General features: G+C 67.8%; 49 protein-coding genes (2 of these 49 cut by a window edge). 27 read left to right on the forward strand and 22 right to left on the reverse strand.

The window, feature by feature from the left end:
• The 8 genes from NQ034_RS08900 to NQ034_RS08935 all read left to right on the forward strand — a co-directional run.
• Positions 1-645, forward strand: partial view of an ABC transporter ATP-binding protein gene (locus NQ034_RS08900; RefSeq protein ID WP_257048373.1) — the 3' portion only. Its footprint begins 378 nt before the window's first position; 645 of the gene's 1,023 nt are visible here — the last part of the coding sequence; the start codon falls outside the window, past its left edge; the stop codon is at positions 643-645.
• 11 nt (positions 646-656) lie between these two features.
• Positions 657-1,718 carry an ABC transporter ATP-binding protein gene (locus tag NQ034_RS08905; protein WP_257048374.1) on the forward strand — a complete coding sequence of 354 codons (1,062 nt, stop codon included), beginning with the start codon at positions 657-659 and terminating at the stop codon, positions 1,716-1,718.
• Positions 1,719-1,782: 64 nt separating this feature from the next.
• Positions 1,783-2,937, forward strand: coding sequence for a M20 metallopeptidase family protein (locus tag NQ034_RS08910; protein WP_257048375.1), 1,155 nt, complete (start codon positions 1,783-1,785; stop codon positions 2,935-2,937).
• Between the two features lie 62 nt (positions 2,938-2,999).
• Positions 3,000-4,202 (forward strand): MalY/PatB family protein, encoded by a 1,203-nt coding sequence (locus tag NQ034_RS08915; protein WP_257048376.1) that lies wholly within the window; start codon positions 3,000-3,002, stop codon positions 4,200-4,202.
• A gap of 58 nt (positions 4,203-4,260) precedes the next feature.
• A complete protein-coding gene (locus tag NQ034_RS08920) occupies positions 4,261-5,019 on the forward strand; it encodes a LamB/YcsF family protein (protein ID WP_257048377.1) in 759 nt (252 codons plus the stop codon).
• Between the two features lie 55 nt (positions 5,020-5,074).
• Positions 5,075-6,949: a 5-oxoprolinase subunit B/C family protein gene (locus NQ034_RS08925; protein ID WP_257048378.1), complete on the forward strand. Its 1,875-nt coding sequence runs from the start codon at positions 5,075-5,077 to the stop codon at positions 6,947-6,949.
• Positions 6,946-8,790 carry an acetyl/propionyl/methylcrotonyl-CoA carboxylase subunit alpha gene (locus NQ034_RS08930; RefSeq protein WP_257048380.1) on the forward strand — a complete coding sequence of 615 codons (1,845 nt, stop codon included), beginning with the start codon at positions 6,946-6,948 and terminating at the stop codon, positions 8,788-8,790. The genes NQ034_RS08925 and NQ034_RS08930 overlap by 4 nt, the downstream gene beginning before the upstream one ends.
• A gap of 49 nt (positions 8,791-8,839) precedes the next feature.
• Positions 8,840-9,334 (forward strand): hypothetical protein, encoded by a 495-nt coding sequence (locus NQ034_RS08935; RefSeq protein ID WP_257048382.1) that lies wholly within the window; start codon positions 8,840-8,842, stop codon positions 9,332-9,334.
• Positions 9,335-9,385: 51 nt separating this feature from the next.
• Here the strand turns inward: NQ034_RS08935 and NQ034_RS08940 are convergent, their stop codons facing one another.
• Positions 9,386-10,645: an acyl-CoA dehydrogenase family protein gene (locus tag NQ034_RS08940; RefSeq protein ID WP_257048384.1), complete on the reverse strand. Its 1,260-nt coding sequence runs from the start codon at positions 10,643-10,645 to the stop codon at positions 9,386-9,388.
• A gap of 159 nt (positions 10,646-10,804) precedes the next feature.
• Here NQ034_RS08940 and NQ034_RS08945 point away from each other — a divergent pair, with 159 nt between their 5' ends.
• A complete protein-coding gene (locus NQ034_RS08945; protein WP_257048386.1) occupies positions 10,805-12,187 on the forward strand; it encodes a uracil-xanthine permease family protein in 1,383 nt (460 codons plus the stop codon).
• A gap of 7 nt (positions 12,188-12,194) precedes the next feature.
• On the opposite strand, the gene NQ034_RS08950 is transcribed toward NQ034_RS08945, so the two are convergent.
• From NQ034_RS08950 to NQ034_RS08965, 4 genes are all read right to left on the reverse strand, one after another.
• The gene (locus tag NQ034_RS08950; protein ID WP_257048388.1) at positions 12,195-12,812 is read right to left on the reverse strand and encodes a phosphoribosyltransferase family protein; all 618 of its coding nucleotides are present in this window, start codon (positions 12,810-12,812) and stop codon (positions 12,195-12,197) included.
• Between the two features lie 41 nt (positions 12,813-12,853).
• Positions 12,854-14,617, reverse strand: a complete 1,764-nt coding sequence (locus tag NQ034_RS08955) for a purple acid phosphatase family protein (protein ID WP_257048390.1) — start codon at positions 14,615-14,617, stop codon at positions 12,854-12,856.
• Between the two features lie 70 nt (positions 14,618-14,687).
• Positions 14,688-15,929, reverse strand: coding sequence for a helix-turn-helix domain-containing protein (locus NQ034_RS08960; RefSeq protein WP_257048391.1), 1,242 nt, complete (start codon positions 15,927-15,929; stop codon positions 14,688-14,690).
• A gap of 88 nt (positions 15,930-16,017) precedes the next feature.
• Complete coding sequence (locus NQ034_RS08965) at positions 16,018-16,737, reverse strand: hypothetical protein (RefSeq protein ID WP_257048393.1); 720 nt, start codon at positions 16,735-16,737, stop codon at positions 16,018-16,020.
• 182 nt (positions 16,738-16,919) lie between these two features.
• Here NQ034_RS08965 and udk point away from each other — a divergent pair, with 182 nt between their 5' ends.
• A complete protein-coding gene (gene udk / locus NQ034_RS08970) occupies positions 16,920-17,531 on the forward strand; it encodes a uridine kinase (protein WP_257048395.1) in 612 nt (203 codons plus the stop codon).
• A 22-nt stretch (positions 17,532-17,553) separates the two neighbouring features.
• Here the strand turns inward: udk and NQ034_RS08975 are convergent, their stop codons facing one another.
• Positions 17,554-17,955 carry a VOC family protein gene (locus NQ034_RS08975; protein ID WP_257048397.1) on the reverse strand — a complete coding sequence of 134 codons (402 nt, stop codon included), beginning with the start codon at positions 17,953-17,955 and terminating at the stop codon, positions 17,554-17,556.
• A 38-nt stretch (positions 17,956-17,993) separates the two neighbouring features.
• Here NQ034_RS08975 and NQ034_RS08980 point away from each other — a divergent pair, with 38 nt between their 5' ends.
• From NQ034_RS08980 to NQ034_RS08990, 3 genes are all read left to right on the forward strand, one after another.
• Complete coding sequence (locus tag NQ034_RS08980) at positions 17,994-19,049, forward strand: threonine aldolase family protein (RefSeq protein WP_257048398.1); 1,056 nt, start codon at positions 17,994-17,996, stop codon at positions 19,047-19,049.
• Positions 19,050-19,153: 104 nt separating this feature from the next.
• Entirely contained in the window at positions 19,154-20,020 is an 867-nt protein-coding gene (locus tag NQ034_RS08985) for an alpha/beta hydrolase (RefSeq protein ID WP_257048399.1), read from the forward strand.
• 216 nt (positions 20,021-20,236) lie between these two features.
• Positions 20,237-21,829, forward strand: coding sequence for an AbgT family transporter (locus tag NQ034_RS08990; RefSeq protein ID WP_257048400.1), 1,593 nt, complete (start codon positions 20,237-20,239; stop codon positions 21,827-21,829).
• A gap of 27 nt (positions 21,830-21,856) precedes the next feature.
• On the opposite strand, the gene NQ034_RS08995 is transcribed toward NQ034_RS08990, so the two are convergent.
• From NQ034_RS08995 to NQ034_RS09020, 6 genes are all read right to left on the reverse strand, one after another.
• Entirely contained in the window at positions 21,857-22,672 is an 816-nt protein-coding gene (locus NQ034_RS08995) for a DeoR/GlpR family DNA-binding transcription regulator (protein WP_257048401.1), read from the reverse strand.
• Complete coding sequence (gene pdxA / locus NQ034_RS09000; protein WP_257048402.1) at positions 22,669-23,712, reverse strand: 4-hydroxythreonine-4-phosphate dehydrogenase PdxA; 1,044 nt, start codon at positions 23,710-23,712, stop codon at positions 22,669-22,671. The genes NQ034_RS08995 and pdxA overlap by 4 nt, the downstream gene beginning before the upstream one ends.
• Positions 23,713-23,723: 11 nt before the next feature.
• Complete coding sequence (locus tag NQ034_RS09005; RefSeq protein WP_257048403.1) at positions 23,724-25,070, reverse strand: four-carbon acid sugar kinase family protein; 1,347 nt, start codon at positions 25,068-25,070, stop codon at positions 23,724-23,726.
• A gap of 1 nt (position 25,071) precedes the next feature.
• Entirely contained in the window at positions 25,072-26,595 is a 1,524-nt protein-coding gene (locus NQ034_RS09010) for a GntP family permease (RefSeq protein ID WP_257048405.1), read from the reverse strand.
• 211 nt (positions 26,596-26,806) lie between these two features.
• Positions 26,807-28,261 carry a YfcC family protein gene (locus NQ034_RS09015; protein ID WP_257048406.1) on the reverse strand — a complete coding sequence of 485 codons (1,455 nt, stop codon included), beginning with the start codon at positions 28,259-28,261 and terminating at the stop codon, positions 26,807-26,809.
• A gap of 186 nt (positions 28,262-28,447) precedes the next feature.
• Complete coding sequence (locus NQ034_RS09020; protein ID WP_257048407.1) at positions 28,448-30,298, reverse strand: sensor histidine kinase; 1,851 nt, start codon at positions 30,296-30,298, stop codon at positions 28,448-28,450.
• 111 nt (positions 30,299-30,409) lie between these two features.
• Here NQ034_RS09020 and NQ034_RS09025 point away from each other — a divergent pair, with 111 nt between their 5' ends.
• The 3 genes from NQ034_RS09025 (at position 30,410) to NQ034_RS09035 (ending at position 34,712) form a co-directional block, all read left to right on the forward strand.
• Positions 30,410-31,105 (forward strand): response regulator, encoded by a 696-nt coding sequence (locus NQ034_RS09025; RefSeq protein ID WP_257048408.1) that lies wholly within the window; start codon positions 30,410-30,412, stop codon positions 31,103-31,105.
• A 111-nt stretch (positions 31,106-31,216) separates the two neighbouring features.
• Positions 31,217-33,304, forward strand: coding sequence for an alpha/beta fold hydrolase (locus NQ034_RS09030; RefSeq protein WP_257048409.1), 2,088 nt, complete (start codon positions 31,217-31,219; stop codon positions 33,302-33,304).
• Between the two features lie 55 nt (positions 33,305-33,359).
• Complete coding sequence (locus NQ034_RS09035) at positions 33,360-34,712, forward strand: MFS transporter (RefSeq protein WP_257048410.1); 1,353 nt, start codon at positions 33,360-33,362, stop codon at positions 34,710-34,712.
• Between the two features lie 99 nt (positions 34,713-34,811).
• On the opposite strand, the gene NQ034_RS09040 is transcribed toward NQ034_RS09035, so the two are convergent.
• On the reverse strand, positions 34,812-35,822 hold the full coding sequence (locus NQ034_RS09040; RefSeq protein ID WP_257048411.1) for a putative endonuclease domain-containing protein: 1,011 nt from the start codon (positions 35,820-35,822) through the stop codon (positions 34,812-34,814).
• A 303-nt stretch (positions 35,823-36,125) separates the two neighbouring features.
• On the opposite strand from NQ034_RS09040, the gene NQ034_RS09045 reads away from it, so the two are divergent.
• Positions 36,126-36,440, forward strand: coding sequence for a DUF4190 domain-containing protein (locus NQ034_RS09045; protein ID WP_257048412.1), 315 nt, complete (start codon positions 36,126-36,128; stop codon positions 36,438-36,440).
• A gap of 15 nt (positions 36,441-36,455) precedes the next feature.
• On the opposite strand, the gene NQ034_RS09050 is transcribed toward NQ034_RS09045, so the two are convergent.
• Both NQ034_RS09050 and NQ034_RS09055 read right to left on the reverse strand, forming a co-directional pair.
• Positions 36,456-37,520, reverse strand: coding sequence for a 2,3-butanediol dehydrogenase (locus tag NQ034_RS09050; RefSeq protein ID WP_257048413.1), 1,065 nt, complete (start codon positions 37,518-37,520; stop codon positions 36,456-36,458).
• Positions 37,521-37,621: 101 nt separating this feature from the next.
• Complete coding sequence (locus NQ034_RS09055; RefSeq protein ID WP_257048414.1) at positions 37,622-39,346, reverse strand: acyl-CoA dehydrogenase family protein; 1,725 nt, start codon at positions 39,344-39,346, stop codon at positions 37,622-37,624.
• 100 nt (positions 39,347-39,446) lie between these two features.
• Here NQ034_RS09055 and NQ034_RS09060 point away from each other — a divergent pair, with 100 nt between their 5' ends.
• Both NQ034_RS09060 and NQ034_RS09065 read left to right on the forward strand, forming a co-directional pair.
• A complete protein-coding gene (locus tag NQ034_RS09060) occupies positions 39,447-41,003 on the forward strand; it encodes a class I adenylate-forming enzyme family protein (protein WP_257048415.1) in 1,557 nt (518 codons plus the stop codon).
• A gap of 2 nt (positions 41,004-41,005) precedes the next feature.
• Positions 41,006-41,869, forward strand: a complete 864-nt coding sequence (locus NQ034_RS09065) for an NUDIX hydrolase (protein WP_257048416.1) — start codon at positions 41,006-41,008, stop codon at positions 41,867-41,869.
• Between the two features lie 63 nt (positions 41,870-41,932).
• Here the strand turns inward: NQ034_RS09065 and NQ034_RS09070 are convergent, their stop codons facing one another.
• Positions 41,933-43,270: an allantoate amidohydrolase gene (locus NQ034_RS09070; RefSeq protein WP_257048418.1), complete on the reverse strand. Its 1,338-nt coding sequence runs from the start codon at positions 43,268-43,270 to the stop codon at positions 41,933-41,935.
• Positions 43,271-43,466: 196 nt separating this feature from the next.
• On the opposite strand from NQ034_RS09070, the gene NQ034_RS09075 reads away from it, so the two are divergent.
• Positions 43,467-44,252 carry an acetoin reductase gene (locus NQ034_RS09075; protein WP_257048419.1) on the forward strand — a complete coding sequence of 262 codons (786 nt, stop codon included), beginning with the start codon at positions 43,467-43,469 and terminating at the stop codon, positions 44,250-44,252.
• A gap of 104 nt (positions 44,253-44,356) precedes the next feature.
• Here the strand turns inward: NQ034_RS09075 and NQ034_RS09080 are convergent, their stop codons facing one another.
• A complete protein-coding gene (locus tag NQ034_RS09080; protein ID WP_257048421.1) occupies positions 44,357-45,265 on the reverse strand; it encodes an alpha/beta fold hydrolase in 909 nt (302 codons plus the stop codon).
• A 96-nt stretch (positions 45,266-45,361) separates the two neighbouring features.
• Between NQ034_RS09080 and NQ034_RS09085 the strand changes: the two genes are divergently transcribed.
• A complete protein-coding gene (locus NQ034_RS09085) occupies positions 45,362-45,613 on the forward strand; it encodes a hypothetical protein (protein WP_257048422.1) in 252 nt (83 codons plus the stop codon).
• A 147-nt stretch (positions 45,614-45,760) separates the two neighbouring features.
• Here NQ034_RS09085 and NQ034_RS09090 read toward each other — a convergent pair whose 3' ends face one another.
• From NQ034_RS09090 to NQ034_RS09110, 5 genes are all read right to left on the reverse strand, one after another.
• Positions 45,761-47,059 (reverse strand): amidohydrolase family protein, encoded by a 1,299-nt coding sequence (locus tag NQ034_RS09090; protein ID WP_257048423.1) that lies wholly within the window; start codon positions 47,057-47,059, stop codon positions 45,761-45,763.
• Positions 47,060-47,091: 32 nt separating this feature from the next.
• Positions 47,092-48,459: an MFS transporter gene (locus NQ034_RS09095; protein WP_257048424.1), complete on the reverse strand. Its 1,368-nt coding sequence runs from the start codon at positions 48,457-48,459 to the stop codon at positions 47,092-47,094.
• A 76-nt stretch (positions 48,460-48,535) separates the two neighbouring features.
• On the reverse strand, positions 48,536-49,153 hold the full coding sequence (locus NQ034_RS09100) for a TetR/AcrR family transcriptional regulator (protein ID WP_257048425.1): 618 nt from the start codon (positions 49,151-49,153) through the stop codon (positions 48,536-48,538).
• 141 nt (positions 49,154-49,294) lie between these two features.
• Positions 49,295-50,386 (reverse strand): zinc-binding dehydrogenase, encoded by a 1,092-nt coding sequence (locus NQ034_RS09105; RefSeq protein ID WP_257048426.1) that lies wholly within the window; start codon positions 50,384-50,386, stop codon positions 49,295-49,297.
• 47 nt (positions 50,387-50,433) lie between these two features.
• Positions 50,434-51,873 (reverse strand): aldehyde dehydrogenase family protein, encoded by a 1,440-nt coding sequence (locus NQ034_RS09110; RefSeq protein ID WP_257048427.1) that lies wholly within the window; start codon positions 51,871-51,873, stop codon positions 50,434-50,436.
• Between the two features lie 145 nt (positions 51,874-52,018).
• Here NQ034_RS09110 and NQ034_RS09115 point away from each other — a divergent pair, with 145 nt between their 5' ends.
• The 6 genes from NQ034_RS09115 to solA all read left to right on the forward strand — a co-directional run.
• The gene (locus NQ034_RS09115) at positions 52,019-53,275 is read left to right on the forward strand and encodes an amidase (RefSeq protein WP_257048429.1); all 1,257 of its coding nucleotides are present in this window, start codon (positions 52,019-52,021) and stop codon (positions 53,273-53,275) included.
• 97 nt (positions 53,276-53,372) lie between these two features.
• Positions 53,373-53,945 (forward strand): helix-turn-helix domain-containing protein, encoded by a 573-nt coding sequence (locus NQ034_RS09120; protein ID WP_257048431.1) that lies wholly within the window; start codon positions 53,373-53,375, stop codon positions 53,943-53,945.
• Complete coding sequence (locus NQ034_RS09125; protein WP_257048433.1) at positions 53,942-54,835, forward strand: ABC transporter substrate-binding protein; 894 nt, start codon at positions 53,942-53,944, stop codon at positions 54,833-54,835. Before NQ034_RS09120 ends, NQ034_RS09125 begins: the two co-directional genes overlap by 4 nt.
• A complete protein-coding gene (locus NQ034_RS09130; RefSeq protein ID WP_257048435.1) occupies positions 54,832-55,713 on the forward strand; it encodes an amino acid ABC transporter permease in 882 nt (293 codons plus the stop codon). Before NQ034_RS09125 ends, NQ034_RS09130 begins: the two co-directional genes overlap by 4 nt.
• Positions 55,714-55,722: 9 nt before the next feature.
• Positions 55,723-56,514, forward strand: a complete 792-nt coding sequence (locus NQ034_RS09135; RefSeq protein WP_257048436.1) for an amino acid ABC transporter ATP-binding protein — start codon at positions 55,723-55,725, stop codon at positions 56,512-56,514.
• Between the two features lie 3 nt (positions 56,515-56,517).
• Positions 56,518-57,377, forward strand: partial view of an N-methyl-L-tryptophan oxidase gene (gene solA / locus NQ034_RS09140; RefSeq protein ID WP_257048437.1) — the 5' portion only. The gene runs 283 nt beyond the window's last position; only the first 860 of its 1,143 coding nucleotides appear in the window; its start codon is at positions 56,518-56,520; the stop codon falls past the right edge of the window.

A 57,377-nucleotide genomic window follows, 5' to 3' on the forward strand; every position in this document is an offset into this window, starting at 1 on the left:
CGCCGCCTGGGCCCGCGCAAGTCGAAGAGGGCCGATAGGGAGCAGCTGGTGGAACTGCTGGCCAAGGTCGGCATCCACGACGGCCCGCGCGTGCTGCGCAGCTATCCGCATCAACTGTCCGGCGGTATGTGCCAGCGCGTGATGATCGCCCAGGCGCTGGCCGCCAAACCGAAACTCCTCATCGCGGACGAACCGACTACCGCCCTGGACGTGACGATCCAGGCGCAGATCCTCAGCCTGATCGAGGAGCTGCGGGACGAGACGGACATGTCAGTGCTGCTGGTCACCCACGATATGGGCGTAGCCGCGGAACTGGCCGACCGAGTGGTCGTCATGTACGCCGGCCGCGTGGTCGAGGACGCGGCGCCGTCCGAGGTCTTCACGGCAGCCCACCACCCCTACACCTCGGGCCTGTTGTCGTGCATTCCGCCGCTGACCGGCGAGAAGCCGGAGCGGCTGCCGGCGATCGAGGGTTCGGTCCCCGATCCCTCGAACCTGCCGACGGGTTGCTCCTTCCACCCGCGCTGCCCGTTCGCCACGGACGAATGCGCGGCCGAGGTCCCCGAGCGCCGGCGGATGGGCTCCGGTTACGCTTCCTGCTTCAACCCGCTGAACCTGGAGCCGGCCGCGGCCGGTGCACGCTGAAAGGACCGACCATGACGACGACAGCGGAAGCAAGCGGCGGCCGGGTCCCGGCGGATGCCGTTTCACGTGAAACGGACGGCGGGGTCAGCGGCGAACCCGTGCTGCGGGTGAAGAACGTCTCGAAGATCTTCGAACTCAAGGACCCGGCCAAGCCGTTTTCCAAGCCGGCTCAGTTGTACGCGGTCAACGACGCCTCGCTGGACGTGTACAAAGGGGAGACCGTCGCGCTGGTGGGGGAATCGGGCTCCGGCAAGTCCACCCTGGGACGGGTGGCTCTGCGGATGACCGAGCCCACCCTGGGCAGCGTCGAGTTCAAGGGCCAGGACATCTCGCACACCCCGGAGAAGCGCCTGCGCTCGCTGCGCCCCGATATGCAGATCGTGTTCCAGGACCCCTACGGCTCGCTCAATCCGCGCAAGAAGGTCGGCGATGCAGTTGCCGAACCCCTCAAGGTGTTCGGGCACATGCGGGGGCGGGAGCTGGAGACCAGGGTTGCCGAGCTCATCGAGAAGGTCGGGTTGGATGTTGGCCGCGCCGCGGCACGGCCCCGGGCCCTGTCCGGCGGGCAGCGGCAGCGCGTTGGGATCGCCCGTGCGATCGCCCTGAATCCCAGCCTGATCCTGGCCGATGAGGCCCTGTCTGCTCTGGATGTGTCCGTGCAGGCGCAGGTCGCCAACCTCATGATGGACCTGCAGAGGGAGATCGGCGTCTCCTATCTGTTCATCGCCCACGGCCTGCCGATCGTGCGCCAGATGGCCCACCGGGTCGCTGTGATGTACCTGGGGCGGATCGTGGAGACGGCGCCCGTCGACGCTTTCTTCGCGGCCCCGGCCCACCCCTATGCCCGGGCGTTGCGCGCGGCCTCGCCGATCCCGGATCCGGCGGCCAAACGGGAGCGGATCCTGCTCAAGGGGGAGCCACCGAACCCGGTGAATCCGCCTTCGGGCTGTGCGTTCCGGACCCGCTGCCCACTGGCTCAGCAGGTCTGCGCGGATGTGATCCCACCCAGCATTCCGGTGGGCCCACCGGAAGCGGGCCACACGGTGGCGTGTCACTTCCCCGTAGGGGAATAGGCAGTAGAGGCCTATGACCGATTGAGCCCGATGACCGATTGAAACACGAAGAAGGAGTATGAACATGGATGTATTGGCCGCGACCCAGGAGATCACCCCGCAGCTGGTGGCCTGGCGCCGGGAGTTCCATCAGCACCCTGAACGGGGCCTGGAGGAAGTATGGACGCCTGCGCGGATCAAGGAAATCCTGGCCGAGCTCGACATCCCCGTGGTCGAGGTGGGCGAGGGTTCGCTGGTCGGCCGGATCGGGCAGCGCGGCGAGAAGAACCTGGCGATCCGCGCGGATATGGATGGCCTGCCGGTGGTCGAGGAGACTGGCCTGCCGTTCGCCGCGACCAATGGGCATATGCACGCCTGTGGCCACGACGGCCACGTCACCATGTTGTTGGGCGAGGCGAAACTGCTCAAGGCAGCGGAATCCCAACTGCACGGAGCCGTCTACCTGTGCTTCCAGACGGCCGAGGAGATCGGCCGGGGTGCTCAGCCGATCATCGACTATCTGAAGGAGCAGGGCGGGGTGACCGAGGCGATCGGCTACCACCTGTGGGCCGATGTCGCCTCGGGCACCGTATCGCTCAAACCGGGGCCGGTGATGGCAGGGGCGGACGGCTTCACGATCACGGTGCACGGGGTGGGCGGGCACGGATCGCGCCCCGACCTGGCCAAGGACCCGATCAAGCCCGCATGCCAGATGGTCCTGGAGCTGTCCGCTCTGCCGTCGAACGTGGTCTCCCCACTGGATTCCGGAGTGCTGCACATCGGGCAGATCACGGCCGGCACAGCCGGCAATGTGTTCCCCGATACCGCCTTCATCCAGGGTGCGATCCGGCACTTCGACCCGCAGGTCCGGGAGAACCTGCTGGCCGGGATCAAGCGAGTCGTCGAACACACGGCGGCCGCCTGGGACGTGGAGGTCGACCTGGACTTCCTGCGCAGCGGTCTGGCCGTGGTCAATACGGAGGCCTGTGTCGACGAGGCGGTGGACGTGCTCGACGAGATGGGCGACCGGTTGGTGGGCGTTCAGGCTCCCCATATCCTCGCCTCGGAGAACTATTCGCTGTTCGTCCACGAGTTCCCGGGCTTCCTGGCCCACCTGGGTGTGGAACGCGAGGGCGTCGAACAGTTCTACCATCACCACGCCAAATTCGACATCGACGAGGATGTCCTGCCCCTGGGTGTCGAGTTCTTCGTCCGCTATGCGATGCGCATGCTCGGCTGATGGGGGCGGCTGACACAATGACAGTGATACACGACACGACAAGCACCAAGGAGAACCCGCACATGGCGGATACAACCGCTGCATACGATTCCATCACCCGCGCCAGCCTGGAGGAGAAGGCCTCCACCAAGTGGAGCACGTATCCCGGCAAGATCGGCGCCTTCGTCGCGGAAATGGACTACGGCGTGGCCGAGCCCATCCGCCAGGTCCTCAAAGACCTCGACGCCCGCGACCTCTACGGCTACCCGCCGGCGGACATCGTCACCGCCCTGCGCGAGGCGACCGCCGGATTCTACGCCCAGCGCTACGGCTGGAACATCGCGGCCGACCATGTGGACACGATCTCCGATGTGCTCTCCGGCCTGGGGGCCGTTCTCGACGTGTTCGCGCCCGCCGGCGGGAAGGTCATCCTGCCCACCCCTGCCTATATGCCCTTCATGACCCTGCCGGGGATGCACGACCGGGAAATCGTCGAGGTCCCGCTGCACCGCAATGACGCGGCCGACCGCTGGGACTTCGACTTCGCGGCCCTGGATGCGGCGATGGCGACCGGCGGTCCCGATGGGACGTCCGGCGGTGTGCTCATCATGTGCAATCCGCACAATCCGATCGGCAAGGTCTACACCCGCGAGGAGATGGAGCAGATCGCCGCGATCGTCGCCAAGCACGGCGGCCGGGTGTTCTCCGATGAGATCCACGCGCCCCTTGTCTATGACGGCGCCGAGCACGTGCCCTATGCGACGATCAACGCGGACACCGCAGCGCACACGATCACCGCGACCAGCCACTCGAAGTCGTTCAACACCCCGGGCCTGAAGTGCGCGCAGATCCTGTTCTCCAATGACGAGGACCTGGCGCTGTGGCAGAAGAAGTGCGTGTTCACCTCCCACGGGGCCTCGAATCCGGGCATTATGGCAGGCACCGCCGCCTACACCAAGGGCCTGGACTGGTTGGCGGGCACGAAGGACTATCTGCAGGGCAACCGTGACCTCATCGCCCAGCGTCTGTCCGAGGAGCTGCCGGAGGTCGTCTACATCAAGCCCTCCGGCACCTACCTGGGCTGGATCGACTGCTCGGCGCTGGGGATCGATGGCAATGTGCAGGAGTACTTCCTGGAACACGCCGGCATCGCCTTCACGGACGGGGAACTGTGCGGTGCAGTGGGTGCCAAGCACGTGCGCCTGAATCAGGGTCTGCCGCGGCCGATCCTGAACGAGCTGCTCGATCGCTTCATCGCCTCGGCCAAGGAGGCCCTGGGGAAGTAACCGAGTGGCCTCAGAGTCCGTCCGGGCTCTGAGGCCACCACCCCGGTAGGCTGGCGCCATGGTCAGCATCGATGTGAACTCCGATCTGGGCGAGACCACCGCGGGCAATCCCGTCAGTGACGACGCCGCGATCATCCGGGTGGTCAGCTCCGCGAACGTCGCCTGCGGCTTTCACGCCGGGGACCCGCACGGGATCGCCGCGACCCTGCGCGCGGCCGTCGCCCGGAATGTCAGCGTGGGAGCGCATGTGGGCTATCACGATCAGGCCGGCTTCGGTCGCCGCTTCATCGACTACGCCCCGGCGGAACTGGCCGACGAGGTTCTCTACCAGATCGGTGCCCTGGAAGCCCTGGCCCGGTCCGCCGGAACCCGCGTTGCCTACGTCAAACCACACGGTGCGCTGTACAACCGCATCGTGCACGATCCGGTGCAGGCCCAGGCCGTGGTCGACGGGGTCAAGGCCTTCGGCGGTGACCTGCCGCTGCTCCTGCTGCCCGGCTCGATCGCGATCGAACGGGCGGCCGCGGCGGGCCTGCGCACCGTCGGTGAGGCCTTCGCGGACCGCAACTACAACCCGGACGGCACACTGGTCTCCCGCAGCGAGCCGGACGCGGTGATCGCCGATCCGGACGCTGTGGCCGCCCGCGTCGTCGAATTGGCGCGCACCGGGACGATCATCGCGCGCGACGGCAGCCCGCTGCGCATGGAGGCCGAATCCCTGTGCGTCCACGGGGACTCGCCCGGAGCGGTCGAACTGGCCCGCCGCATCGTCGCGTCCCTGCAGGAGGCCGGCGTGCAGGTGCAGAGGTTCGTATGAGTGCCGTCGCATTCTGTACTTTCAGTCCTATGGCGGTGCCGGTTTCAGGGGTGTTATGGGACTGAGGGTAGAAAATGCGGGGCGGGTGCGCCGGGTCGGGGACCGGGCACTGCTGGTGGATCTCGGTGGTGCCACAGACGGCTCCGGGGAAACGAGTGCCGTGCTACGGCGGGTGCTGGAACTGTCCGCTGCGTTGCGCGCCGCACCCGTGTCCGGGCAGGTCGATGTGGTCGCCGCTGCCGCCACCGTGTTGCTCGTCCTGGACTCGGCACGAGCCGCCGCACGGGCCCAGGGCCTGCTGGCGGCCCGGCTGCGCGATGAGGCCTCTGCCGACTCCGTCCGAGCCCCCGCCGCAGCCGAGGTCCCCGCCGGCCCGCAGAGGACGCGCGAGGTCGTGCTCGACGTGGTCTACACCGGCCCGGACCTCGCCGCTGCCGCAGAACTGCTGGGCCTGTCATCCGAGGCGCTCATCACCGCGCACACCGCCGAGACCTGGATTGCGGCCTCCGGCGGCTTCGCACCCGGGTTCGCCTATTGCGTGCCCGAGCGCTTCCTCACGGACTCCGGGTCGGCTGGTCCGGTCTGGAATGTTCCGCGCAGGTCCTCCCCGCGCACCGCGGTGCCACCGGGTTCCGTGGGCCTGGCCGGGCGCTTCTCCGCGGCTTATCCGCGCTCCAGCCCCGGTGGCTGGCAGCTCATCGGGCACACGGACGCCCCACTGTGGGACGAGACCGGACGGTCCGGAGCCGGCAGGGACCACGGCGGCCCCGCGCTCATCGTCCCCGGAGACCGGGTGCGCTACCGCGCCGTGCCCGAGCGGATTGAAACGGTGGCAGGGGGAACCGGCACCGAGGACGCTGGACCTCCGTCAGTCGAGCCCGTTGAACCGGGCGCAGACCAAGCAGATCCAGTTCCCCACGCACATCCCGTGTTCGAGGTCCTCGACGCCGGACTGCTGACCCTGTTCCAGGACGCCGGGCGGCCCGGGCGTGGGGATATGGGCGTGACTACCTCGGGCGCGGCCGACCGGGGTGCCGCCTGGCGCGCGAACGACCTGGTTGGCAATGCGGGCGGGGCCCGGTCCCTCCGACCTGCCGGGGCCGTGGTGCTCGAGAACATCGGCGGTCTGCACCTGCGCGCCCTGGATGACTGCGTTGTGGCCATCACCGGGGCCCGGGTGGAGCTATCGTTGGTGCGCACCGCCGCAGCGCCGGCGCGTCGGGTGGCCCTGGACTCGCCGTTCCTACTGCGGACGGGCGAGGAGCTGACCCTGTCCGCGGCCGCCCACGGACTGCGGTCCTATCTGGCGGTGCGCGGGGGATTCGCGGCACCCGCATCCCTGGGCTCGGCGGCCAGCGATGTGCTCTCCGGCCTGGGGCCCGCGCCGGTGCGGGCCGGAGCCGAACTGAACGCGCTGTCCGGCGCGGCCTGCGGGCCGATCCTGTCCGTTGCGGGTTCCGTCGATCCTCTGGGGTCCGTGAGGGGAACCGCGGGAACAGACGAGGCGGGCGATCAGACCACCGTCCTGCGCTGTGTCGCAGGCCCGCGTGCGGACTGGTTCGCCGCCGGTGAACTCGCCCGGTTCGCCCGGACCCGCTGGCGGGTGACCCAGCAGTCGAACCGGATCGGCCTGCGCCTGGAGGCAGACGGCACCGCCCCGGAAACAACCGCGGCCGGCCCAATCCGCCGTCGCCCGGACAGCGGTGAACTCGCCAGCGAGGGCATGGTCGCCGGCTCCATCCAGGTGCCACCGGCCGGCGCACCCGTGGTGTTCCTGGCCGATCACCCCGTGACCGGCGGCTATCCGGTCATCGCCACCCTCGTCGCCGCCGACCTCGACCCTGCGGCCCAGGTGCCGCCCGGCGCCCAGGTCCACTTCGCCCTGGTCGACCCCGACACCCTGCAGCCCATCCCGGAAGGACGGCCATGACTGTGCCAGACCCGCAAGCACCCGACATCGCAGCGCTCGCCTCGGCGCCCACCAGGGCACTGACCGCCGTGCTCATCGCCAACCGCGGGGAGATCGCGATGCGGATCATCCGGGCTGCCAGGGATCTGGGGCTGCGCTCGATCGCGGTGTATTCAGACGCCGACGCGGACGCCCCGCACGTGCGGCTGGCCGATGAGGCGCACCGCCTGCCCGGGGTGCGCGCGGCCGACACCTACCTGAACATGTCCGCGCTGCTGGCCATCGCCACGAGCTCCGGCGCGGACTGCGTGCACCCCGGCTACGGCTTCCTGTCCGAGAACGCGGACTTCGCGCGCGCCGTCACAGCGGCCGGGTTGCGGTGGATCGGTCCGTCCGCCCCGGTCATTGAGGCCCTGGGCGACAAGGTCACGGCCCGGGCCATGGCCGCTGAGGTCGGGGTCCCCCTGGCGCCGGGTACCCCCGGCCCGGTCGCCGGCTGGGAGGACGCCCACGAGTTCGCGCTGGCCCACGGCCTGCCGATCGCCATCAAGGCCGCGCACGGCGGAGGCGGCCGCGGACTCAAGGTGGTGAACGCCCTGGACCAGGTGGAACAGGCCTATGGTTCGGCGGTGCGCGAGGCACAGGCGGCCTTCGGACGCGGCGAGTGCTTCGTGGAGAAGTTCCTGGTCCGGCCCCGCCACGTCGAGGCCCAGATCCTGGCGGATGCCCACGGGCGGGTCGCCGTCATCGGCACCCGCGACTGCTCCCTGCAGCGGCGCAATCAGAAACTGGTCGAGGAGGCCCCGGCACCGGGCCTGAGCGCCAAGCAGGAACACGCGATCGTCTCCGGTGCGCGCCGGCTGTGCGAGCGGGCGGGCTACACGGGTGCGGGCACGGCGGAATTCCTGGTGGCCGCCGACGGCACCGTGTCCTTCCTCGAGGTCAACACCCGCGTGCAGGTCGAACATCCCGTGACCGAGGCCGTCACCAGGGTCGACATTGTGGCCGAACAGTTCCGGATCGCGGCCGGCTTGGAACTCTCACCGGAGGTCCTGGCCGCCGAGGCGCAGGCGGAGCGGGGCCGCGCCCGCGGCCACGCATTCGAGTTCCGCATCAACGCCGAGGACGTGGATCACGGCTTCGTCCCCGCACCCGGGACGGTGACCCGGTTCGAGGCGCCGACGGGGCCGGGCGTGCGGGTGGACGCGGGCGTGTGCACGGGCACCGTGGTGCCGAGTTCCTACGATTCGCTGCTGGCCAAGCTGATCGTCTGGGGTCCGAGTCGTGCGGTGGCGCTGCGCCGCGCGCGGGCCGCCCTGGACGAGATCGTGATCGAGGGCGTGCGCACCGTTCTGCCCTTCCACCGCGACATCGTGCGCGCACCCGACTTCGCCTCGGGCCCCGTGCACACCGGCTGGATCGAGGAGGAGTACCGGCCGGGTACCGCGGGTTCTGCTGCGGGGCCCGCCGGCGGTGCATATGCCGCCGAGGCCCCCGAAAGCTATCCCGACCTCCGCGCCTTCACCGTGGAAATCGACGGCCGGGCCCACCGTGTGCGGGTTCCCGCCGAGCTGCTCGCAGGGCCGGCCGCCGCCTCGGCCCCGGAAGCCCCGAGCCCCGCTCCGCACTCGGCCGCCCCGGCCGATGGAACGCCCGTGACCTGTGGATTCGCCGGCACCCTCGTGCGCTTCAGCGTGGCCGATGGCGCGCAGGTCGCCGCCGGCGATGAGATCGCGGTGGTCGAGGCCATGAAGATGGAGTGCCAGGTGGCAGCCCCGGCGAGCGGGACGGTCTCTCTGGCCGACCTCGGCGCCGGGGACGAGGTGCAGCCAGGGCGGGAACTGGCCCGGATCCGCCCCTAGCCACGTCGGCGCAGCGGACCGGCTCGGGCCGGTGCGGCACAATGGTGGCATGTTCGAGTACACGAGTTTCATCGACGCCGTCGACGACACCGGCTCCGGCGACAGGCGCGGCGCCCTGTTGGTCGACCGGGCCGGGGACATCGTCTTCGCCTGCCAACCCGTGTCGCTGTTCGGCGGCAAGGACACCGTGACCTCCCAGGTGTGGGAGGCGATGGACCTGGCAGCGCGCGAACGCTTCACCCTGCTGCGCTGGAAGCTCGAGGTGGTGCGCGGGCAGATCCAGGCCGGCCGGGCGCGGCTGGCCGACGACGACACCTCGTTACTGGGCCATATCGCGCAGATGGTCAAGCGCCGCGGGGTGCCGGCGGACGACGATGTGGCCGAACGCGTGGTCCGGCTGCAGGACGCCGAGGCCGAGCTGCTCGCCGAGCTGGGGGCCCTGGCGCCGCGCCGGGGCGGGCCAGGGGCGCAGGGGAAAACGAGCCAGGCGCCCACGAAGGACGCCTGGCTCAATGATTCCGATGATCTGCTGAACAACCTCTAGCCCACGCTGCGGGACACGGGCTCCGGGGATACCGCCCCGGGGCCCGGGGCCTCAGCCGCGGGTGGCTGCGACCGCCCGGGCCTCGCGGCGGGCGATCGTGCGCAGGTGGACCTCGTCGGGGCCGTCGAAGATCCGCATGGCGCGCTGCCAGCCGTACATCGAGGCCAGCGGCGTGTCATCGGTGACGCCGGCACCACCGTGGATCTGGATGGCGCGGTCGATGACCTTGAGCGCCGCGCGCGGCACGGCGACCTTCGCGGCCGAGATCAGCGAGGCCGCGGCCTTGTTCCCGTGCACGTCGATCGTCTTGGCGGCGTACTGGCACAGCAGGCGGGCCTGATTGATGGCGATCCGGGCCTCGGCGATGTCTGCCTGCACCATGCCCTGCTCGATCAGCGGCTGGCCGAAGGCCACTCGGTCCTGCGCGCGGGTGATGAGCAACTGCATGGCACGTTCGGCCGCGCCCAGGGCGCGCATGCAGTGGTGGATGCGCCCGGGCCCCAGCCGGGCCTGGGCCAGCGCGAAGCCGGAGCCCTCCTCGCCCAGCAGGTTGGACGCCGGCACTCGGACGTTCTCATAGGCGATCTCGCAGTGGCCGTGCTGGTCGTAATGGCCCATCACCGGCACGTCGCGCACCAGGCGGACACCCGGGGTATCCATTGGGACCAGGATCATCGACTGCTGCTTGTGGCGTTCGGCGGTGACATCGGTCTTGCCCATGATGATGAGGATCTTGCAGCGCGGATCGGCAGCGCCCGAGGTGAACCACTTGCGACCGTTGATGACGTACTCATCGCCCTCGCGGGTGATGGTGGTTTCGATGTTCGTGGCGTCCGAGGATGCCACGGCGGGCTCCGTCATGGAGAACCCGGAGCGGATCTCGCCTGCGAGCAGGGGCGTGAGCCACTGCGCGCTCTGTTCCTCGGTGGCGAACATGTGGAGGAGTTCCATATTGCCGGTATCCGGTGCCTGGCAGTTCATGGCCTCCGGTGCCAGGTCGTTCGACCAGCCGCTGATCTCGGCCAGGGAGGCGTAGTCCAGCTGCCCGATCCCGGACTCGCTGGGCAGGAACAGGTTCCACAGCCCGCGTTCCTTCGCCTCGTCCTTGAGCGCTTCGACGACCGGGGGCACGGAGGAGTCGGTGGGGCCCTTCGCGGCCCGGTACTTGTGGTATTCGGCTTCTGCGGGGAAGACGCATTCGTGCATGAAGGCGACCAGCTTCTCGCGCAGTTCGAGGCCGCGCTCGGTGGGTCGCAGGTCGAGGGTTTCGACGTCGGGGACCACCGGCATCGCCTTGAGGGGGTTGTCCATGAGGGGCTTCACCTTCCTGTCGCCACGGCCTCGTCGCCGTGGTCATGCTTACGGGCTTTACGCTTACCGAACGTATGTTCGTGACTTTTAATATACAGGAAATCGGCTCCGGCGTCCCGTATTATCCCTGTGGAAACATCGGCCGTGTAGGGTTTCCCCGTGACCAGCACTGTGACAAACCCGGTGAACAATCCAGACAACGAACCCGGTCAGCGGACGGCCGACCAACCCCTGGCCGTCGGCTTCGACCAGCACTACTCCATCGGCAGGGCCATTCCCCTGGGCGGACAGCACCTGCTCGCACTCAACGGACTGTGGGTCTTCCCGATCTCCCTGGGTGCGGGCCTGCACTTGGACAATGTCCAGACCTCCTTCCTGATCCAGGGCTGCTTCCTGCTGACCGGCCTGGTCACGCTGCTGTCCTCGACCAAGGTACTCAAACTGCCGATCGTCCAGGGCCCCACCGCGGCCCTGCTGGTCGCACTCATCGCCGGCGGTTCGGCCTTCGGGCTGGATGCGGCCTTCGGATCGATGGTCGTCGCCGGCCTGCTGTCGGCTGTGCTGGCCTTCCCACTCAAACGCCTGGGACTCTACGGGCACATCGCCCAATTCGTCGGCAATCCGCTGGTATTCGGCACGATGTTCCTGGTGCTGGGTGCGCAGCTGGCGCAGATCGGCGTGGGCGGCTGGTTCACGGATTCGGCCGGCATGCCGTTGGGAGCGGCGCTGGCAACGGGGATCGTGACGATCGTGGTCGTGGCCCTGTGCATGATCTTCGGTGGCAAGACCATCATCAAGACCGCCGCCGTCCTGTGGGGGATCGCCGTCGGCGCGATCGTCGCCGCGGTGCTCGGCGTCTGGCAGCTGCCCGATCTGTCCGGCACGCTGGTTCTCGGCCCGCCGCACCTGCTGCCGTTCGGATTCAAGCTGGAGTGGGCGCTGGTGCCGCTGATGATGGTCGGCTTCCTGCAGGCCGCCTCGGAGTCGATGGGCGTCTACAGCCTGCTGGGCCGGATCGGCGGGGAGAGGATCGATGTCGACCGGGCCAATCGCGGCCTGTTCGTGGAGTTCATCGGCTCGTCGATCGGCGGTCTGTTCGGCGGCATCGGCACGACGTCCTACCCCGAGAACGTCGGCGTGCTGCGTGTGACCGGTATCGCCAGCCGCGTCGTCACGGCGACCGCGGGCGTCATCGCGATCGTCGTGTCCTTCCTGCCGCCGGTCGCCCTGTTCCTCGCCAGTCTGCCGACGCCGGCGATGTACGGGGCGGCGACGGTGCTCTTCGGCATCATCGCCTTCTCCGGGGTGCAGCAGCTGGCCGTGGTGAAGTGGGACAACCTGAACCTGCTGGTCGCCGCACTGTGCTTCACCGTGCCCGTCGGGCTGCAGGCGATCCCCGCGGGGGTTGCCGAGGGGCTGCCGGAGTCGGTGTCGAGCATCCTGACCAGCCCCATGATGGTCTCGACCATCATGCTGCTCGTGCTGCACCCGCTAATCAACTTCGGGGTGCGCCCCCTGCTGGAGCGGCGCCGGGCGGCCTGAGACGGGCTCAGCGGTCCGCGGAATCCCGCTGGGCCACGGCCTGTTCGACCGAGGTGAAGCTGGGGATCTGCCCCAGAGCGCGTACCAGGCCCGCGCGTTCGCCCAGGGCCGTCTTCCACGCATCGCCCTCGAGTGCGAAGGCGCCGATCCCCACGACGTTCGCCCCCACCTGGTCGAGCAGGCGCAGTGCGGCGTTGGTGGAACCGCCGGTGGAGATGACGTCGTCGACGAACACCACACGGCGCCCGGCCACCGCCGGGACGCGCCGCTTGTCGAGCATCAGGCTCTGGGTGTTCGCCGAGGTGATCGACGTCAGCTCCACGCTGGGGCTGTCGCGCAGATGGTGCTTGCGGGTCTTCTGCAGGATGAGGTACTGGTCGAGGCCCAGCGCGCGCGAGACCTCGATGGCCACGGGAATGCCCAGGGTGGCGGCCGAGACGATGATCTCGGGTTCGAAGTCCCGCAGCTTGTCGGCCAGCTCGCGGCCGGCGGTCTCGTTGAACGCCACCCCGGCATCGATGGTCATCAGCAGGGCGATGGTCAGCTCGTCATCGATCTTCACCAGGGGGATGTCGATGGTCTGGCTGCCCACATGCAGGGGCCAGAACTCAGTCGTGTCTGTCATGCTTCCAGGCTACTCAGTCCGGCCCCCGCTGCAGCGCGCGGTCAGCCGCGGCGCTTGCGGGCCAACACCAGGGCCAGTCCGCCGCCGGCCACCAGCAGGCCGGCGATTCCCAGGGCAGTGCCGATCTGCACACCCGTGCGCGGCAGCGACCCGGCCCCGGGGGCACCGCCTGCACCGGGATCCGTGCCCGCGCCGCCGTTGGCATCGCCGCCGCCGGCTCCGGCTCCCGGCTCGCCCGTAGGCTGCTCCGGGGTCGAGGTCTGACCCGGCTGTGCGCTCGGGGTTTCCGCGGGTGCAGTGCTGGGCTCGGTGCTGGGTACCTCGCTGGGCTCGGCAGTGGGCTCCTCACTGGGCTCCCCGCCCTGGCAGTCGCCCGCGTCCTTGGCCAGCTTCACGGTTTCCACGACCGAGTCCGCACCCGCCGCATCGACCGAGCGCGAGGTCAGGGTCAGGGCCTCGCACGTCGCCTTGACGTTGAGGTAGCCGGGTGTGCGGGTCTGCTCGGCGGCAGCGATATTGTCCCGCGGGAAGCCCGCCTCGTCCATCTGCTCATCGGTGTACATATCGTAGAACTTCGACCCAGAGCTGGAGGTCAGCGTGTAATACAGCGATTCGCCCGAGTCCTTGTCCAATTCCACCGGAGCCGAGGCGTCCGGCCGCTTGTCCACGATCGACTCGCCATCCGCGGCCTCGTCCGCCGGTGAGCCTGAGCCGTTGAGCAGGTGGGTGCGCGAGTAGACGTGGTCGTGCCCACCGAGCACGAGGTCCACGTCGTTGGCGGAGAAGGCCGCGGGGAAGGCAGCGCGGAAGCGCATCACATCGTCATCGTCGAGGTGATTGGCCGTCGAATAGGGGGCCTTGTGGAACACCACCGCCGTCCAGCGGGCCTTGTCGCCCTGCTGTTTCACGACCTTATCGAGGAAGTCCTTGTGCTCGGCGATATCGTCTTCCGAACTGGCGTTGGCGTTGAAGTTCACGAACAGGACGTCATTGCTGATGAACCAGTAGTCACCGCCGGTGCCCTTAACGTTCTGGCCGTGGTCGGCGCTGACGTTCGGGCGGTTGAAGTGGTCGCTGTAGGCCTTCGACCCGGCCTCGTGGTTGCCCAGGGTCGTGGCCTGGGGCAGCGTGCGGCTCTGCTCGGGCGCCAGGTAGGCCGCGAACTCCTCCTGGTTGTCCTTGTGCTCCACCTGGTCGCCCAGGGTGTAGAGGAAGGAGGCCTCGGGGTTCGTCCGCAGGGAGGCCTGCAGGGTCCGCTTCCAGCCGGTGGCGTCGGAGTCGACATCGCCACTCGAACCGATCTGCGGATCGCCGTAGACATTGAAGTCACCGGTGACCGAGGTGCCGAAGGAGTGGACATCGGACCAGCCGGCCTCATCGCTGCCCACCTGATAGGAGTATTGCGCGTCCGCGTCCAGCCCGTCCATGGTTGCCCGGTGGAAGTGGCGGCCGTCGACCGCCTCGCCCTGTTCCGTCTGTTGCGCCGTCTGCGCGGACTCCGGCAGCCTCCCGTCGACCAGATCCGCCTTCTTGGCCCAGCGCACTCCGAGTTCGGCCGGATCGTCCGTTTGCCAGGACAGCAGTCGCTGGGAGTCGGTGGAGCCGTTCTGCAGCACCAGGTCCTGGGCCTTTGTGGCCGCCGGCGCCGTGGCCGAGGTCCCGGCAGCCTGTGCCGGAACGGCCAGGAGAGTGGGGGAGAACGCCGGGGTGGCGAGCAGCGCTGCGGCGGCCAGGGCGGCGCCCAGGCGTCGGCGGGTCGTAGTCGGGCGGGTGGGCTGTGCGTCTGTAGGTTCTCTGTGAGTCACCCCCTCATTCACTCAGGACTGCGTGAATGAGGGGTTGCGCCCGACCTGCCGAGGGGCGAACTCTCGGTGCTCACCCCCAGCGCAGGTCGGCGATCGCCTCGACCTCGGAATCGGGCAGGAGTCGCTCGAGTTCCGCACCGGGGCGCAGGAAATCGACCACCTGGCGGTGCTCATCGCTGAGCGCATATGGGTTCGAATCGATGTCCAGGCCTGTGGATTGTTTGAGTCGCCGGACCTCGCCGCGCACAGTGGTGGGCGACCCCGATTCGCCATAGAGAGCATGGGCCAGGGCCTGCGCGGTCCACGCCTCGCGGCTGGCCAGCAGCGCCAGCAGCTCCGCCCGCCGGCGCGTCAGTGGGATGCGCGTGCCATCGCAGCAGACGACCTCGGGCTTGTAGCTCAGCAGCCGGATCAGTCCGATCCCACTGTGCGACTCAGCGGTGTTGGACGCGGTGTCGGTGTCCCCTGGCGCAGCACCGACGTGCGGACCGCCGCCGGGTGCGGTCGGTGGTGAGACGGCGACCGCGGTGCTGACGAAATCGTTCCGGCTGGCCGGAGTGCCCACCTGCTCGACGCGCAGGTTGAGCAGGGTTTCGGCCAGGCGCACGCCGCTCTTGACCAGGGTGCGCAGCTCATTGGAGGCGAAGCGCGTGGGGATCGAGATGTCGAGCACTCCGAGCAGCCTGCCCTGGTCGTCGCGCAGCGGTGAGGCGGTGCAGAACCATTCGTGCAGGGCCCGTACATAGTGTTCGCCCGACATCATGTTCACGGCCTCGTTCATCACGACCACCTGGCTGATCGCATTCGTGCCGAAGCCGGATTCCGACCAGTCGGCGCCCTCGGCCAGGGCGACTCTGTCGCCGCGGCGCAGGGCCCATGGGCTACCGGCACGCCACAGCACCTGGCCTGCGGCGTCGGTCAGGATCACCAGGTGGCGGCCGGCAGCGGATTCGTCGGCCAGGGCGCCGACGATGTCCTTGGCCACGGCGGCCAGGGGGTGTTCAAGCCGGCGGTCGTGGAGTTCGCCCGCGGCCAGCACATGTTCGGGCTGGCATAGATCGGGGGTCAGCCCCGCGGCGGTGGAGCGCTGCCAGGCGGCCATTACCTCGGAGTCGATGAGGGACTGGTCGCGGCCGCTGAACGCCTGGGCATGGGCATTGCGGGATTCGCGCATGAACCTGCTCGGGTCCTCGAAGCGGCGGGCATCGGCCAGCCAGGCCGAAGATTTCAACGAGCGGCGGCCGACCGCGTTAGAGGCAGTCCGCGGGTTGCCCGCGGCGATGGTGGCGTGGGTGCCGGTATTCAGATGCAAGGGCCTGCGACCTCCTATCACAACGCTGTGAAGCACATCACTGGAGAACCAGTATAGGGCATGGAGGGGGTACGGACCGAAATATGGACTACTTGCTCGGGCGTTCCCGCAGTCCGATCACCGGCCCCCGGCGGAAGGGCGCATCCATCGGGTCGGTCTGTGCGTCCAGTGCCAGCGAGGCCCAGGAGGATTCGAGTGAACCGCTGACCAGGAAGGCACCGGCGGCCTCCGGGCCGAAGATCTCCTGTGAGCCGTAGGCCAGGGTGCCGGGCCCCGACCAGTTCCACACCGAGCTGGCGTAGACGCGGGCATCGGCGTCCATTCCACCGATCCAGCGGTCGAAGGCGGCCAGTAGTCGCAGCGCGCGCGGGACCGGGATGTCCGTGGCGATGAGCACGTGGGTGCTGCGCGTGTAGTAGCCGTCCGCATCGCCGATGCCCAGATCGCTGGGGTGGACGCTGCACAGGATTCCCGAACGCGCCGCCTGCAGCCGGCGTTCGCGGGGCCCGGAAGTGGCCACGCGGACCAGTCCGTTCAACAGGGGCAGGGAGGCCGCGCGGGCCAGGCGGCGCAGTACCAGCGGTTCTTCGAGGTCGTCGTGGGTCAGTTCGGCCGGTTCCGGCAGGCCCGGACCGTGCAGGGTGGCGGTGGCCGTGTCCCCACAGTCCGTGCCGTTGCACCGGGCCGAGGCCGTGCCTGGGCGGGTGCAGGAAGCCAGCGCGTCGTTCTGCGCGGAGTCCACGTCCTGGGCGGCCATCAGCCAGGCGAGCTCCGGGTTGCCCGGCCAGTCCTCCGATTCGAGTCTCATCGCGTTACCGTCCCATCGGTGAGTATCCGTGGGCACAACGCTGTCCCAGATCTACGTGTTGGTTTCACCATCAATTATGGCCTATGTCACTACCTTGGCACAAGAGTACGTGTCAAGGTTTTTTGGTTGAATCGGCGGACCTTTGGAGGGTCCAGGCGCGGGAACTCATAGAATTGACTCCTATGAAGACTCTTGTGGTGGGTGTGGCCGGCGGCACCGGGAGTGGGAAGACCACATTGACGAATGCGCTGGTGGACAAGTGCGGGGGTTCGCCCGCCGTGCTCTACCACGACAATTACTACAAACGGCAGGACGGCGTGCCGATGGACCAGCGGGCGCTGGTCAACTACGACGCACCGGAGGCCTTCGACAACGACCTGTTCGTCGAACACCTGTGCGCGCTGAAGGACGGCATAGCGGTGGACTGCCCCGTCTACGACTTCGCCCAGCACAACCGCTCGGATAAGACGGTGTTCGTCGAACCGGCCAGGGTGCTCATCGTCGAGGGCATCCTGATCTTCGCCGAACCGGAGATCTGCCGGCAGCTGGACATCAAACTGTTCGTCGACACGGACGCCGATGTCCGCATCATGCGCCGGATCAAGCGTGATGTGGTCGAACGTGGCCGGTCCCTGAAGTCGGTGGAGAAACAGTACCTGGAGACCGTCAAACCGATGCACGAACTCTATGTGGAGCCCTCCAAGCGCAAGGCGGACCTCATCATCCCCGACGGCGGCTACAACCTGGTGGCGATGGACATGATTTTGAACCGGATCCAGCGCGAGGTCGGCTGAGGCCGATGGATTAATCCGCTCGTCACTCCTCGCACAGGCAGAAGGGATGGCCGGCTGGGTCGAGCAGGACGACGAATTGACCGTCCCTGCTGGGCTGGAACTCATGGGGCACGGCGCCGGCGGCCACGGCGCGGGGCACGGCCTCGGCCACGGAGGGGACGTAGAAGTCCAGATGCGCCTGCTGCGGGATGGGGCCGGAGGGCCAGGTGGGGCGCTGGTAGTCCGGGATCTGCTGGCAGCCGATCGAGAACATGGCCGCGTGACCGGTGGGCGGGAGCACGGACACCCACGCGGGGTAGTCCTCGTCGCCGGCGTCGACCTCCCAGCCCAACAGTCCGGCGTAGAACTGGGCCAGCGCGGCGGCATCGGGGCAGTCGAGGGCGTAGACGAAGGAGTGGGCATGGATACGGGCTTCATCGCTCATGCGCCACAGGATACGCCGGGTTCGCTACAGTTGCGGTCGTGCGCACACTTCACGATCAGCATCGCATCTCATTCGCCTCCGACAACATCGCAGGAGCCCATCCGGACGTCCTCGCCGCGCTGAGCCTGGCGGCAGGCGGCCATGTGGGCGCCTACGGCGAGGACCCCTACACCGCAGAGTTCTCCGCACTGGCGACCCGCCTGTTCGGCGCGGGCACCCATGCCTTCCCCGTGCTCTCCGGCACGGGTGCGAACGTCCTGGCCCTGGCCTCGGCGACGCCGCGGTGGGGTGCCGTGGTCGTTCCCGCCGAAGCCCACACCATGACCGACGAGGCCGGTGCGCCCGAGCACGCGGCGGGCCTCAAACTCATCCCCGTCGATACGGCCGATGGGAAGCTGCACCCGGGTGATATCGCCGCGGCCGCCGCGGACCTGGGCAATCAGCATCACGCCCAGCCCACCACCATCTCGATTGCCGATGTCACCGAGCGCGGCACTCTGTATACGGCTGACGAGCTCGCCGCGCTGGCCGACGCCGCGCACGCCCACGGGATGCTGCTGCACCTGGACGGCTCCCGCCTGGCCAATGCGGCCGCCGCCCTCGATGCGTCCCTGTCGGCGTTGACCAGCGAGGTGGGAGTGGATGTGTTGAGCCTGGGCGCGACGAAGAACGGCGCCTTGTTCGCCGAGGCGGTCGTCGTCCTGCCGGGCGCCCCGGACTGGTTGGCGCGCGCTGTGCTGATGTCGCGCAAGGGCCACCTGCAGCTGGCCTCGAAACTGCGCTTCGTGTCCGCCCAGCTGCTGGCCATGTACGAAGGCGAGCTGTGGCGGGACAACGCGGCGCACGCGAATGCTATGGCCGCGCGCCTGCACACGGGGCTGTCCGGGATTCCGGGCGTGGACTTCGCCTATCCCGTTGAGGCGAATGCGGTGTTCGCGGTTCTCCCCGGCGAAGTGGAGGCGCTGCGCGAGCGCTTCGACTTCCACGGGGAGGGTACGCACGAATCGCCGGCGCGCCTCATGTGTGCCTTCGACACCCCGGCCGAGGCAGTGGATGAGCTGATTGCGGCCGTGCGGGCCGGGCACACTCGCTGAGCGGGTGAGTCATCGAGAGTCCGGTTCGTGCAGATCTGAGCCCTCAGATCTGCACGAACCGGACTCTCGATGCTGGGGCACCACATCGAGTGGGAAACTGAAGCATGGAGCCGAAATCCTTCACCTATGCCGACCGTCGCGGTGTCACGATCCATGCCTACCGCTGGGCTGCGCAGGAGCCCCGGGCCGTCGTGCAGATCTCCCATGGGATCGGCGAGCACGCCCTGCGCTATGACGCCTTCGCCCGGGCTCTGGCCGCGCACGGCTACACGGTCTACGCCGATGACCACCGCGGCCACGGGGCCACCGGCCTGGAGCAATACGCGCAGGACCCCGCGCGCCTGGGCCGCCCCGGTCCCGGCGGGCTCCTGGCGGCCGAGGACGCGATCTGTCAGCTGACCGGCATCGCCCGCCGTGCTAATCCGGGCCTGCCGGTAATCATGTTCGCGCACTCCTGGGGATCGCTGATGGCCCAGCGCATCCTGAACCGGACGCCGCGCATATGGGATGCGCTGGTGTTATCCGGCACCGCCTACCGGACCCTGCGGCATATGGAATCCGGCGAACTCAATAAGCAGTGGTCTGGGACCCGTGCCGATGGTGCCCCGGCCTCGGGCTTCGAATGGCTCAGCCGTGACCCGGCCGCTGCCCTGGCCTTCGCAGCCGATCCACTGTGCTTCGATGCGAAGACGCCTAAGCTGCTGGGCACGTTGGACACCCTGCGGCTGCTGGGCAGGCCGCGGGCGGGGCTGGCCACCGAGGTTCCGATCCTCATCGCCGCCGGCTCCGACGACCCTCTGAGCCGGGGCGACGGGCTGGAACGGCTGGCAGCCGCCTACCGCGCCCGTGGGGTCCGGGACGTGGAGCTGCGGATCTACGCCGGGGCCCGCCACGAAATCCTCAACGAGACCAATCGTGCCGAAGTAATCGAGGGCCTGATCGCCTGGATCGATGCATATATAAGGCGGTGAGCGCCCTGCCCGCCCCGCCTGAGTGGCCTGCGCCACTGGTATATAGAACTGTGTTATGGGAACTTTCGTAGCTGGAGAAACCTTGTGTAATGTTGGCCCGAACACTGTGTGATCTATGAGGCTCCCTGTGAGCCGGGTGGCTTCCAGGATCCCTTGATCATCGCCCGCCGTATATGCGGGACGCTGACACAACGCCCCGAAGACAAGGAAGACGCCATGAGCACAGCCGTGCCCAAATCACCGAAGCCGCCCAAGGCACCCAAGTCGGACAAGATCCTCAACTGGATCGAACGCGTGGGCAATAAACTGCCCGAACCGTTCATGCTGTTCCTCATCCTGTTCGCGGTTACTGCTCTGGTCACCACCTTCATGGCCATGGGCAATGTCGAGGTCACGGTGCCCGGCACCGACAAGCCCACCGTCATCAAGGGCCTGCTGACCGGTGAGGGCCTGTCCTGGCTGACGCAGAACATCGGCGAGAACTATGTGGGCTTCCCGCCCCTGAAGACGGTGCTGCCGATCCTGCTGGCGATCGGCATCGCCCTGCACTCGGGCATGTTGGCCGCCCTGATGCGTTCGATGTTCGGCGCTGCCCCGCGCTGGCTGCTGCCCTACGTCGTGGGCATCGTCGGCGTGTTCTCCTCGATCATGGCCGACACCTCGAACATCGTCATCCCGCCGCTGGCGGCCCTGGTGTTCAAGGCCGCAGGGCGCCACCCGGTGGCCGGTCTGCTGGGCGGCTTCGCCGCGGCCGGTGCCGGTTACTCCACGAACTTCGTGCCGACCAGCCTGGACGCCCTGTTCGCCGGCATCACCACCTCGGTCATGGGCACCCTGCCGGGTACCGACTTCGCCCCGGTCAACCCCGTGTCGAACTGGTTCTTCAACATAGTCGCCTCGATCATCCTGGGTCTGCTGGCCGGTCTGCTGATCGACAAGATCATCGAACCACGCATCGTGCGCCTGGGCGTGAGCCGCGATGAGATGGACCCCGATGGCAATGTCAGCACCGAAGACGACGCTGAGACCATGAACGCCAAGCTGGAGCCCAAGGAGAAGAAGGGGCTGTTTTACGCCGGCCTGGTCACCGTGGTCGTCGCTGCGGTCGTGCTGTGGGCTGTTCTCATCCCGAACTCCCCGTGGCGCAATGAGGGCGGCGGCTTCCTGCCGAAGTCCCCGCTGCTGGATTCGATCGTCTTCCTGGTCTTCCTGTTCTTCATCGTGCCCGGCCTGGTTTACGGCTGGACCGTCGGGAAGATCCGCAATATCAACGATGCGACGAAGATGATGGGCGAATCCATCAAGGAGATGCTGGGCTTCCTGATCCTGGCCTTCATCCTGGGCCAGTTCATCGCCCTGTTCAACTGGTCGGGCATCGGTGCCTGGATCGCCGTGACCGGCGCGAACTTCCTCGAGAGCATTCACCTGACCGGCTTCGCCGCCATCGTGGGCTTCATCCTGCTGGCCAGCGTGCTCAACCTGTTCATCACGTCTGGCTCGTCCATGTGGTCGATCATGGCCGCGGTGTTCGTGCCCCTGTTCGCGCTGATCGGCTACGAGCCGGCCTTCACCCAGGCGGCCTTCCGCGTGGGCGACTCCGCGACCCAGGTGATGACGCCCATGAACCCCTACATGGTGGTCCTGCTGGGCATGCTGCGCCGCTATGAGCCCAGCGCCGGCCTGGGCACCCTGATGGCGCGCATGCTGCCGTTCACGATCGTGTTCTGGATCGTCTGGCTGATCCTGTTGGCCATCTGGTTCTTCGCGGATCTGCCCCTGGGACCGGGCAACGGCATCTTCCTGGGCTGATCGCCCGGCCCGGCCGGACTTCGGACGCTAACCTGCCCCGATGACGTCAACGCCGACTGCCTCGAACGAGGCGGTGGCGGGGTCGTCATCGGGGCAGTCCGTTATCAGGGTCCACCCCACGGGCAGGTGGGCCCAGGCCGGGATGCCAGCGGAGCGGAACTTCGAACGGTCGGCCAGTACCACAGTGCGACCCGAACGCCTGGCCACGTACTCCTTGATATAGGCCTCCTCCAGGGTCGGCTCGCCCAATCCGGCCTGCGCGTCGACTCCGTCGCAGCCCAGAAAGCACAGGTCGAACCTGAAGCGCGAGAGCCCGTCGACCGCCAGCGGGCCGACCGTGCCGTGGGAGCCCGTGGTCAGGGTCCCGCCGATGACCTCGACGGTGACCTGGGGGATCGTGCTCAACAGCAGTGCCGTCTCCAACCCGCGCGTGACCACGGTGATCCCCGTGGGGGCGCCGTCGTGCAGATCCGCCTGTTCGGACAGCGCATCGATCAGCGCCAGGGTGGTGGACCCCGCGTCCACGAAGACCGTCGCCCCCTGATGGATCAGCGCAGCCGCCACGCGACCGATTCCGTTCTTCGACTCCGTATTCGTCGCCACCCGCTCCGCCAGGGAACGCTCGGTGAAGGGCACTGCGGTGATCGCCCCGCCGTAGGTCCGGGCCAGATCGCCGGATGCGGCCAGAGCCGCCAGATCCCGCCTGATCGTCGATTCGGAGACGTGCAGGACCTGGGCCAGTCGGTCGACTCGGGTGGTGCCGGTACCCACCAGGCGAACCAGGTCCTGTCTGCGCAGCCGGGTGCCCTGGTGGGTTCCGCGCGGGGAATCCGCTGATGTCACCGGGGCAGGTACTCCGCCCGGATCCGATCGGCGAAGGGTGCGTAATTCAGCGCAGCACGGTAGGCCGAGCGCATGGTGCCGGCATCGGCGATCCCCTGCCCGGCGATGTCGAAGGCGGTGCCATGGTCCACACTGGTGCGCAGGATCGGCAGACCAACCGTGACGCTGATCGTGCCGTCGAAGTCGAAGGTCTTCGCCGCGATATGGCCCTGATCGTGGTACTGCGAGAGCACCCCGTCGTAACGGCCCTGCAGCGCCTGGTGGAACACCGAGTCCGATGGAATGGGACCGGCGACCTCGAGGCCCTCGGCATTCACCCGTTCCACCGCCGGGCGCAGGATCTCGATCTCCTCGGTGCCGAAGTGACCGTTCTCCCCGCCATGGGGGTTGATTGCGGCGGTGGCCAGCCGCGGCCGATCGATCCCGTAGACCTGCAGCGCGCGGTGGGCGCGGCGGATCGAATCGGCCTGGTTGTCCACGTCGATGCTATTGAGTGCATTGCGCAGGGACATGTGCCGGGTGGCGAAGAAGATATGCGCATGGTGGCCGGGCTTGAGCGAGCGTTCGACGACGAACATCGTGTCCTGCTTGCTCACACCCGTCAGGGCTCCCAACATCTCCGTGTGGCCCAGGTGTTCGGAGCCGGCGGCCCAGATGGCCTCCTTGTTGATCGGCCCCGTCACGATACCGGCCACCCGTTGGTCCATGGCGGCCCGCGTGGCGACCTCGATCGCGGCCACTGCGGCCCGGCCGGCGCGCGCGTCGACGGTGCCCCATTCGGGCAGGTCATCGCCGAGCACGCCGGTGTCGTAGACGTCGATGACCCCGGCACCGGCCTTCGGCACGTCCCAGGAGTCGACGGTGCGGACCTCGACGTCCAGGCCCAGGGCGGTCACGGCCCGGCGCATCGCGGCGGCGTCCGCGACGGCGATGCCGTGCTGCGAGTCGTCCGCGGCGTATTCGGCGAGGACCTGGGCGGTGATCTCCGGCCCGATGCCGTTCGGATCTCCGGGGGTCAGGGCGAGGATGGGTGCTGTCACGGTGGTTCCCTTCATCGGTGTGTGTTCAAAGAATAGAGGGCATCGATGCACATGCCCGCGGCGGACTCATCGCCCACCAGCCCTCCCTTGGTGACGATCGGCAGGCCGGCGTGCGGCCCGCCCACGATCCGTCCGGCCGTGGCCAGGGGCAGGACCTCGAAGTCCACGGCGATCCCGGCGGCGTCGAGTGCGCCGAGCACGGCTGTGGTCACGTCTCCTCCGGTGGTGTAGAGGCCGATGGAGTCCTGTGCCCGCGCCAGGACCTGCGCGGTCACCGCGCCAAGGGATTCGGTCAGCGCGTCGGAGGCCCGTGGGTCCAGGCCTTCGAGCAGATCGGATTCCTCGAGCACGGTGGCCAGTAGGAGGACCTCCGGGCGGGCCCGCCAGGCCTCGAACACGGCCGAGGCGGTGGCCGCCACGTCGATCCGCGGGTCTTCGGCCGGCCGGTCGGGCAGGTAGACCGGCCGCAGCACGGCGGTCGAGCGATGTTCTCTCAGCCGGGCCAGCTGGGTGCGGGTGAGGTCGGTGGCGGACCCGGAAACGGCCAGGACCGTGCCCGAGGTCCGCAGCAGTCCCAGCGCCTGGGCCAGTGCCCGGGTGCCGGGTCCAGGGTCGATGCCGACGAACAGGGCATCGGGGGCGGCCGCCACGGCGGCGCGGGCAACGGCCAGCAGATCTGCATCGGTGCGTGCATCGGCGACGATGAAATCGGGTCGCGCGTCTTCTCGCGAACCAGGGCCCACGAGCTCGTGTAGCCGGGCGTCCAGGGCCTCGGGCCCAGCATCGATATCGTCCACGTCGACGTGGACGATACGAGGTTCATGACCCAGCACTTCGGCCGCGCCGGAACGCAGGGCCGTCGCCACGGAGGAATCTGTGATGGGGGAGCGGACGTCGTGGGCCAGCTCGGTGTCCTCCAGCGGAATGCCGCCCATGGTCTGCAGGCCGTGGACGGTCTGCCGGTCGGCACCCGGGAAGGCCGGCATGCACAGGCCGATCACCGGCCGCCGGGTCGTGGATTCCCCGTCGGCCCCGGCCGTGAGCAGCCGCCGGGCGGTCGCCATGACCGCCGCGGCCTCGGCGCCCAGATTACCGCGCAGGGTCGAATCGCAGCGCGAGGACAACAGCCGGGCCGGCCAACCGGCCTCGACCACGGCCGAGGTCGCGGCGGCTGCCGCGGCCGGTGACAGGTGGCGGGAGTCGGTGGTCACGGAGACCACCCGGTAGTCGGCGGCGAAATCGGAGATCCGCCCGGGGTCCACCGTGGCGTGCAGGGTCACGGCTCCCAGCCGGCGCAGGCCCACTGCCGCGGCATTGGCCCCGGTCAGATCGTCTGCTGCGATGAGAACGTCCGTCATATCAACCCACCAGCAGGTTCGCCACGATGAGCAATGGGATGGAGGCGGCCCACACGCAGGTGGTGATGCCCGACCAGCCCTTCATCGCGTCGATCCCGTCCAGCCCGGTGAAACGGGTCACGACCCAGAAATACGAGTCGTTGAAATAGCTGAAGACCATCGAGCCGCAGACGCAGGCCATTGCGGCGATCAGCGGGGAGACGCCCAGGGTACCGACCAGTGGTGCCGTGACGGAGGCCGCAGTGATCATCGCGACGGTGCCGGAGCCCTGCGCCACACGGACCACCGTGGCGATGATGAACGGCACCAGGAAGGCCGGCAGTGGGGTGGAGGCAACCGCCTGGGCCAGCGCATCGCCGACCCCGGAATCGCGCAGCACCTGGCCCAGGCCGCCGCCGGCGCCGGTGATGAGCAGGATCAGGCCGGCGCTCGCGGCGCCCTCGGACAGCCAACCGTGGACCTTGGTGCGCGGGGTCCAGCGGGGCAGTAGAACGTAGACGGCCAGGATCATGCCGATGATGAGTGCGACCACCGGATCGCCCAGGAACGTGAAGGGCTGGACCCAGGCGCTGGGGGTGTAGTCGTCGCCGGACAGGGCGTTCTGCTGGGACTTGTCGATTGCGGCGGTGACCGTGTTGACGACGATGAGCAGCAGGGGCACGAACAGTGGCAGCGCGCCCAGCCATGCATTGGTCTTGTGTGGTTTCTTACCGGCCGGCGTCGTGCCCAGGAATTGCTCGGGATCGTAGGTGACGACCGCTGCGGTGGCATCGCCGTCGCCGGTCGCCGGGGTCGAGGTCCCGGCCGTCTTGCGCGACTTGGTCGACTTGCCGGAACGCACCACGTGGGCGTCGATCGTCTGGGCGTAGTCGGGGCCGTAGACGTCGAGTGCGACCTCCTTGTTCAGGCGCGGTTCCAGCTTGGGGCCGATGAACTTCGCATAGGACACCACCACGGGCAGCAGGATCACCGTGAAGATGAGGCCGGTCAGGATCAGCGATCCCAGGTCGGTGCCCAGGAGGCCGGCCACGGCCAGCGGGCCCGGAGTGGGCGGGACCATGTGGTGGGTCAGCGTCATGCCACAGCCCAGCGCCAGGGCCAGGGTGACGTAGCCGCCGCGCTTGACGCGGGCGATCGAGCGAGCCAGTGGGTTCATGATGACGAAGCCGGAGTCGCAGAACACCGGGATCGACACCAGGGAGCCCACGGTGCCCATGGCCCAGGGCTCACGGCCCTTTCCGAAGGCCTTGAGGAAGGCGCGGGCCAGGGCATCCGCGCCGCCGGAGACCTCGAGGATCTTGCCGATCCCCACGCCCAGGCCGATCACGATGCCGGTGCTGGCCAGAGTGGATCCGAAACCGGAGGTGATCGACTTGATCAGCTCGACGACGGGCTGGCCGGCCACCACGCCTGTGACCATGGCCGCGATCAGCAGGGCGACGAATGCGTCCAGCCGGGTGCGCAGGACCAGGATCACGATCGTGGCGATGCCGAGCACCAGTGCTATCAGCAACTGCACGTCCATGGGGACTCCTATACGGGTCGGTGATTCTTCAACAGGGGATGCGCATAATGCGCAGTCTGCGAAGAACTATAGGCGCGAGTCGCGCATTAATACCCCGTAAACACCCGAATGAGCCATAGATCTCGCCTTATTTGCGTGATTTGCGCAGTAGTGTCATCGCCCGGTGGTCCCGGTTCCCGCGGTTGCGCACCGTGCGCAACCCCGTCGCCGCTCAGAAACCGACGCCCACCAGGGACCCGAAGATCAGCGCCACGATGGCGATGAGGGACCAGAACACGATGAGCGGCCACAGGAATCTGCACCAGGTCTCGTACGGGATCCGGCATACGGCCAGCAGGCCCATGACCGAGGCCGAGGTGGGCATGATCGAGTTGGCGATCGCGTCCCCGTACTGATAGGCCAGCACGGTCAACTGCCGGTCGATGCCCAGCACATCGGACAGCGGCACCATGATCGGCATGGTCGTCGCTGCCATGCCCGAACCCGAAGGGATGACCAGGTTGAGCACCGACTGGAACAGGAACATGAGGATGACGACGAGGAAGTTGGGGGAGTCCCCGATCCAGGTGGCGACCGCGTTGATGACGGTGTCGAGTACATTCGCCTGCTCCAGCACCACCAGGATCGCCCTGGCGAAGCCCACGATGAGCGCACCGAAGGCCACGTCCTGCATCCCGGAGACCATGTTCGAGAACAGCCCGTTGACGCCCAGCCGGCCGATCAGGCCCGTGACGATGGCGATGAGGACGAACATCGCGGCCATCTCATTGAGGAACCAGCCGTGTTTGAGGATGCCGTACATGTTCGTCACGATCCCGGCGACGAAGATGATGAGCACAAGGGAACGGCGCCAGTCCAGCCTGGGTGCGGCGTCCTCGGCCTCGGCGTCTGCTGTGGCCGCGGCCGTAGCACCGACCTCGGGGGCACCCACCTTGCCGTAGAGCAGGGACTTCGTGGGGTCGGCCTTGACCCGGGAGGCGTAGCGCATGACCCACCAGATGCCGGCGGCCAGGATGAACACGTAGACGATCGCGCGGAAGCCCATCCCGGAGAACAGCGGCAGCTGTGCGATGCCCTGCGCCACACCCACCGTGAATGGGTTCATCATGCCGCCGGTGAAGCCCGCCGCGGCACCCAGGCAGATGACGGCCGCACCCACCAGGGCGTCATAGCCCAGGGCCAGAGCGATGCCAACGCCGATCGGCGCGAAGATGATCGTCTCCTCGGCCATACCGGTGGTGAAGCCCAGAATGGAGAACACCACCATCAGCAGTGGCAGCAGGATGGCGCCGTGGCCGTGCAGTAGTTTGACCAGTGCGTTGATGCCCGCGTCGATCGCACCGGTTGCGCGGATCACTCCGAAGGCTCCGCCGAGTAAGAAGATGTAGAAGATGATGTCCGCGGCCTCGGCCAGGCCGGTGGGCACCGAGGTGAAGAAGTCGAAGAAGGACAGGGGGGTCTTCTCGGTGCCGTGGTAGGTTCCGGCCAGCACGACCTCGCGCCCGTCCTCTTCCGCCCGGTCGAAGGAGCCCGAGGGGATCAGGTAGGTCGCGAGGCCGATCAGGAAGATCATCCCGAAGATGATCGCGTAGGTGTGGGGGAAGGCGACCTTGCGTTTCTTCACCCGGCCCGAGGTCGTAACGGGGGTGGATGTGTCTGTGGGCATGCGGGACCTCGGTGGGATCGATTTGTTGGGATGTGGGCCGCGGGCCAGTCTAGTGCTGCGGTGTCTGGGTCCTGGGTCACATTCCGCTGACCCGGAGCCCGTGGCGGTAGCGGTTTAGTCGGAGTGGCTGTTGGCCGCATATTATTCGGTCGACTGTAAAGTAACCGGAAAACCGTCTGTTCCCCGTTAGGCGGGCAATTCCGCGTGCAGGACGAAACCGCCGGCGGAATCCGGTTCGGCGTGCATCAGCCCGCCCAGGGCCGTCACCCGTTCCCGGATACCGCGCAGCCCCAGGCCCGCGCCGGGCGCCGGCACGGATTCCGCCAGGGGCGCCGCCGGTCCGTTGACCACATCGATCGTCAGGTGCTCGCCACAGGATATGGTCACGGTGATGGCCACGCCCGGCGCATGCCGCACCGCATTGCTCAGTCCCTCCTGCACGATCCGGTACGCCGTCAGCGAGGTCGCGGCCGGCAGTGCCAGGGCCGCCTCGTCGCCCGGTGCGTGCAACGCGATGTCCACCCCCGAGCGCCGCGTCGCCTCGACCAGTTCCGGCACATCGCCCAGGGCCGGCTGGGGGGCGGTGGGGGCCTCGCCCGCCCGCAGAATGGTCAGCAGCCCGCGCATCTCGGTCAACGCGGTGCGCGCGGATTCGGCGATCGAGGCGAACTCGCGGCGGACCGGCTCCTCGAGCCCGGGCAGCCGGTAGGGCGCGGTGGTGGCCTGCACCCCGATGACCGACATGCTGTGGGCCACCACGTCGTGGAGCTCGCGGGCGATGCGATTGCGTTCGGCCAGCTCCTCGCGTTCGGCGCTGGTGCGGGCCGCGGCCTCGCGTTCGGCGCGCAGTTTCGCCCGCCCGTTCAACCAGGTGCGCACGGCCAGGCCGATAGTCCAGGCCGCCGCCGTGACCGGGACCGCGACGATGAGGTTGATCTGGGCACCCGTGGTCCAGTCGAGGGTCCGGACGAGCACGGCTGTGCCCAGCAGGGGCACGGCCCAGGTCAGTGTGGCGCGCCACCAGCGGCTGCGCAGCCCCACCAGCACCAGCAGCAGGCACTGGACGATGAGGGCGAAGACCGGCCAGGGCCACGGCGCGCCCTGCTGGTCCGCACTCAGCCAGGCCAGCGCCAGGGTCGTCGCAGTGCTCAGCACGGGAACCAGGGCGGGCAGGCGGGCACAGCACAAGAGGGTCACTGCCTGTCCGGCGGCCACCAGCATGGCGTAGACGGGGTCGAGCCCGTCGATCACCGCGTACAGCGGCCAGCCGATCGCCAGACAGGCCACGGCACCCAGCCCCGCGAAGATCCAGGTCCAGGCCTCGGGGCCGGGCAGGGACGGCCGGGTGGGCTTGGCGGGAACCACACCGGTGTCGGCCCCCACGCTCTCCAGGCCCATGCGCATCACCAGGGCGTCCAGGTTCGCCAGGCCGCGCAGCACGACCGGCGTGGTGAGCAGCAAGATCAGGCCGGCCACCTCGTTGAACACCACGTCGATCGCGTGTGAATGGGCCAGGGACACCGGCACCGTGCCCTGGGATGCCGCCTGCAGTAGATAGCCCGGCAGGGTCGAATCCTCGTGCGGCAGGAAGAAGCCCCAGATGAAATACGTCAGTCCGCCGGCCGCCCCGCCGAGCCAGGAGACGGCCACGACGAAGGTGAAGATGTGCAGTGGGAAGGCGATGAGCGTTTCGAACAGCAGGTCGAGCCAGCGTCGCCCATCGGCCAGCCGCCCGGTGATCCAGCGGGCCCGGCCGGGGGCTGCGGCGCGGTAGCGCACTGGTGCGCCGGGCGTGCCCGTCCACCAGTGCAGCCGGGCCCGCGACACCTGTGCGAAGCCCGAGGCGACGGACAGTGCCACGGCGAACAGCAGGGCGCCGATCCAGATCACGATGGTGCCGGCGGACAGTGCGGTCAGCGGCACCAGGATGATGAAGGCGGGCAGGGACAGGAAGAAGCCGGGCAGTACGAATCCCAGATCGCGGCCCACCCTGGCCGGATCGAAGGAGGTGCGCAGTGACGAGTGTGGCGTGTCCATGACCTCGACGATAGGGCCATGCGTGGCGCCCGTGCGTCACCCGGGAGGGTGAGGCACGGACCCTACCGCAGGGGGAGGGTGCGGGGACGGGGTGCGTCTAGGATCGTGGGCATGACAGCACAGACTCCCCACCCCGGCGATTCCCCGATCCGCGTGATCGTCGTCGACGACCAGGCGATGGTGCGCGAGGGCTTCGCCGCCCTGCTGGGATCGCAGCCGGACATCACGGTGGTCGGCACGGCCGCAGACGGCGCCGAGGTGACCGAGCTGGTGCGCCGCAGCCAACCCGACGTCGTGCTGATGGACATTCGGATGCCCCGGCTCAACGGCCTGGACGCGACCCGGCAGGTCGTGGCGATGCCGGGGCTCAAACAGCCCAGGGTCATCATCCTGACCACCTTCGACGCCGACGAATACGTCTTCGCGGCCCTGCGCGCCGGCGCCAGCGGCTTCCTGCTCAAGGACTCCACCCCCGAGGAGCTCATCACCGCGGTCCACGTGGTGGCCGCCGGCGAGGCCCTGCTGGCGCCGGCCATCACCTCGAAGCTCATCGCCGACTACGCCGCCCGTCCGGAACCGCGGGGCCCGGGGAAGACCCTGCTGGCAGAACTGACCGAACGCGAACTCGACGTGATGCGCTTGGTGGCCGCGGGAAGATCCAATGCCGAGGCCGCCGCCGAACTGTTCCTGGGCGAACAGACCGTCAAAACGCACGTCTCGCGGATCCTGCGCAAACTGGGTCTGCGCGACCGCGCCCAGATCGTGGTCGCCGCCTATGAGTCGGGCCTGGTGAACGCCGGGCGCTGAGTCCCTCACCCGGAAGTAGCCCGGCTCTTTCGCTCCGCAGGGTGACGCGGACATCCCGAGCGGCTTCATACATTCCTTGCAGTCAAGCAAACGAACTGTGAGGAATGACCGATGACTTCGCTCCTGCCGCCGCGCCCGGTGGCCGCGCCCCGACCCAGATTCCGCCGCGATCCCGTGATCGATGCGGTCCGTGTCGGCTGCCTGCTGGTGGTCGTGGCCCTGCACGCACTGTTGGTCGGCGCCTGGCGCAACACCGACGGCTCCCTGACCACCGGTATGGCCCTGGCCGGCCACGCCTGGTTCGTCCCCATCACCTGGCTGGCCCAGGTGATGCCCCTGTTCTTCATTGCCGGCGGCTTCGCGGCCATCAGCCAGTGGCGGCGCCTGCGCGCCCGCGGCGTGACGGCGGCCTGTTTCGTGGAGCTGCGGATCAAGCGCCTGGTGGTGCCGGCCGGGGTGATGATCGCCGTGGTCGGCACCGTATTGGCCTGCGTCCGAGTCGCCGGACTGCCGGCCGACCTGGCCGCCGAGGCCGCCTACTGGGCCGCACAGCCCCTGTGGTTCCTGGCGGTCTACCTGGGCACCACCGCCCTGGTGCCCGTTCTGGCCGCGGCGCACGAGCGGTTCGGGGCGCGTGTGCCGGCGGTCGGCCTCGGTACGGTGCTGGCCGTCGACCTGGTCCGGCAGTTCTCACTGGCCGGGCCCTGGAGCACGGGACTGGCCTATCTCAACCTCGCTTTCGTCTGGCTGTTCTGCCAACAATTGGGCTTCGTCCTGGCCGATGCACGTGGACGCGGTAGGGCCCGGGCCGGCCTGCTGGCCGCCGTGAGTGGGATCCTCGTGCTGCTGGCCTGCGGCTGGTCGCCCGACCTCATCGCCTCGCTCAACCCGCCCACCGCGCTGTTCGCCCTGGGTGCGCTCGCCGAGCTGTGCCTGCTGCGGCTGCTCAGGCCCCGCTTGGAGCGCCTGGTGACCAAGCCGGCTGTGGCAGGTCCGATCAAATGGGCCGGCAGCCTGGCGATGACCGTCTACCTGTGGCATATGCCCATCGCCCTGGCCCTGGTGGCGGCCCTGTGGGGCGCCGGTGCACCCCTGCCCGCCCTGCACAGCCCGGCCTGGTGGCTGAGCCGGCCGCTGTGGCTGGCCCTGGTCGCCGGCGCCGTGATCCCGGCTGCAATATGGCTCTCCCGACTCGAACGCTGGGAGCCGCGCCTGCCCCTGCGCCCCCTGACCGGCTGGCCCGCGGCCCGTGTGGCGGCCTCGGCCGTGGCGGCGATCGGTGGAGTCGTCATCGCCCTGCTGGGCGGCCTGGGTGGTACCGGCACCGCCGTGGCGGCCGTATGCTTGCTGGTCCTCGCGGTGTGGCTGGCCACGAGTCCCACCCCGGCCGGTCGCGGGACCGCAGTGTTCTCCTACGGGGACCCCGAGGCGCCGGTGGTCTGGGCCATCCACGGGTTCCGCAGCTCCCACCGCGCCCTCGAACCGCTGGCCCAGGACCTGGCGGCCCGTGGTTTCCGGGTGCTGGCACCCGACCTGCCCGGCTGCGGGGAGTCCGATCCGCTGCCGGCGGGCCACGGGATCGAGGACCTTGGCAGGTGGCTGCGCGGGCTGCTGGACCGGGAGCCCGCGCCCGCGCTGCTGCTGGGGCACTCGCTGGGTTCGGTCATCGTCGCCGAGGCCATCGCCCAGGGCGCCGCACACCGCGGTGCCGTGCTGGTCAATCCGATCGTCACCGCGCCCAGGGACAATCCATGCCGGCTGGCGATCACCGGGCTGCGCGCCTATTACGGTCTGGCCGCGCGGCTGGGTCCGTTCGGCGATGTGCTGCTGGCCGGGCGCGCCCTGGCGGGGCTGAGCGGGATCGTGATGGCCAGCGGCACCGGCCTGCGCCGGCGCGGTGGCATCGTGCTGGAGCATATGCGCGATTCCCACTCCTTCAACAGCGGTGCGGCACTGCTGGAGACCTTCCACACCTCGTTGCGACACTGCGTGGGGGACTCCGGTGCTGACTTCACCCGTCCCGTCTTGGTCCTTGGAGGGGAGCACGATGCGCTGGCCCCGGTGGAACGGCAGCTGGAACTGGTGGACCGGATCCCCTGTGCCGTCCTGCGGGTGCTGCCGGGGGTGGGCCACCTGGTCCCGCGCGAGGCCCATGTGGCGGCAGCCGCGGCGGTCGACGACTGGGCCGCGGATTTATGACACGGTGTGTCGAACCGCCCCACGCGCCCGGGCGTGGCGTGTGAGTCTATGGGCTATGACCTCGACTACCGCCGCGAGCACCGCGGAATCCCAGGCGCCCGTGGCAGTGGTGCCGCTGGACAAGCGCAAGCAGCGTAAATCCTTCGTCGCCAGCACCGTCGGACAGTTGCTCGAATGGTACGAGTGGGGCGTCTACGCGGTGTTCGCCCCGCAGATCGCGGCTGCTCTGTTCCACACGCAGAACCAGGTGTCGGCCCTGTTGTCGACCTTCGGGGTGTTCGCGATCGGTTTCCTGTTCCGCCCCCTCGGTGGGATCGTGTTCGGCCGAATCGCCGACCGCCGGGGTCGCAAGTTCGTACTGGTGACGACCATGCTCATGATGGCGGGTGGCTCAGTGCTCATCGGCCTGGTTCCGACCTACGGACAGATCGGCATCGCGGCGTCCGGCCTGTTGCTGTTGGCGCGCGTGGTCCAGGGCTTCGCCCATGGTGGGGAGTCGGCCGCGGCGAACTCCTATATCGCGGAGATCGCCCCGGCCGGCCGGCGCGGCCTGTGGGGTTCGACCGTGTTCATGACGATCTTCGGTGGGTCCTTCATCGCCTTTGTGCTCGGCGGGGCGATCACCGGTGTGCTCTCCAAGCCCGAGGTCGCAGCCTGGGGCTGGCGCATCCCGTTCCTGTTGGGCGCGGTACTGGCCCTGGTCGCGTTGTACCTGCGTTCGGGCATGATCGAGTCCAAGGACCTGGTGGAGAACAGCCGGGTCACCGGCAAGATCAACGGGCTCGACGCCGCGCACTTCCCGGCCGCGGCGTTGCGACCCCTGCCCAAGGCGGTGTCGATCGTCGCGATCTTCTTCCTGGTCTCCGGGGTGGCGGCCAGCAACTACACGTGGACCTCGTACGTGTCGACCTTCGCCGTGACCCAGCGGAACATGGAGGCCAATGGGGCGTACTGGGCGCTCACCGCGGCCCTGGCCATCGGCATCCTCTCCCTGCTGTTCTGGGGTTGGGTCTCGGATAAGTGGGGGCGCAAACCGGTGCTCTACATCTTCGCGATAGGCGTGGCCGTGACCCAGTACCCGCTCATGGGTCTGATCGATCAGCGCCCGTGGACGCTGTTCGTGACGACCTCGATCGCACTGTTCTTCCTGGCGGCGGGCGCCGGTCTGCTGACATCGGTGATGGCCGAGACCTTCCCGACGGCCGCGCGCACCGCCTATATCGGCTTCGCATACTCGCTGGCGACGGCTGTGTTCGGCGGTACCACCCCGTACGTCAACCAGTTCGCCGTGTACATCGGGGCGCCCTGGGCGTCGAATGCGTGGATCGTGTTCGCCGAGCTGCTGGCCCTGTGGGCGGTGTGGCGCCTGCCCGAGCGCAAGGGCATCGACCTGCACATCGTGCGCTGAGGCCAATCCAGGCGGAAGACCAAAGCGATCCCGGCAGTCCAAACCTGTTGAGGGGTTTGGACTGCCGGGATCGCTTTGGGGTTCAGGGTGCAGCAAGCCTCAGATCCGGATATTGGCCCGGCGCAGTTTGGCCAGCAGGCGGTAACCTCCGTCTGCGCGGGGGAGGACATCCGCCCATTCCACGCGGATCACCGGGTAGTACTGGCGCAGGAAGTCTTCGCGCCGTTTCTCCTGGCGCAGATCGTCCGGGTCCCGGTATTTGCCCCAGCCGTCGGCCCCGATGATCACTCCCAGGGATGGAATGAAGAAGTCAACCCGGTAGTGGGTCCAGCCGTCGCCGGTGATGAAGACGATCTGCTGCTTGAAGTCGTGGATGCCCAGCATGTGCAGGGCCAGGGCCGTCAGGCTCTCCAGCGGGGATTCCGCAGCACCCGTTGCCCAGTCGGCTAGGCGCTGCGCCTTCCTGATCCCGTGCTTTCCGGCCAGCTCCTCCAACATCCCCAATGCCTCGTGCAGCCGAGCACGACGGGCGGCGAACTCCTGATGGGCCAGTTCGTCCAGCGTGGGATACCCCACGCCGACCCTGGGTGAAATGCCGGGAGGGCGCCAGCCCGGCGAATGCCGGGGATAGCTCAGGAGGAGGCCTCGGTCTGGTTGCGACACTCCTCCGATGTAGGCGTCGGCTGCGATATAGCCGTGCAGGGGGTCCAAGTCCCGCAGCATGTCTGCGACAGTCCAGAGTGGATTCGTCATCGGCACGCACGGCAGGTCGAGGCATGAGGCATGGATGAAATCCTCGGGCACTGTGCGCTGCCTGCGTTGGATCCGCGTGGTGGTGATCGGGGTGCGCTGTGGGTCGGACACGGAGAATCGATCCAGCCGGCCGTCATACAGGGGTATGCGCTGGGCCGCTGCGGCGGATCGATGGCTCAGAACCTGCCCGTCCATCAAACCGTATTCGGCGATATATCCCAGATGATGCTTGATCCTCTGGTCGAAGGTGCGGACCGGGCCCTCCGAAGTCCGGTCGTGCAGCAGATCCGGGGTATCTACCCACCGCTGGAACACGGCATGGCGGGCATCTGCGCACCGTGATACCACGGCGAGCATGCCGCTTCCAATGCTCATAAGACAGCAATTGCGCGCCTTATATATTGTACGTTCATCTATGTTGGCATTTATAAGTGTTGTGCGTGAAACAACGTTATACATAAATGGATGATTGCACTTAAGGGTATCTAGGGGAAGAGGCTCTTGTGGGCCTGTGGACTGTCGGATGTTGTCCACAGGGTGGAGCACGCATGGTGGCGGGCAGAAAGTCAAAGCGATCCCGGCAGTCCAAACCTCTCAACAGGTTTGGACTGCCGGGATCGCTTTGGAGTCCGCCGGTACCGGCGAAAATATCGCCTGTGGTTGAATGACCAGAGCCCGGCCTCATGGGATCCGCAGCAACCGCAGCAAGACCCCTACCAACAGGGGTACCAGCCGGTCCCGGTGCCGAACAAGACGAACTCGTTGGCGATCGCCGCGATCATCTGCGTCTGGTTCGTCTCCCTGGTCGGATTGATCCTGGGCTACATCGCCCTGAATCAGATCAAGCGCACCGGTGAAGGCGGCCGGGGCATGGCCCTGGCCGCCGTCATCATCGGCTGGATCGCCTTGGCGCTGGGCACCATCGTCGCCATCATCCAGGTGATCGCCCTGGGATCGGCGATGAGCGGCTACTAGGGGTCAGATCCGGAGTCACATCTGGACGAGGATCTTCACCTGGTGTTCGGCGTCGTCGTGGAGCTGCTTGAAGCCCTTGTCCACGATGTCCTCCGGGGCGATCTTGCCGGTGATGAACTGGGAGAGGTCGATGCCCTTGTCCTTGACCAGTTCGATGACCTTGGCGTGGTCGTGGGCGTAGCCCAGCGAGGCCTGGACCGACTTTTCGGAGAAGGTCAGTTCGCTGGTCACATCGATCTCCAGCGGGCGGACGTGGATCGCGACGATCTCCAGCAGGCCCTTGGCCTTGAGGGAGGCGAGCAGCTGGTGGACGACGACGCCCACACCGGCGGCGTCGAAGGCGACATCGGCGCCCACTCCGTTGGTCTCCTCGCGCACGCGGGTCGCCAGGTCCTCTTTGGACGGGTCGACGACGACGTCCACACCGGCATCCAGCGCCTTCTGCTTACGTGCCTCGGAGAGCTCGGAGACGATGACCTTGAGGCCCTCGGCCTTGAGCACGGTGGCGACCAGCAGGCCGATCGGGCCCGCTCCGCCGACCACTGCGGTCTGGCCGGCCTGTGCGCCGGTGTTGCGCACCGCGTGGTAGGCCACCGACAGTGGCTCGATGAGTGCGGCCTGGTCCAGGGGCAGATCGCCCACCGGGTGGACCCAACGGGGCTCGACGACCAGGTGTTCGCTCATGCCGCCGCCGCGGCCGTTGATGCCGATGAAGCCCATCTTCTCGCAGATGTTGTAATCCCCGGCCTTGCAGGCGGGGCATTCGCCGCACACCATGAGCGGTTCAACGACGACGGAGTCGCCGACCTTGAGGTCGGTCGTGACGTCGGCACCGATTTCCTCGACGACGCCGGAGAACTCGTGGCCGAAGGTCACGGGCAGGGTCTCACCGGAGAGCGGGTGCGGAGCCGTGGCGGAGTTCCCGCCGTTGCCCTCGCTGCCGTCGTAGTACAGATGCAGATCGGAACCGCACAGGCCGATGAACTTCGGGGCGATCTTGATGGCGTCGGCGCGCATCTCCATCTCCGGGATGTCTTCGACGCGCAGGTCTTCTTTGCCGTAATAGCGGACTGCCTTCATGGCTTGCTCCTTTTACTCGGGTTCTTACATCATCAGTCTCGCATGTTTTAGGGCACCCTGAGCAGTCTTAGTGAACGTTTGTCCGGAATCTCACGTGGGGCTCAGGCCCGCCCCACCAACAGGTCGATCCACTCCGGTTCCACGGTCGCCGGGAACGCCCCGTACTCGCGCCCCCGCTCGGCACCCAGCCGGGCGGCGACGAAGGCCTCGCCGATCCCTGCCGGCGCCCGGGTCAGCAGTACTGCGGCCTGCAACAGCAGGGCCATGTGCTCGACCAGGGTGCGCCCGCGCGCCTGCCAGGCCGCGATCGCAGCCGGCTCGCCCGAGGCCATAGCGGCCACCGCGTCCGTGATATCGCCGGCCAGCTGTTCGAACCTGGCGTCGTAGACCCTGCCCGTTTCCCCTGCGCACCCGCGGGCGGCCTCGAGCACGGCCAGGAATGCCTTGGCCGAGGCCGGATCGCGGGTCAGGGCCCGCAGCACGTCGAGCGCTATGACGTTCCCGGAGCCCTCCCAGACTGCCAGCACGGGCTGTTCGCGGTAGCGCCGCGCCAACGGCCAGACCTCCGTATAGCCGTTACCGCCCAGGCACTCGAGCGATTCATAGGCGTGTTCGGGGCCGCGCTTGCAGATCCAGTACTTGGCCACGGCCACGGCCAGGCGGCGGAACTCGGCGGCCTCGGGGTCCGCGGAATCGTAGGCCGCTGCGACTTCCCCCAGGGTCCATACGGCCGCCTCGTACTCCAGCTGCAGGTCCGCCAGGACCGCGCGCATCAACGGCTGGTCGACCAACTGCGTACCGAAGGCGGCGCGGTGGCGGGCGTGCCAGGCGGCCTCGGCCACGCCCTGGCGCATCCCGGAGACCGAGCCGATGATGCAGTCCAGCCGGGTGCGCGAGACCATCTCGATGATGGTGCGCACGCCGCGGCCGGGTTCACCGACCAGCCAGCCGTGGGTGGAGTCGAGCTCGATCTCCGAGGAGGCATTGGACTTGTTGCCCAGTTTGTCCTTGAGCTTCTGGATGTTGAAGGTGTTGCGCCCGCCGGGGGTGCCGTCGGCCCGCCGCGGCAGGAAGCGCGGGACCAAGAAGCAACTGATGCCCTCCTCGGTCTGCGCGAGCATCAGGAAGGCATCGGACTGCGGGGCCGAGCAGAACCACTTGTGCCCGGTCAGCAGGTAGTGCCCGGCGCTCACCGCACCGAAGCCCGTGCCGTCATCGGCCGCCGCGTTCACCGGGACCGCGCACGTCGTATTGGCGCGCACGTCCGAGCCGCCCTGCTTCTCCGTCATCGTCATGCCGAAGGTCACCGCTGTCTTCTCGGTCGCGTCGGCCAGGCGCGGATCGTAGTCGGTCGAATACAGGCGGGGCAGCCAGAATTCGGCGTGCGGGGTGCCGGCGAGCGAGGCCGCGGCAGCATGGGTCATCGACACGGGGCAGGTGTGGCCCGGCTCCACCTGGGCGAACAGGTGGAAGCGCGCGGCGCGTTCCACATTGGCCCCTGTCCCTGGGTGGGCCCAGGCGTGCGAGTGACCGCCGGCGCCCAGGTCGGCGGCCATGATCGCGTGGTAGGCGGGGTGGAATTCGACCTGGTCCACCCGGTTGCCCCAGCGGTCGTGGGCGGTGAAGACCGGGGTGTAGGTGTTGACCAGGTCCGCATTGTGTTGGAATTCGGCCGTGCCGACCGTGCGGCCCAGCTCGTGGAGCAGCTCCTGGTCGGCATCCGGTGCGAAGGCTGCGACGACCTCGCGCAGGGCCGGGTTGAGGTCGTATTCGTCGATCTCGGTGCGCGGAGCGGACTGGTTGATGACGGTGTGCGTGGACGCCACTGCTGGTTCCCCTCAGGAGTTTGTCGAACGATTGTTTAAACGGTACCGCGGGTGATTGAATGTGTGAAACACGGCACTCTCAATCACTGAAGGACGAGCAATGAAGCTTACCGCCATGCTGCACGCGGACCTGGCCCGCACCCCTGAGCGCATCGCCCTGGCCGAGGTCGGGGCCCAGGCCCCGGCTGCGCGCACCTGGACCTATGAACAGCTGGTCGCCGACGTCGAACGCACCGCCGGCCTGTTGGCCGCACGCGGGATCGGGCCGGGCGACGTGGTCGCGGCCATGACCTTCAACGAGCCCGAGTTCGTCCTCACCGCCTACGCCGTCTGGCAGTTGGGCGCAGTGTTCGTCCCGGTCAACCACAAGATGCCGGCCCGCGAGGTCGCCTACATCATCGGGCACTCCGAGGCGAAGCTGGGCGTGGTCAGCCCCGATCTGGCGGACACCGCGCGGGTCGGGGCGGGTGGGATCGAGTGGATCACGACCGCGCACGCCGGCGGCGGGCACAACGGCGCCGAGGACGCGGAAACGGGACTGACCGCGCTCATCGCCGCCACACCTCGGGCCCGGGAGACTCACACCGACGATCAGGCGCCGGCGCTCATCCTCTACACCTCGGGGACCACCAGTGCGCCCAAGGGGTGCGTGCACAGTCATGCGCGGCTGTCCACGCTGATGCTCCTGATGTCGACGAACCAGGGCTACGACCGCGATGAGCGGATGCTGGTGGCCATGCCGGTGTGGCACTCGGCGCCGTTGAACGTGTGCATCACCCCGGTCATGTTCATGGGCGGCAGCGTCTTCCTGCAGCGCGAGTTCAACCCCGTCGAGACCTTCCAACTGATCGGGCAGCAGCGGATCACCGCCTTCTTCGGGCCGAACATCGCCTTCCTGGCGCCCGTGCGCGCCCTGCCGGCAGCCGGCCTCGACTTCGCCGACCTGGACTTCTCCACGATGCGGCACTGGATGTTCGGCGGATCGCCCATCGATGCGCCCACCACGCGGATCATCCTGGAGCACTACCAGCCGGGCGAACACCGGCAGCTCTACGGGATGAGTGAACTGGGCCCGGCCGGCAGCCTGCTGTGGCCCGAGGAGCAGATCGTCAAGGCCGGCTCCGTCGGCAAGACGGCGATGTACGGCGGGCACATGAAGCTGATGCGCGCCGACGGGACCCCTGCCGGACCGGGGGAGACCGGGGAGATCTGGATCCATACGGACACCGCGATGCTCGAATACCTCAAGAACCCCGAGGCGACCGCTGCGGCGTTCGAGGGCCCCTGGTACAAGACCGGGGACATCGCGCGGATGGATGAGGACGGCTACTACTATGTGGTCGACCGACTCAAGGACATCATCATCGTCGGCGGGGAGAACGTGTACTCGCTGGAGGTCGAGGAGGCGGTCTCCGAACACCCCAGGGTGGCCGATGTGGCGGTCGTGGCGAAGTCCGACCCGGACTGGGGCCAGCAGGTCGTGGCCGTGGTGACGACCACCGACGGGCAGGAGCTGAGCGTGGAGGAGCTGCGCGACTTCCTGGCCGATCGAATCGCCCGTTACAAGATCCCCCGCTTCGTTGAGACGATGGAGGACCTGCCACGCAATCCCTCCGGCAAACTGCTCAAGCACCGCCTGCGGGACCAGGTGGGGTAGACATGATCGATCCACACGCGCTGCCCGTGGGGTTCGCGGCGCACATCCGGGAGCGCACGGGTGTTGAACCTGTGGAGCCGCGGGCCGCCGCGACCACTGTGCTGGTGCGCGGCGGGCGGCCGGGGGTGCCCGGTTCCCTCGAGGTCTTCCTGCAGCGGCGCCCGGCCGGCATGGCCTTCGCCCCCGATATGTTGGTCTTCCCCGGCGGGGGTGTCGACGCCTCGGATGCTCTGGCGCTCGGAGCGCTCCCACCCGCGTGGGCGCAGTGGCTGGGCTGCACGGCGGACGAGGCCGCGGCCATCGTCTGTGCGGCCGCACGGGAGCTGTTCGAGGAGGCCGGCGTGCTGTTGGCCGGCGGTGCGGGTTGTGCGAACCTGCAGGAGCTGTCCGATCCGGCTTGGGAGTCCGATCGCCGTGCGCTTGAGACGCGTCGGACCTCGATGGGCGAGTTCCTGCTGGATCGTGGCCTGGTGTTGCGCTCGGATCTGCTGGCCCCCTGGCGGATCTGGACCACGCCGGTGTTCGAACCCAAACGGTTCCGCGCGCATTTCCTCATTGCCGAGGCCCCTGCCGGCCAGGCGCCGCGCAACGCCAGCGGGGAGTCGGTCTCCGGTGGCTGGGTGTCGGTGGCCGATGCCCTGCGCGGGGCAGGGAAGACCCACGCGATGCTGCCACCGCAGATCCTGATGTGCGCCGAGCTGTGCGAGTTCGATTCGGCTGCTACCGCTGTGCGAGCCGGATGGCAGCGCCGCCGGCCCGAGGTCCAGCCCCGTTTGGGTGGGGACGCGGACAAACCACGCCTGGAGTTCGGGACCGAGTTGGATCGGATCTGGGATGAGGTTATAAGGGTGATTCAGAGCGAATAAAGCACAATACAGACCAAGGGGGATTACGGTGGTGTGGCCCGTGCCGGGACATGCTCTCGTGCGCTAGACCGCGCCGGACTCTGCACCCAGGTGTGCCACCGCCTCGGCGAAGGCGCGCAGGCCCAGAGCCACGTCCGGGGCGGAGACGTCCTCGGCGGGGGCATGGCTGATTCCGTCGGGGTTGCGCAGGAACAGCATAGCCACATCCGTCAGTTCACTGATTTTCATGCCGTCGTGTCCAGCCGGGCTGAACAGCTGGGGTGGTCCGTCCACATCGACGAAATCGTTGACGGTCGAGCGGATTCCCTCCCGGATTATGTCTTGGAAGCCCGGCGCGCACTCCAGCGCCGCGGCCGTGTAGAACTCGCGGGCGCTCCAGCGCAGCCCACGCTTGCCGCAGATGGCGTCGAACTCCCGCTGCAGTAGTTCCCATGTGTGGTCCCGTGAGCTGTCGAATTCCCCGCGTAGGTCCAGGCTGAACCTGGCCCGGCCCGGCACCACGTTGGCGGCCCCCGGCGCCAGCTGGATCTGTCCCACAGTGCCGATGAGGTGGTGACCGGCGGAGCAGATCCGCTCCACAGCAAGGGCCGCCTCGGCTGCGCCCAGCAGAGCATCGTGCCGGGCGTCGTACGGCGTGCCGCCGGCGTGCTGGGCCTGCCCGTCGATGGTGATCTCGAAGCGCTGGCCCGAGGCGATCGAGGATACGACCGCCAGTGGTTCGCCGCGCCGGTCCAGGTACGGACCCTGTTCGATATGGGCTTCGAGGTAGCCGACCAGCCCATCGGCGGGGTGCGCGGCCCTGCTGATCTCTGTGGGGTCCAGGCCGAAGTCCAGATAGGCCTGCCGTAGGCTCACGCCCTGTTCGTCCGTGGCGTCGAGCCAGGACTCCTCGAAGATGCCTGCCACGGCCGAGGAACCCATCATGGCGCGCCCGAACCGGGTGCCTTCCTCGTCGTTGAAGGCCGCGACCTCGATGGCGAAGGGGAAGGGGGAGACCATGCGCCCGCCGTCTCGTTCGGCCAGCAGGGCGACTGTTTCGATGGCCATGAGGACTCCGATGATGCCGTCGTAGCGCCCGGCGTCCTTGACCGAGTCCAGGTGAGAGCCCAGCATCAGGGCGGGGGCCTCGGGGTCGCGGGCAGGCAGCCGACCCAGCTGGTTGCCCGCGGCGTCCTGCCAGGTGGTCATCCCGACCTGGCGCATCCAGTCTGCGGCCAGGGCGTTGACCCTGGCGTGCTCGGGGGACAGGTAGACGCGGGTGATCGATCCCGGGGTTGAGGTGACCAGGGCCAGTTGATCGCAGCGTTCCATAATGCGTGTGGCGGCCCGGGCCAGGGCTTCGGCGGCGAGGTCGAGCCGTCCCGTCTGCGGGAAGGTGCGGGCGAAATCCTGTTCGCTCATGCGGTGTCTCCTGTGTCACTTTCCGGGTCCCTGTGAGTGTAGCCGACGGAAGGGCTAATCCCGGCGCGGATCCGCACTGCCGGGGTGCGAAAGAGGGACGTGTGGCCAGTGCTCGGCGGGAATGTTCTTCGGTTCGGATTTGTCTTAGAACATGTACTCACAAGGCACGAAGCAGATTGAAAGGTCTGAGAACATCATGGCTGAAAACAAGGTTGCACTCGTCACCGGCGCAGGCCAGGGCATTGGCCGCGGCATCGCACTGAAGCTGGCCGCCGACGGCTTCGACATCGCCGTCGCCGACCTCCCCTTCCAGGAGGAGAAGGGCCGCGCTGTCGTCAAGGAAATCGAGGATCTGGGCCGTAAGGCGATCTGGGTCGCCGCCGATGTCTCGAAGCGCGATCAGGTCTTCGCCGCAGTCGACGCGGCCGCCGAACAGCTGGGCAGCTTCGATGTCATCGCGAACAACGCCGGCATCGCCCAGGTCAAGCCGATCGACGACATCACGACCGAGGACCTGGAGAAGATCTTCAACATCAACGTCTTCTCCGTCATCTACGGCATCCAGGCGGCATCTGCGAAGTTCAAGGAACTGGGCAAGGAGAAGGGCAAGATCATCTCGGCCTCCTCGATCGCCGGCATCAAGGGCTTCCCGATCCTGGGCGCCTACTCCGCCAGCAAGTTCGCCGTGCGCGGCATCACGCAGGTGGCCGCACAGGAGCTGGCCCCGCGCAACATCACCGTCAACGCCTGGGCCCCCGGCATCGTGGGCACCGGCATGTGGGACCTGATCGATGAGGAGATGGGCAAGCTCAACGGCAAGGCCAAGGGCGAGAACCTCAAGGACAACGTCGAGGGCATCGCCCTGGGTCGTATTGAGACCCCGGACGACGTCGCCGGCGTGGTGTCGTTCTTCGCCTCGGACAATGCGGACTACGTCACCGGCCAGACCCTGCTGGTCGACGGTGGCATGCTCTACAACTGAGTGATGCGTTCCGCCCGGGCCGCGATCGGTCCGGTAGCCGAATGAAGCAGGCGGTTGTGTGTGGTCTAAAACCACACACAACCGCCTGCTCGTCTTCTGGCCCGTTATGGGTGTCCGAGGCCGTTGAGGAACCTGCGGATCGGCTCGGTGTACTCATCGGGCCTCTCGACACTCATCAGGTGCCCGGCACCGGGCACGGTGACGAACTGTGCTCCCTCGGCCGCCCGCGCGACCCTGGCCCCCTCGGCCGGCGGGTTGAGTTCGTCGTCGGCTCCGCTGATGACCAGAACGGGCAGGTCCAGGTCCGCATAGACCCCGGAATTGTCGAATCCGGCCAGCGCGGCGTTGGCCAACTCGTACTGCTCCGGCGACAACTCCAACTCCGGATGTCCGGGGATATCGGTGAATTCCCGGACCCGCTGCAGCGCGGCGGCGGACGCACTGGGCGAATGCAGGAATCCGGCAAGCACCTCCCTGACCCGTTCGGGCTCGACCCCTGCGAAGTCCGCGGCGCGGCGCTGCATCAGGGCGACGGTTCCAGAGACTTTACCGTCGAGGCGGCTGACGGCTGCGATGAGGCCCACCGCCTCCGCGGCAGCGGATCCGGGACGGGTCGCCCGGGCGACCCCTGGGGCCACATAGGAGCCCATCGAGTAGCCGAGTACGGCGAACCGGGAGAGTTCGAAGGCGGCGACGACCGCCAGAGCATCGGCCACGTGATCGTCCAAGGTGTATGCGGCGGGGCGCGTGGAGCGGCCATGGCCCCGGAAGTCGAGGGCGATGACCGGCCGGTCCTGGCCGATCCGGGTGATCTCCGGCCACAGCTGAGCACTGCTGCCACCCACACCGTGTAGGGCCAACAGGGGGATGGCATGCGGATCGGCCGCCGCGCCCAGGTGATGTTCGACGTAGAGGTCGATTCCGTCGAGGTGCAGTATTCCGGTGTGCGTGACGATACCGGGATAGCGGTCGGCCGGGTGCAGGAATGGGGCAAGGCTGCTTGGAATACTCATGTATCGAGTCTAGGCAGGGGGAATGCGATGCAGGGGGAATGAGATCCGGGCCGGGGGCGTTTCATGAGTACGTGCAATCTGCAGGAGGTACATGTCATGACCAAGCAGCAGCCGATCGCCCGCGGCACCGAAGCCGATTTCGAAGCGACTCAGGACCTGACCCAGGAGGAAGCCGCACGCTATGGCGATGAAGCCATCGTCCAGTCTGACGGCACCCACCTGATCATCAACGAGCACTCCGTCTCGCACGACAATCCTGAGCGCGTCTCGGATTCCGGCGTTGACCAGTGGACTGATCCGAGGACTCAGAAGGGACCGGGACCCGCCGATCCCCAAGACGCCGACTGATGCAGTAAGTCCAGGCCAGATCGCGCCCGCCGACGTCGACCCGGAGACGGGGCCGGCGAACCACTCTCCGCTGGTGCAGTTCGACGACTCCTATCTGCCGGATCAGGCGGCGGCCCTGGCGACCCTGGCCTGGGAGCGGCTGAGCCGTTAGCCCAGTGCGGTTCCCGTCGTCGGCACCCCGGCGGAGGCGAACCAGCCGGAGGCGTCCTTGACGATGTGCCCGCCCTGGACCACCCCACGGACGTTCTCCGGCTTCGCCAGCGGGTCGATATCGGCCAGCGGGTCGAAGTCGACCACGATCAGGTCGGCCAGCTTGCCGGCCTCCACGGTGCCCAGATCGGCATCCAGGCGCATGAGCTCCGCCGCGTTCTTCGTCCCGGCCACGATCGCCTGCATGGGGCTCAGACCCAGTTCGACCGCGTGCGCGGCCTCGCGCAGGTTCACACCGTGGGGGCAGATGCCGGCATCGGTGCCCAGGGCGACCTTGACGCCCGCGGCGAAGGCCGCGGCCACGCGCTCGCGTGCGATCGCCGACCACTTCACCTTCTTCTGGTACAGGTAGTCCGGCACCAGGGCGGGGTCCGGCACGCGCAGCGCGCTGGAGAGCGTCGGCACCAGGAAGGTGTCGTGCTCGAGCATCAGGGCGATGCCCTCGTCGTCGATGTCGTAGCCGTGCTCGACCGAGCGGACGCCGCCGCGGATGGCCTCCTTGATGCCCTCTGCGCCCTGTGCGTGGGCGGCCACCGGCTGTCCCGCGCGCTTGGCGGTCTCGTGGTTGATCAGGGCCACGTGTTCGGCCGGCACGCCCACGTCGTCCGGGGTGTCCGAGGGGCTGGAAACGCCGCCGGTGGTGCAGACCTTGATGACGTCGGCGCCTGTGCGCACCAGGGTCCGCACGGTCCGGCGGACGTCGTCGTCGGTGTCGATGATCGGGTCGATCGGGGACAGGTCCCCGGTCTGCGTTCCATTGGGCAGGTGGTGGTCCGAGTGCCCGCCGGTGGGTGACAGGGGTGTCAGCGCCAGGTGGAGGCGGGGGCCCTGGACCAGTCCGGCGGCGATCGCGGCGCGGAAGCCGGGGTCGATCCCGCCCAGGTCGCGGGCGGTGGTGACACCCGCCATGAGCGTCTTGCGGGCGTTGAGGGCCCCGCGGAAGACGCGTTCGGACATGAACCGGGCGGTGTCGGCCGCGCGGTCCTCGATCGACATGGCCAGGTGGACGTGGGCGTCGATGAAGCCGGGCATGATCGTCTTGCCGGCCAGGTCCACTACGGTGGCACCGGCCGACGCCGCGTCGCGGGACGGACCGGCGTAGACGATGCGGCCGTCGGCGATCTCGATTTCGGCATTGTCCAGCGGCGCGTCACCGGTGCCGTCGATCAGCCGGGCGCCTGTCAGCAGAAGATGGGTATCGCTGGCGGGCACCTGCGGGAGAAGTGCGGTTTGCATTGTCGCTCCTTTTATTCTTCGGGTGGTCTGTCTCACGCTACAGGCGTGCGCGAGTGGCTGCTGCGCAGAAGCAGCAGGATGAAGGGGCACACCCCGGTGGCCACCGCGCAGATGATCCACACGGTGACATAGCCCGTGGCCGAGGCCGCGTGGGCTTCGGGGATCACGAAGGCTGCGAGCACGCTGGCGAAGATTGCGCCGGCCACGGCGCCGCCCAGGGTCTTGACGGAATTGTAGATGCCGGTGGCGATACCGGTCTCGTCGGCCGGTGCGACCTCGGCCGTGGCAGCGGGCAGGCCGCCGAGCAGGAAGCCGCCGCCCAGGCCGGCCAGGGCCACCGAGACGATGACCACGGGGAAGGCTGCGTGGCCGAAGATGAGCAGCAGCTGGGCCACCGCGATCGCGCCGGTGCCAGTCATCAGCACGCCGCGCAGGGTGATCTTCTGGGCGATGAAGGCGTAGACGGCCGCGCCGACCGCGCCCAGCAGGGTGTTTAACCCGGTGAACAGCGAGATCTGGCCCGCGGTCAGGCCGAAGCCGTAGCCCGCGAGCTCCGGCTTGCCGGCCAGGAAGGTGGTGGTGATCGACTGGGTGCCGAAGAGCACGATGCCGAACAGGAACGAGGTCGCGTAGACCGGCCACAGCCGGTTCGAGAACAGGACCCGCAGGTTGATGGCGGGGGCGTCGGCGCGCAGTTCGAACCAGACGAAGCAGGCCATCAGGACCAGGGCCACGACGACGAGCACGACGCCCAGGCCGGGGGAGGCCTTGAGCATGTTGATGCCCCAGAGCAGGACCAGCATGAAGACGGCCAGCAGGATGAAGCCGGGCCAGTCGATCCGGGGATTGGCGCGGACCGTGGACTCGGGCACTAGGGTGAAGACGAAGACGGCGGAGATCGCGACGATGATGACGGGGATCGCCAGGCGGACCACCAGGGAGCCGATCAGGGCCGAGGCCGCGCCGGCGGCCAGGGAGCCGATCAGGGCGCCGATCGTCAGGGCCGAGATCAGCATGCCGATCGCCCTGCGCGCGGTCTCGCCGTGGATCTGATTGTGCACGATCGCCAATTCCAGGGGCAGCCAGACCGCCAGGGGTCCGCACAGCACCCGGCCGAACAGGACCAGGGGCAGGTTGGGCGCGAAGGCGACGAGTGCGGTGCCCACGAGGACGGCGAGGATTGCAATGCGCAGTATTCTGCGGTGTCCGAAGATGTCGCCGAGCTTGGCCAGGACGGGAACGCAGACGCCGGCGGCCAGGGATTGGACGGTGATGAACCAGGCGATGCTGGCATCGGTCGCGTTCAGGTGCTCCTTGATCTCATTGATCACCGGCAGGTAGAAGCCCTGGAGGAAGCCGGAGGAGAATTCCACGAATACCAGGAATCCGACGACTGCCAATACGCGTTTGCCGCTTCTGGAGTCCGTTGTCTGTGGGGTTTGTGCCCCTGCGTTTGTCACCTGTTGAGGGTCTTTCTCAGTGTCGGTCGGATGCCGTGGCGGCTGTGCGCCGCGGCGGTGTTGCGAGCAGGGCGGTGATGATCGCGCGATGCGATCGTCGGTGGGCGACTATGCCGTCTGCATGGTGTTCGGGTTTGACGGACACCCGGAACAGGGTCAGACCCGCGATCGTGTCGAGGATCAGGTCGGTGTCGGTGTCCGCCGGGAGTTCGCCGCGGGCGATGGCCCGCTGCAGGATCTCGAGTCCCAGGGCGTGCCTGGGCCGCATGTAGTGCTGGGCGATCAGTGGGGTGACCCCCGGATCGACCATGGCGTTGAACAGCCCCGGGTTCCGCCCTGCCCGCGCGAAGCCGTGCAGGTGGTGCCAGGCGTGATCCAGCAGGTCCTCGACGGTGGACCCGGTGTTGGGGACGCTGCCGAGGTCGATCCCGTCGAGCAGTGCGGCGGCCGTCAGTTCCTCCTTGCTGCCCCACCTGCGGTAGATCGCGTTCTTCGAACAGCCTGCCTCCCTGGCGATCTTCTCGATGCGCAGGCTCGCAAAGCCCTCGGCCTCGATGGCGTCGCGGGTGATCTGCAGGAGCCGGGCGGTGAGTTCCGCATCGCGCGGGCGTCCGTCTGTTGTGGCAGCGGTCATGATCACGGGTGTCATATATCACCCCGTTTATGCAACGGAGCGTTCCGTATCGAAAGGGGCGCACAGAGAAAGCAGCCACCCGGGTCCGTGCGGGGACCCGGATGGCTGCTGCTAGGACTGCTTCAGAAACCCAGGGCGGTCTCAGAAGGAGGTGATGATGCTGCGGGCCAGCTTGCCGGCCTTGAGCTCCTCGTAGACGTCGTTGATGTCGGACAGGGCGACCTCCTGGGAGATCAGATCATCCAGGTTGAAGCGACCGTCCTGGTAGTACTGGGCGTACATCGGGATGTCGTGCTTGATCTCCGACGACCCCATGTACACGCCCACCAGGGACTTCTGGCCCAGCACGAACTCGGCCATGGTGTTCACGGGCAGTTCATTGTCCGGTGAGGACATGCCGATGAAGTACACGCCACCGCCCTGCCCGGCCAGCTGCACGGCCAGGCGCTGGGTCACGGGCGCCCCCACGACCTCGAGCACATGGTCGGCACCCCCGCCGGTCAGGGCCTTGACCTGGTCGACCGCATCGGCATCGCCGGAGTTGACGAAGTGCGTGGCGCCGAACTTCTTGGCGACGTCCTCCTTGGCCGGCTGGATGTCGACGCCGATGATCTGCGAGGCGCCTGCCAGGCGGGCACCGTTGATCGCGTTGAGGCCCACACCGCCCAGGCCGACCACGGCGACGGTCTCGCCGGGCCGGACCCGCGCAGTATTGATCACGGTGCCGGCGCCGGTGAGCACGCCACAGCCCAGGACAGCGGCCTGCGGGAATGGGATCGCGTCGGGGATCTTGGCCAGCTGGTTCTCGTGTGCCAGGACCTGCTCGGCGAAGCCGCCGATGCCGAACATCTGGTTGACCGGCTTGCCGTCGATGCTCAGGCGCGGCTCTTCATCCGCGCCGCGCAGCAGAGCGGTGGGGCGGGTGCAGCGGTAGCCCTGGCCGGCACGGCACTTCCGGCAGTTGCCACAGGGGGCGATGAGTGAACCGACGACGTGGTCGCCGACCTTGAAGTCCTCGACATCGGGGCCGACCGCGGCGACGACGCCGGTGGCCTCATGGCCCAGGACCATCGGGAACGAGTAGCCGTAGCCGTGGTCGGCGACGTGCAGGTCGGAGTGGCACAGGCCAGAGGCCTTGACGTCCACCAGGACTTCGTGGCCGATTGGATTGGCGATCTCGACGTCGAGGATCTGGAACTTCTGACCGACTTCGGTCAGGACTGCTGCCTTCATGTGGTTTTCGCTTTCTGATTTACAGGGGTGGATAAGAGTCCGGACCCTCAAGGGGCCGGGACGATGGAGACCGCGCCGTCGGAGGAGACCTCGGCACGATAGTCGGCGGGGATGTCGACGGGCTTGATATTGCAGAAGCCGCGGATGCCCTCGATGCCCAGTTCGATACCGTAACCGGAGTCCTTGACACCGCCGAAGGGGATGGCGGGGCCACCGGAGCCGATCGGCATGTTGATGCCCAGCTGGCCGGAGTCGACCTTGCAGGCGACCGCGAAGGCGTGTGCGGGATCGGTGCTCCACACGGAGCCGGACAGGCCGAAGGGCGAGTCATTGGCCAAGTCGATTGCCGCGGCCTCGTCGGGAACGCGGAAGAGCATGATGACGGGGCCGAAGATCTCCTCGTGGAACAGCGGGTTGTCCGCGGTGACACCGGTCAGCAGGGTGAAGGGCACGAAGGCACCGGTGTCCGGGACGGCACCGCCGAGTTCGGTGGCGGTTGCGCCGGCCGCAACGGCCCGTGCGATCTGCTCCTTGACCGTGTCCGCCTGGGACTGCGAGGACATCGGGGCGAGGGTGGTCGCGGGATCCATGGGGTCGCCGGGGACGGTGTAGGCATCCGCCGTGGCGCGCAGAGTCGCTTCGAACTCATCGGCCACGGAGTCCAGGACGATCATGCGCTTGGGCGAGATGCAGATCTGACCGCCATTGAAGCAACGGCCGCCCACGCCGGCCTGGGCGGCGGCGGCCGGTTCTGCGTCGTCGAGCACGATGAAGGCGTCCTGGCCGCCGAGCTCCAGCACGGTCCGGCGGGCCGCCTGCCCGGCACGGGCGGCAACGTGGCGCCCGGCGGTGTCGCTGCCGGTGAGCGTGACGGCGCGGATGCGGGGGTCGGCGATGATGCGGTCGGCCTGTTCGTGGGTGGCGTAGAGGTTCTGCCAGACCCCTTCCGGCAGGCCCGCCTCGTGGAACAGATCGACGATCGCCTGGGCGCACTGCGGGACGATCGAGGCGTGCTTGAGGAGTACGACATTGCCAGCGATGGCGGCCGGTGCGAAGCCGCGCACGGCCTGGTAGAAGGGGACGTTCCACGGTTCGATGGAGAACACGATGCCCTCGGCCGCGTAGGTCACGACGGCGCCGCCATTGCCCTGGGCGTTCTGCCCGCGGACATCGGGGCGCAGCGCCTCATCCGCGGTGTCCGCCAGCCAGTCGATGATCGCCGGCACGGTTTTCTTCGCCTCGGTGACGCCCTCGGCCAGCAGCTTGCCCATTTCCAGGGTGGCGAGCTTGCCCAGTTCATCCGCGCGGTCGCGCATCAGGTCAGCGGCGCGGTGGAAGATCGCCGCGCGTTCGGCCAGCGGGGTGTCGCGCCAGGCCGGGAATGCCGCCTGGGCCCGGTCCAGAGCTGCGTCGACTTCGGCGTCGGTGGCGGAGGGGAAGGTTTTGACGACTTCGTTTGTGAAGGGATTCGTTGATGCGTAGGCCATGATGTGTGCCTGTCCTCCTAAAACAACATACGGAACGATCGATCAATGATCGTGCATTGGTTATGAGCTTACTCCCATTAGGGGATGTTTATCTGTCCGAATTTCTGTCTTATATGTCTCCGAGTCGTCACTTAGGATGGCGCGTATGAACCCAAGCGAACTGGCATCGGTGATGGAGCGGGTCGTGGCCGCAGGTCACCGTTACAACGCGGTGGCCACGGTGACCGGTGAGCGGGCGGAGCGCCTGGCGGCGGAGGCCGGCGGTCCGGATGGTTCGGCTTTCGCGGGCCCGTTGGCGGGCGTGCCATTGGCGGTCAAGGACATTGTGGACGTGGCCGGATACCGCACCGGGGTGGGCAGTCGGGTGGAGGTGGGGCCAAATCCCGCCACGCGGACCGCACCGATCGTCGAGGCTCTGGAAGGGTTGGGCGCCGTCACTGTGGCGAAGGCCAACTGCCAGGAGTTCTCCTATAACATCGTCGGCGGCGAGTCGGCGAATGGTCGCTCGATCAATCCCCGGGGCGAGGACCTGGTGACCGGCGGATCCAGCAACGGCTCGGCGGTGCTGGTTGCGGCCGGTGCGGTGCCCCTGGCCGTCGGGACCTATACCGCTGGTTCGGTGCGGGCGCCCGCAGCCTGCTGCGGTGTCGTCGGGTTCAAGCCGACGCATGGGGCCCTACCTGCGGCCGGGGTGTTCCCGCTGGCGCCCAGTTGCGACACGGTGGGACTGCTGGGCGCCGATGTCGAGATCGTCGCCCGGGCCTTCACGGGTTTGGTCGGTGGGGCCTGCGCCGGCGCTGATGCTGACGAGGTGGCTGTCGAGCCGCGCGTTGACGCCTCGGTGCTGGCGGCCGTTGAAGGCGTATCCATGGAAGCGTGGATGGACGACGATGAGCGCGCGCGGGCCTGGCAGGATGTCTTCGCCAAGGCGGCCGAGCTCTACGAACCGATCCGCCGGCACGAGTCCTATTTGGTGACCCGCGAGTTGTTGTCGAAGCAGCGTGAGCGGATGCTGCCGCGGGTGGCCGAGCGCCTGGCCCGGGGAGCGGACATCGGCCAGGATGCCTACGATGCCGCCTGCGCCGAGGCCGCGGATCTGCGGGTGCGCGCGCTCGCACTGCTGGACGGGGAGGGTTCGGCGGGGGCCGACTTCCTGCTCACCCCCGCCTTCACCTGCCAAGTCCCCACCTGGTTCGAGGCTGCGGCCGATCCTGACATCAGCGCCAGGATGATCGCCTATACGGTGCCATTCAACATTCTGGGCTGGCCGGCGATCATGGTGCCCCTGCGCGATGCTGCCGGCGGGTTGCTGGCGGATGGCCGGGGTGGCCCGATGAGTGTGCAGGTCGCCGCGCGCCCCGGGTGGGACCTGCAACTGCTGGAGTTCGCCGCAGGGCTGTAGTGCGCATCCATTGAATATGCCGTACATCACATATATGCTGTCCGTGACACAGAACACTTTTCCATAGGTGTTCGCTGAGGCGGACAGGGGTGAGGGCATGAACGAGGCAGTGGACACGGACCTTGAACTGCTCGGTGCGCGCCTGAAGACCGCACGCCTGATGAGCGGGAAGTCCATGCGGGCCCTGGCCGCTGCCGTCGACATCAGCGTCAGCCATGTCAGTGCGATCGAGAGCGGTCGGTCGCATGCCTCGGTCTCGATCATCAGCCGCCTGTGCCAGGCCCTGGACATGACGATCGCGGACCTGTTTGCGGAGTCGGCGCCGCAGCTGGACCCCGTCCGCGCGGCGGACCGCGAAGTCCTCCGGGCCGACGCCAGGATCGTCAAAAAGGCCCTGATCAAGGAGAAGGGGTCCGCCTTCGACGTGTACGAAGTGGATCTCAAACCGGGTGGAGCGACCGGCGGTGCGAATCGGCACCCCGGGTGCACCGAGGTCATCTATACGATCGCCGGGCACGTCACCGTCAGGCTCGACCAGTCGACGGCGGTCCTCGACCCGGGGGACAGCATCACCTTCCCCTCCGAGGTCGAACACGAATTCTCCAACCGAAGCGATGAGGATGCCCGTCTGCACTGGACGGTCATCCGGCAGAAAGGCGGAAGACGATGAAGATGAGGCGCTGGGCGGCCATCGCCTGTGCGGCCCTGGCCATCGCCTCGGCCACGGCGTGCGCCCCCGTGAAGACGCAGACCACGGGCGCGATGAGGGAAGGGGACCCGATCCCCGCGGCGAAGAAGGTCCAGGCGGCCGCCGACAAGCTGCCGGAGAAGTTCAAACAGGCGGGCAAACTGCGGATCGTCATGAGCGACGGCACCGCTCCCTTGAACGTGCCGGATACCGCCACGGGCGAGGTCGAGGGGTTCAACCCGGACCTGGCCCGCCAGGTGGGCGCGATACTGGGCGTGAAAGTCGAGATCACCGGTGTGCCGATCGACCAGATCATTCCCGGAATCGAGGCCGGGCGCTACGATGCGGTGTTCTCCAACTTCAGCATCACCGATGCCCGCTTGAAGGTCCTGGACTTCGCCGAATACTACTTCTCCGCATCCGGGTTGGGAGTCCAGGCGGGCAATCCGCAGGGCATCGACCTGGACCATATGTGCGGGCGGAGGATCGGGGTGTCGAACGGTTCGTTCCAGATGACCGACACCTTGCCCGAGTACTCACAGTCGTGTGCGGACAAGGGTGAACCCAAGATCGACATCGCCGCCTTCCCCGATCAGCAGAAAGCGGCTCTGGCGCTGCTCAGCGGCCGGGTCGACGCCACCGTGACGGACGGTCCGGTACTGGCCTATGCGTCCTCCAAAGAGCCGCGGATCGAACGCGCCGGCGAGGTCAAGGGCTCCAATGTGGGCGTCGGCGCGCCCAAGGGCGACGGGCTGATCGAAGCGCTGTCGGCCGCGCTGCAGGAACTGATCGACAACGGCACATATGAACGGATTCTCAAGTCGTACGGCATGGACCATCTGGCCGTGAAGGAAGCGAAGGTCGTGAAATGAGTTCTCCCACTCCCACCATTCCCGGGGCGGGTTCCCGCACCGCGAGCCGCACGATCCTGGCGCCGAAGAAGACCGGGACCCGGGTCTTCGGGTACATCGTGCTGGTCCTGGTGATCGCACTGGTCATCGTCATCGCGGTCAACCCCAACTTCAAATGGGGCACCGTCGGCTCCTTCATGTTCGACCCGAACATCCTGGTCGGCATCGTCAATACCCTGCTCCTGACCGTTTGCGCGATGGCCGCGGGCATCGTCCTGGGTGCGGTGCTGGCGCTGATGAAGCTGTCCAACGCCACTCAACTGCAGATTCTGGCCGAGGGCTACATCTGGATCTTCCGCGGAATCCCCCTGCTGGTGCAGCTGCTGTTCTGGTTCAATATGGCCGCGCTCTTCCCCAAGATCGGCATCGGGATCCCCGGTACGGATGTATTCGTCGGATTCAACGCCAATGAACTCATCAGTCCCTTCATGGCCGGTTTCCTCGCCCTGGCCCTGCACGAGGCCGCCTATATGGCCGAGATCATCCGGTCGGGCATCATGTCGATCGACAAGGGGCAGACCGAGGCGGCCGAGGCGGTGGCGATGCGACCCTCGCAGGTCATGTTCCGCATCATTCTGCCGCAGGCGATGCGCGTGATCATCCCGCCCACGGGGAACCAGGTCATCTCCATGCTCAAGACCACGTCGATCGTCAGCGTGATCGCCTTGAACGACCTGCTGTACTCCTCCCAGATCATCTACTCGACGAACTTCCAGGTCATTCCGCTGCTGCTCGTCGCGTCGATTTGGTACCTGATCATCGTGTCGCTCCTGACCCTGGTGCAGAACCGGATCGAACGGCACTTCAACCGCAGCACCCACGTCATCACCGGAAAGTAGGGACTCGCCATGGTCGACACAACAACCGCTACCGGTCCTGCGGTAGAACTCTCGCACGTGTCCAAGAGCTTCGGCGACAACGAGGTCCTCAAGGACATCACCTTCCAGGTGGGCGAAGGCCAGGTGGTGTGCCTGCTGGGGCCTTCCGGTTCGGGCAAATCGACGCTCCTGCGATGCATCAACAGGCTGGAGATCGTCTCCGGCGGCGACATCTTCGTCTTCGGCGAGCGGGTGGGCTATGTGGAGGAGAGCCCCGGCGTCCTGCGCATCGCCAAGTCAGACGCCCTGGCCAAGAGTAGGCAGAACATCGGCATGGTGTTCCAGCGCTTCAACCTGTTCCCGCATATGACGGCGCTGGAGAATGTCGTAGAGGCCCCCATCCACGTCAAGCGGATGCCCAGGGCCGAGGCGCTGGCCGAGGGTCGGAGACAACTCGAGCGGGTCGGCCTGGGGGATCGCGGCGATGCTTATCCGGCCCAGTTGTCCGGCGGTCAGCAACAGCGAGTGGCCATCGCCAGGGCTCTGGCGATGAAGCCCAGGGTGATGCTGTTCGACGAGCCGACATCCGCGCTGGACCCGGAACTGGTGGGCGAGGTGCTCAACGTGATGAAGCAGCTGGCGGCGGAGGGCATGACGATGATCGTCGTGACCCATCAGGTGCAGTTCGCCATGGACGTGGCCGATCGCGTGGTGTTCATGGACGGTGGGGTGATCGTCGAGGACGGCACACCGGCCGAGGTGATCACCGGAACCCGAAACGAACGTGCACAGACCTTCTTCGCCGAACTACAGGGAGCGTGAGTTATGACCGAACATATGGTGGCGCGTGCCGGGATAGTGGTCATCGGCCTGGGCAGTGTCGGATCGATGGCCCTGTGGCGGCTGGCGGGGGCAAACGATGGGCGTTCCGTTCTGGGGATCGAACAGTTCGGCCAGGTCCATGGGAACGGTGCGTATCCGGGTGAGTCCAGACTGTTCCGGGTCGCGGCGAAGGAGGGCGCGCTCTACACTCCGGCGCTGCTGCGCTCGCGTCAGTTGTGGACGGAGCTCGAAGCGGAATCGGGTCGGGAGCTGCTCGTCAAGGCAGGTGCGCTGAGCATCGCCCCGGAGGGCTTCCCGGATCTGGAACAGACGCTGAAGTCGATTTCCGACTATCAGCTGCCCCACCGGGTGCTCGACGCCGCCGAGCTGCGTCGGTCGTATCCGCAGTTCCACATCGAGGACGATGACACCGGGGTGCTCGATACCCTGGGCGGGGCCATGCGTCCCGAGGCCGCGGTGGCCACGGCGACCCAGCAGGCGCTGGCATTGGGAGCCCAGGCATGGTTCGATACCGAAGTCCTGGACCTCGAGGACACGGGCGACGGAGTTCTGGTCCACACCACGCGCGGTGTCGTCCAAGCAGATCGGGTGATCGTCACAACCGGGCCCTGGAGCACCCGGCTCCTGCCGGCCCTGCGCAGGAAGGTGAGGGTCGGGAACTTCACGCTGACCTGGTTCCTGCCCCGGCATCCGGAGATGTTCACTCCTGACAAATTGCCCGGGTTCATGCGCGATCTGAACGGAGAGCACGTCTTCGGGGTGCCGACATTGGACGGGGCGTCGATCAAGGTCAGCGCACATTTGGATCTGCCCGAGGTCGGGGACTATGCCGAGCGGTTTAC

The organism is Brevibacterium moorei (assembly GCF_024580735.1).
In the GTDB taxonomy this organism is placed as follows: domain Bacteria; phylum Actinomycetota; class Actinomycetes; order Actinomycetales; family Brevibacteriaceae; genus Brevibacterium; species Brevibacterium moorei.

Excerpts from the sequence above, each read along its gene's own strand:
- NQ034_RS08905 (WP_257048374.1), top strand. The coding sequence starts at position 657 with ATGACGACGACAGCGGAAGCAAGCGGCGGCCGGGTCCCGGCGGATGCC.
- NQ034_RS08910 (WP_257048375.1), top strand. The coding sequence starts at position 1,783 with ATGGATGTATTGGCCGCGACCCAGGAGATCACCCCGCAGCTGGTGGCC.
- NQ034_RS08915 (WP_257048376.1), top strand. The coding sequence starts at position 3,000 with ATGGCGGATACAACCGCTGCATACGATTCCATCACCCGCGCCAGCCTG.
- NQ034_RS08920 (WP_257048377.1), top strand. The coding sequence starts at position 4,261 with ATGGTCAGCATCGATGTGAACTCCGATCTGGGCGAGACCACCGCGGGC.
- NQ034_RS08925 (WP_257048378.1), top strand. The coding sequence starts at position 5,075 with ATGGGACTGAGGGTAGAAAATGCGGGGCGGGTGCGCCGGGTCGGGGAC.
- NQ034_RS08930 (WP_257048380.1), top strand. The coding sequence starts at position 6,946 with ATGACTGTGCCAGACCCGCAAGCACCCGACATCGCAGCGCTCGCCTCG.
- NQ034_RS08935 (WP_257048382.1), top strand. The coding sequence starts at position 8,840 with ATGTTCGAGTACACGAGTTTCATCGACGCCGTCGACGACACCGGCTCC.
- NQ034_RS08940 (WP_257048384.1), bottom strand. The coding sequence starts at position 10,645 with ATGGACAACCCCCTCAAGGCGATGCCGGTGGTCCCCGACGTCGAAACC.
- NQ034_RS08950 (WP_257048388.1), bottom strand. The coding sequence starts at position 12,812 with ATGACAGACACGACTGAGTTCTGGCCCCTGCATGTGGGCAGCCAGACC.
- NQ034_RS08965 (WP_257048393.1), bottom strand. The coding sequence starts at position 16,737 with ATGAGACTCGAATCGGAGGACTGGCCGGGCAACCCGGAGCTCGCCTGG.
- udk (WP_257048395.1), top strand. The coding sequence starts at position 16,920 with ATGAAGACTCTTGTGGTGGGTGTGGCCGGCGGCACCGGGAGTGGGAAG.
- NQ034_RS08975 (WP_257048397.1), bottom strand. The coding sequence starts at position 17,955 with ATGAGCGATGAAGCCCGTATCCATGCCCACTCCTTCGTCTACGCCCTC.
- NQ034_RS08985 (WP_257048399.1), top strand. The coding sequence starts at position 19,154 with ATGGAGCCGAAATCCTTCACCTATGCCGACCGTCGCGGTGTCACGATC.
- NQ034_RS08990 (WP_257048400.1), top strand. The coding sequence starts at position 20,237 with ATGAGCACAGCCGTGCCCAAATCACCGAAGCCGCCCAAGGCACCCAAG.
- NQ034_RS09005 (WP_257048403.1), bottom strand. The coding sequence starts at position 25,070 with ATGACGGACGTTCTCATCGCAGCAGACGATCTGACCGGGGCCAATGCC.
- NQ034_RS09010 (WP_257048405.1), bottom strand. The coding sequence starts at position 26,595 with ATGGACGTGCAGTTGCTGATAGCACTGGTGCTCGGCATCGCCACGATC.
- NQ034_RS09015 (WP_257048406.1), bottom strand. The coding sequence starts at position 28,261 with ATGCCCACAGACACATCCACCCCCGTTACGACCTCGGGCCGGGTGAAG.
- NQ034_RS09020 (WP_257048407.1), bottom strand. The coding sequence starts at position 30,298 with ATGGACACGCCACACTCGTCACTGCGCACCTCCTTCGATCCGGCCAGG.
- NQ034_RS09025 (WP_257048408.1), top strand. The coding sequence starts at position 30,410 with ATGACAGCACAGACTCCCCACCCCGGCGATTCCCCGATCCGCGTGATC.
- NQ034_RS09030 (WP_257048409.1), top strand. The coding sequence starts at position 31,217 with ATGACTTCGCTCCTGCCGCCGCGCCCGGTGGCCGCGCCCCGACCCAGA.
- NQ034_RS09035 (WP_257048410.1), top strand. The coding sequence starts at position 33,360 with ATGACCTCGACTACCGCCGCGAGCACCGCGGAATCCCAGGCGCCCGTG.
- NQ034_RS09040 (WP_257048411.1), bottom strand. The coding sequence starts at position 35,822 with ATGCTCGCCGTGGTATCACGGTGCGCAGATGCCCGCCATGCCGTGTTC.
- NQ034_RS09050 (WP_257048413.1), bottom strand. The coding sequence starts at position 37,520 with ATGAAGGCAGTCCGCTATTACGGCAAAGAAGACCTGCGCGTCGAAGAC.
- NQ034_RS09060 (WP_257048415.1), top strand. The coding sequence starts at position 39,447 with ATGAAGCTTACCGCCATGCTGCACGCGGACCTGGCCCGCACCCCTGAG.
- NQ034_RS09065 (WP_257048416.1), top strand. The coding sequence starts at position 41,006 with ATGATCGATCCACACGCGCTGCCCGTGGGGTTCGCGGCGCACATCCGG.
- NQ034_RS09070 (WP_257048418.1), bottom strand. The coding sequence starts at position 43,270 with ATGAGCGAACAGGATTTCGCCCGCACCTTCCCGCAGACGGGACGGCTC.
- NQ034_RS09075 (WP_257048419.1), top strand. The coding sequence starts at position 43,467 with ATGGCTGAAAACAAGGTTGCACTCGTCACCGGCGCAGGCCAGGGCATT.
- NQ034_RS09080 (WP_257048421.1), bottom strand. The coding sequence starts at position 45,265 with ATGAGTATTCCAAGCAGCCTTGCCCCATTCCTGCACCCGGCCGACCGC.
- NQ034_RS09085 (WP_257048422.1), top strand. The coding sequence starts at position 45,362 with ATGACCAAGCAGCAGCCGATCGCCCGCGGCACCGAAGCCGATTTCGAA.
- NQ034_RS09090 (WP_257048423.1), bottom strand. The coding sequence starts at position 47,059 with ATGCAAACCGCACTTCTCCCGCAGGTGCCCGCCAGCGATACCCATCTT.
- NQ034_RS09100 (WP_257048425.1), bottom strand. The coding sequence starts at position 49,153 with ATGACCGCTGCCACAACAGACGGACGCCCGCGCGATGCGGAACTCACC.
- NQ034_RS09105 (WP_257048426.1), bottom strand. The coding sequence starts at position 50,386 with ATGAAGGCAGCAGTCCTGACCGAAGTCGGTCAGAAGTTCCAGATCCTC.
- NQ034_RS09110 (WP_257048427.1), bottom strand. The coding sequence starts at position 51,873 with ATGGCCTACGCATCAACGAATCCCTTCACAAACGAAGTCGTCAAAACC.
- NQ034_RS09115 (WP_257048429.1), top strand. The coding sequence starts at position 52,019 with ATGAACCCAAGCGAACTGGCATCGGTGATGGAGCGGGTCGTGGCCGCA.
- NQ034_RS09120 (WP_257048431.1), top strand. The coding sequence starts at position 53,373 with ATGAACGAGGCAGTGGACACGGACCTTGAACTGCTCGGTGCGCGCCTG.
- NQ034_RS09125 (WP_257048433.1), top strand. The coding sequence starts at position 53,942 with ATGAAGATGAGGCGCTGGGCGGCCATCGCCTGTGCGGCCCTGGCCATC.
- NQ034_RS09130 (WP_257048435.1), top strand. The coding sequence starts at position 54,832 with ATGAGTTCTCCCACTCCCACCATTCCCGGGGCGGGTTCCCGCACCGCG.
- NQ034_RS09135 (WP_257048436.1), top strand. The coding sequence starts at position 55,723 with ATGGTCGACACAACAACCGCTACCGGTCCTGCGGTAGAACTCTCGCAC.